Origin of the sequence: Synechococcus sp. N5, from assembly GCF_900473925.1 — a bacterium.
Taxonomy (GTDB): Bacteria; Cyanobacteriota; Cyanobacteriia; order PCC-6307; family Cyanobiaceae; genus Parasynechococcus.
On sequence record NZ_UCNI01000006.1, the window covers coordinates 388043 to 442691 of the forward strand.

The 54649-nt window shown below is 64.4% G+C and carries 53 protein-coding genes and 3 pseudogenes (1 of these 56 only partly in view); 23 read left to right on the forward strand and 33 right to left on the reverse strand.

The window, feature by feature from the left end; genetic code table 11:
• On the reverse strand, nucleotides 1-46 hold the start of the coding sequence (locus tag DXY03_RS12750) for a hypothetical protein (protein WP_256377242.1). 89 nt of this gene lie to the left of the window's left edge; 46 of the gene's 135 nt are visible here — the first part of the coding sequence; it begins with the start codon at nucleotides 44-46; its stop codon lies off the left edge, out of view.
• Between the two features lie 193 nt (nucleotides 47-239).
• On the opposite strand from DXY03_RS12750, the gene DXY03_RS12290 reads away from it, so the two are divergent.
• The gene (locus tag DXY03_RS12290) at nucleotides 240-392 is read left to right on the forward strand and encodes a hypothetical protein (RefSeq protein WP_170951434.1); all 153 of its coding nucleotides are present in this window, start codon (nucleotides 240-242) and stop codon (nucleotides 390-392) included.
• A gap of 487 nt (nucleotides 393-879) precedes the next feature.
• Here the strand turns inward: DXY03_RS12290 and DXY03_RS07400 are convergent, their stop codons facing one another.
• From DXY03_RS07400 to DXY03_RS07425, 6 genes are read right to left on the reverse strand one after another with little or no spacing between them, the layout of a single operon-like run.
• Nucleotides 880-1185: a TIGR03894 family protein gene (locus DXY03_RS07400; protein ID WP_115009834.1), complete on the reverse strand. Its 306-nt coding sequence runs from the start codon at nucleotides 1183-1185 to the stop codon at nucleotides 880-882.
• Nucleotides 1186-1243: 58 nt separating this feature from the next.
• On the reverse strand, nucleotides 1244-1480 hold the full coding sequence (locus tag DXY03_RS07405) for a high light inducible protein (RefSeq protein WP_115009835.1): 237 nt from the start codon (nucleotides 1478-1480) through the stop codon (nucleotides 1244-1246).
• A gap of 38 nt (nucleotides 1481-1518) precedes the next feature.
• Nucleotides 1519-2256, reverse strand: coding sequence for an MBL fold metallo-hydrolase (locus DXY03_RS07410; RefSeq protein ID WP_115009836.1), 738 nt, complete (start codon nucleotides 2254-2256; stop codon nucleotides 1519-1521).
• Nucleotides 2253-2663: a transcriptional repressor gene (locus DXY03_RS07415; protein ID WP_115009837.1), complete on the reverse strand. Its 411-nt coding sequence runs from the start codon at nucleotides 2661-2663 to the stop codon at nucleotides 2253-2255. Before DXY03_RS07415 ends, DXY03_RS07410 begins: the two co-directional genes overlap by 4 nt.
• A gap of 50 nt (nucleotides 2664-2713) precedes the next feature.
• Nucleotides 2714-3622: an oxidoreductase gene (locus tag DXY03_RS07420; RefSeq protein WP_115009838.1), complete on the reverse strand. Its 909-nt coding sequence runs from the start codon at nucleotides 3620-3622 to the stop codon at nucleotides 2714-2716.
• 20 nt (nucleotides 3623-3642) lie between these two features.
• Nucleotides 3643-3900, reverse strand: a complete 258-nt coding sequence (locus DXY03_RS07425) for a hypothetical protein (protein WP_006852028.1) — start codon at nucleotides 3898-3900, stop codon at nucleotides 3643-3645.
• A gap of 54 nt (nucleotides 3901-3954) precedes the next feature.
• Here DXY03_RS07425 and DXY03_RS07430 point away from each other — a divergent pair, with 54 nt between their 5' ends.
• The gene (locus tag DXY03_RS07430; protein WP_115009839.1) at nucleotides 3955-4407 is read left to right on the forward strand and encodes a protein phosphatase; all 453 of its coding nucleotides are present in this window, start codon (nucleotides 3955-3957) and stop codon (nucleotides 4405-4407) included.
• The gene (locus tag DXY03_RS07435; protein WP_114987741.1) at nucleotides 4404-5027 is read left to right on the forward strand and encodes a 2OG-Fe(II) oxygenase; all 624 of its coding nucleotides are present in this window, start codon (nucleotides 4404-4406) and stop codon (nucleotides 5025-5027) included. Before DXY03_RS07430 ends, DXY03_RS07435 begins: the two co-directional genes overlap by 4 nt.
• On the opposite strand, the pseudogene DXY03_RS07440 reads toward DXY03_RS07435, so the two are convergent.
• Nucleotides 5007-5315: pseudogene (locus DXY03_RS07440) on the reverse strand (mechanosensitive ion channel protein); the annotation flags it as partial. The gene DXY03_RS07435 and the pseudogene DXY03_RS07440 sit on opposite strands and share 21 nt — an antisense overlap.
• Nucleotides 5316-5350: 35 nt before the next feature.
• Between DXY03_RS07440 and DXY03_RS07445 the strand changes: the two are divergent.
• Genes DXY03_RS07445 through DXY03_RS07465 form a run of 5 tightly spaced genes read left to right on the forward strand, consistent with a single transcriptional unit; the run spans nucleotide 5351 to nucleotide 11317 of the window.
• Complete coding sequence (locus DXY03_RS07445; RefSeq protein WP_115009986.1) at nucleotides 5351-8095, forward strand: valine--tRNA ligase; 2745 nt, start codon at nucleotides 5351-5353, stop codon at nucleotides 8093-8095.
• A 4-nt stretch (nucleotides 8096-8099) separates the two neighbouring features.
• Nucleotides 8100-9074 carry an ATP-binding cassette domain-containing protein gene (locus DXY03_RS07450; RefSeq protein WP_115009840.1) on the forward strand — a complete coding sequence of 325 codons (975 nt, stop codon included), beginning with the start codon at nucleotides 8100-8102 and terminating at the stop codon, nucleotides 9072-9074.
• Nucleotides 9074-9871 (forward strand): ABC-2 family transporter protein, encoded by a 798-nt coding sequence (locus DXY03_RS07455; RefSeq protein ID WP_115009841.1) that lies wholly within the window; start codon nucleotides 9074-9076, stop codon nucleotides 9869-9871. Before DXY03_RS07450 ends, DXY03_RS07455 begins: the two co-directional genes overlap by 1 nt.
• Entirely contained in the window at nucleotides 9871-10659 is a 789-nt protein-coding gene (locus DXY03_RS07460) for an ABC transporter permease (RefSeq protein WP_115009842.1), read from the forward strand. The genes DXY03_RS07455 and DXY03_RS07460 overlap by 1 nt, the downstream gene beginning before the upstream one ends.
• Before the next feature lie 34 nt (nucleotides 10660-10693).
• Complete coding sequence (locus DXY03_RS07465; RefSeq protein WP_115009843.1) at nucleotides 10694-11317, forward strand: TVP38/TMEM64 family protein; 624 nt, start codon at nucleotides 10694-10696, stop codon at nucleotides 11315-11317.
• Here DXY03_RS07465 and DXY03_RS07470 read toward each other — a convergent pair.
• The 3 genes from DXY03_RS07470 to DXY03_RS07480 are packed head-to-tail and all read right to left on the reverse strand — an operon-like array spanning nucleotide 11293 to nucleotide 13929.
• Entirely contained in the window at nucleotides 11293-11478 is a 186-nt protein-coding gene (locus DXY03_RS07470) for a hypothetical protein (protein WP_115009844.1), read from the reverse strand. The genes DXY03_RS07465 and DXY03_RS07470 overlap by 25 nt on opposite strands.
• The gene (gene ligA / locus DXY03_RS07475; protein WP_115009845.1) at nucleotides 11475-13517 is read right to left on the reverse strand and encodes an NAD-dependent DNA ligase LigA; all 2043 of its coding nucleotides are present in this window, start codon (nucleotides 13515-13517) and stop codon (nucleotides 11475-11477) included. Before ligA ends, DXY03_RS07470 begins: the two co-directional genes overlap by 4 nt.
• On the reverse strand, nucleotides 13510-13929 hold the full coding sequence (locus DXY03_RS07480; protein WP_114987734.1) for a hypothetical protein: 420 nt from the start codon (nucleotides 13927-13929) through the stop codon (nucleotides 13510-13512). The genes ligA and DXY03_RS07480 overlap by 8 nt, the downstream gene beginning before the upstream one ends.
• A gap of 79 nt (nucleotides 13930-14008) precedes the next feature.
• Between DXY03_RS07480 and DXY03_RS07485 the strand changes: the two genes are divergently transcribed.
• Together DXY03_RS07485 and DXY03_RS07490 are read left to right on the forward strand one after the other, a co-directional pair.
• Nucleotides 14009-14551, forward strand: a complete 543-nt coding sequence (locus DXY03_RS07485; protein ID WP_115009846.1) for a SprT family zinc-dependent metalloprotease — start codon at nucleotides 14009-14011, stop codon at nucleotides 14549-14551.
• A 105-nt stretch (nucleotides 14552-14656) separates the two neighbouring features.
• Nucleotides 14657-15193, forward strand: coding sequence for a hypothetical protein (locus tag DXY03_RS07490; protein WP_115009847.1), 537 nt, complete (start codon nucleotides 14657-14659; stop codon nucleotides 15191-15193).
• On the opposite strand, the gene DXY03_RS07495 is transcribed toward DXY03_RS07490, so the two are convergent.
• The 7 genes from DXY03_RS07495 to DXY03_RS07525 all read right to left on the reverse strand — a co-directional run bounded on the left by DXY03_RS07495 (nucleotide 15190) and on the right by DXY03_RS07525 (nucleotide 21805).
• A complete protein-coding gene (locus DXY03_RS07495) occupies nucleotides 15190-15627 on the reverse strand; it encodes a hypothetical protein (RefSeq protein WP_115009987.1) in 438 nt (145 codons plus the stop codon). The genes DXY03_RS07490 and DXY03_RS07495 overlap by 4 nt on opposite strands.
• A gap of 90 nt (nucleotides 15628-15717) precedes the next feature.
• Nucleotides 15718-16317 carry a chorismate lyase gene (locus DXY03_RS07500; RefSeq protein ID WP_170952014.1) on the reverse strand — a complete coding sequence of 200 codons (600 nt, stop codon included), beginning with the start codon at nucleotides 16315-16317 and terminating at the stop codon, nucleotides 15718-15720.
• The gene (locus DXY03_RS07505; RefSeq protein ID WP_244272350.1) at nucleotides 16314-16955 is read right to left on the reverse strand and encodes a pilus assembly protein PilZ; all 642 of its coding nucleotides are present in this window, start codon (nucleotides 16953-16955) and stop codon (nucleotides 16314-16316) included. Before DXY03_RS07505 ends, DXY03_RS07500 begins: the two co-directional genes overlap by 4 nt.
• A gap of 24 nt (nucleotides 16956-16979) precedes the next feature.
• Nucleotides 16980-18911, reverse strand: a complete 1932-nt coding sequence (gene mnmG / locus DXY03_RS07510; protein ID WP_115009849.1) for a tRNA uridine-5-carboxymethylaminomethyl(34) synthesis enzyme MnmG — start codon at nucleotides 18909-18911, stop codon at nucleotides 16980-16982.
• A gap of 21 nt (nucleotides 18912-18932) precedes the next feature.
• Nucleotides 18933-20339: a replicative DNA helicase gene (dnaB, locus tag DXY03_RS07515; RefSeq protein ID WP_115009850.1), complete on the reverse strand. Its 1407-nt coding sequence runs from the start codon at nucleotides 20337-20339 to the stop codon at nucleotides 18933-18935.
• A 71-nt stretch (nucleotides 20340-20410) separates the two neighbouring features.
• Nucleotides 20411-20869 carry a 50S ribosomal protein L9 gene (rplI, locus tag DXY03_RS07520; protein WP_115009851.1) on the reverse strand — a complete coding sequence of 153 codons (459 nt, stop codon included), beginning with the start codon at nucleotides 20867-20869 and terminating at the stop codon, nucleotides 20411-20413.
• Nucleotides 20870-20947: 78 nt separating this feature from the next.
• Nucleotides 20948-21805, reverse strand: coding sequence for an acyl-CoA desaturase (locus DXY03_RS07525; RefSeq protein WP_369792014.1), 858 nt, complete (start codon nucleotides 21803-21805; stop codon nucleotides 20948-20950).
• Nucleotides 21806-22006: 201 nt separating this feature from the next.
• On the opposite strand from DXY03_RS07525, the gene DXY03_RS07530 reads away from it, so the two are divergent.
• From DXY03_RS07530 to DXY03_RS07545, 4 genes are all read left to right on the forward strand, one after another.
• A complete protein-coding gene (locus tag DXY03_RS07530) occupies nucleotides 22007-23299 on the forward strand; it encodes a methionine gamma-lyase family protein (protein WP_115009852.1) in 1293 nt (430 codons plus the stop codon).
• Nucleotides 23300-23309: 10 nt separating this feature from the next.
• Nucleotides 23310-23699: a glycine cleavage system protein GcvH gene (gene gcvH / locus DXY03_RS07535; RefSeq protein WP_115009853.1), complete on the forward strand. Its 390-nt coding sequence runs from the start codon at nucleotides 23310-23312 to the stop codon at nucleotides 23697-23699.
• Nucleotides 23700-23769: 70 nt separating this feature from the next.
• Complete coding sequence (gene gcvP / locus DXY03_RS07540; protein WP_115009854.1) at nucleotides 23770-26640, forward strand: aminomethyl-transferring glycine dehydrogenase; 2871 nt, start codon at nucleotides 23770-23772, stop codon at nucleotides 26638-26640.
• A 129-nt stretch (nucleotides 26641-26769) separates the two neighbouring features.
• Complete coding sequence (locus DXY03_RS07545) at nucleotides 26770-27024, forward strand: hypothetical protein (RefSeq protein ID WP_115009855.1); 255 nt, start codon at nucleotides 26770-26772, stop codon at nucleotides 27022-27024.
• A gap of 2 nt (nucleotides 27025-27026) precedes the next feature.
• On the opposite strand, the gene DXY03_RS07550 is transcribed toward DXY03_RS07545, so the two are convergent.
• The 6 genes and pseudogenes from DXY03_RS07550 to DXY03_RS07575 form a co-directional block, all read right to left on the reverse strand.
• Nucleotides 27027-27233: a hypothetical protein gene (locus tag DXY03_RS07550; RefSeq protein ID WP_011365459.1), complete on the reverse strand. Its 207-nt coding sequence runs from the start codon at nucleotides 27231-27233 to the stop codon at nucleotides 27027-27029.
• Nucleotides 27234-27322: 89 nt separating this feature from the next.
• On the reverse strand, nucleotides 27323-28078 hold the full coding sequence (locus tag DXY03_RS07555) for a pirin-like bicupin family protein (RefSeq protein WP_115009856.1): 756 nt from the start codon (nucleotides 28076-28078) through the stop codon (nucleotides 27323-27325).
• Between the two features lie 8 nt (nucleotides 28079-28086).
• Nucleotides 28087-28602, reverse strand: coding sequence for an NADPH-dependent FMN reductase (locus tag DXY03_RS07560; protein WP_115009857.1), 516 nt, complete (start codon nucleotides 28600-28602; stop codon nucleotides 28087-28089).
• Nucleotides 28603-28638: 36 nt separating this feature from the next.
• Nucleotides 28639-29351 (reverse strand): annotated as a pseudogene (locus DXY03_RS12790) (rubrerythrin family protein).
• Between the two features lie 94 nt (nucleotides 29352-29445).
• Nucleotides 29446-31248: a diflavin flavoprotein gene (locus DXY03_RS07570; protein WP_115009858.1), complete on the reverse strand. Its 1803-nt coding sequence runs from the start codon at nucleotides 31246-31248 to the stop codon at nucleotides 29446-29448.
• Entirely contained in the window at nucleotides 31248-32996 is a 1749-nt protein-coding gene (locus DXY03_RS07575; protein ID WP_115009859.1) for a diflavin flavoprotein, read from the reverse strand. The genes DXY03_RS07570 and DXY03_RS07575 overlap by 1 nt, the downstream gene beginning before the upstream one ends.
• Before the next feature lie 82 nt (nucleotides 32997-33078).
• Here DXY03_RS07575 and DXY03_RS07580 point away from each other — a divergent pair, with 82 nt between their 5' ends.
• Entirely contained in the window at nucleotides 33079-34374 is a 1296-nt protein-coding gene (locus tag DXY03_RS07580) for an NRAMP family divalent metal transporter (RefSeq protein WP_115009860.1), read from the forward strand.
• 127 nt (nucleotides 34375-34501) lie between these two features.
• Here the strand turns inward: DXY03_RS07580 and DXY03_RS07585 are convergent, their stop codons facing one another.
• The 5 genes and pseudogenes from DXY03_RS07585 to DXY03_RS07605 form a co-directional block, all read right to left on the reverse strand.
• Nucleotides 34502-34894 (reverse strand): Hsp20/alpha crystallin family protein, encoded by a 393-nt coding sequence (locus tag DXY03_RS07585; RefSeq protein ID WP_115009861.1) that lies wholly within the window; start codon nucleotides 34892-34894, stop codon nucleotides 34502-34504.
• A gap of 166 nt (nucleotides 34895-35060) precedes the next feature.
• Nucleotides 35061-35540, reverse strand: coding sequence for an MEKHLA domain-containing protein (locus DXY03_RS07590; protein WP_115009862.1), 480 nt, complete (start codon nucleotides 35538-35540; stop codon nucleotides 35061-35063).
• Between the two features lie 14 nt (nucleotides 35541-35554).
• Nucleotides 35555-36441, reverse strand: a pseudogene (locus DXY03_RS07595) (SWIM zinc finger family protein).
• A 2-nt stretch (nucleotides 36442-36443) separates the two neighbouring features.
• Complete coding sequence (locus DXY03_RS07600) at nucleotides 36444-39641, reverse strand: DEAD/DEAH box helicase (protein ID WP_115009863.1); 3198 nt, start codon at nucleotides 39639-39641, stop codon at nucleotides 36444-36446.
• Nucleotides 39638-40054 carry a hypothetical protein gene (locus DXY03_RS07605; protein WP_115009989.1) on the reverse strand — a complete coding sequence of 139 codons (417 nt, stop codon included), beginning with the start codon at nucleotides 40052-40054 and terminating at the stop codon, nucleotides 39638-39640. Before DXY03_RS07605 ends, DXY03_RS07600 begins: the two co-directional genes overlap by 4 nt.
• A gap of 25 nt (nucleotides 40055-40079) precedes the next feature.
• Here DXY03_RS07605 and alaS point away from each other — a divergent pair, with 25 nt between their 5' ends.
• Entirely contained in the window at nucleotides 40080-42749 is a 2670-nt protein-coding gene (gene alaS / locus DXY03_RS07610) for an alanine--tRNA ligase (RefSeq protein ID WP_115009864.1), read from the forward strand.
• On the opposite strand, the gene speA is transcribed toward alaS, so the two are convergent.
• Nucleotides 42740-44668 (reverse strand): biosynthetic arginine decarboxylase, encoded by a 1929-nt coding sequence (speA, locus tag DXY03_RS07615; protein ID WP_115009865.1) that lies wholly within the window; start codon nucleotides 44666-44668, stop codon nucleotides 42740-42742. The genes alaS and speA overlap by 10 nt on opposite strands.
• Nucleotides 44669-44790: 122 nt before the next feature.
• Between speA and ndk the strand changes: the two genes are divergently transcribed.
• Nucleotides 44791-45246, forward strand: a complete 456-nt coding sequence (gene ndk, locus DXY03_RS07620) for a nucleoside-diphosphate kinase (RefSeq protein WP_025362563.1) — start codon at nucleotides 44791-44793, stop codon at nucleotides 45244-45246.
• Nucleotides 45247-45250: 4 nt separating this feature from the next.
• Here the strand turns inward: ndk and thiO are convergent, their stop codons facing one another.
• Nucleotides 45251-46363, reverse strand: coding sequence for a glycine oxidase ThiO (gene thiO, locus DXY03_RS07625; protein WP_115009866.1), 1113 nt, complete (start codon nucleotides 46361-46363; stop codon nucleotides 45251-45253).
• A 91-nt stretch (nucleotides 46364-46454) separates the two neighbouring features.
• On the opposite strand from thiO, the gene gatB reads away from it, so the two are divergent.
• A complete protein-coding gene (gatB, locus tag DXY03_RS07630) occupies nucleotides 46455-47936 on the forward strand; it encodes an Asp-tRNA(Asn)/Glu-tRNA(Gln) amidotransferase subunit GatB (RefSeq protein ID WP_115009867.1) in 1482 nt (493 codons plus the stop codon).
• On the forward strand, nucleotides 47936-48757 hold the full coding sequence (locus tag DXY03_RS07635) for a 2OG-Fe(II) oxygenase (RefSeq protein WP_115009868.1): 822 nt from the start codon (nucleotides 47936-47938) through the stop codon (nucleotides 48755-48757). Before gatB ends, DXY03_RS07635 begins: the two co-directional genes overlap by 1 nt.
• Here DXY03_RS07635 and coaE read toward each other — a convergent pair.
• Nucleotides 48754-49380 carry a dephospho-CoA kinase gene (gene coaE / locus DXY03_RS07640; RefSeq protein ID WP_115009869.1) on the reverse strand — a complete coding sequence of 209 codons (627 nt, stop codon included), beginning with the start codon at nucleotides 49378-49380 and terminating at the stop codon, nucleotides 48754-48756. The two genes, DXY03_RS07635 and coaE, sit on opposite strands and share 4 nt — an antisense overlap.
• Before the next feature lie 50 nt (nucleotides 49381-49430).
• Here coaE and argJ point away from each other — a divergent pair, with 50 nt between their 5' ends.
• Genes argJ through DXY03_RS07660 form a run of 4 tightly spaced genes read left to right on the forward strand, consistent with a single transcriptional unit; the run spans nucleotide 49431 to nucleotide 53323 of the window.
• Complete coding sequence (gene argJ, locus DXY03_RS07645; RefSeq protein ID WP_244272352.1) at nucleotides 49431-50633, forward strand: bifunctional glutamate N-acetyltransferase/amino-acid acetyltransferase ArgJ; 1203 nt, start codon at nucleotides 49431-49433, stop codon at nucleotides 50631-50633.
• 51 nt (nucleotides 50634-50684) lie between these two features.
• Entirely contained in the window at nucleotides 50685-51314 is a 630-nt protein-coding gene (locus DXY03_RS07650; protein WP_115009871.1) for a hypothetical protein, read from the forward strand.
• A 45-nt stretch (nucleotides 51315-51359) separates the two neighbouring features.
• Nucleotides 51360-51671, forward strand: a complete 312-nt coding sequence (locus tag DXY03_RS07655) for a hypothetical protein (protein WP_115009872.1) — start codon at nucleotides 51360-51362, stop codon at nucleotides 51669-51671.
• Nucleotides 51671-53323, forward strand: a complete 1653-nt coding sequence (locus tag DXY03_RS07660) for an AarF/ABC1/UbiB kinase family protein (RefSeq protein WP_115009873.1) — start codon at nucleotides 51671-51673, stop codon at nucleotides 53321-53323. The genes DXY03_RS07655 and DXY03_RS07660 overlap by 1 nt, the downstream gene beginning before the upstream one ends.
• A 21-nt stretch (nucleotides 53324-53344) precedes the next feature.
• Here DXY03_RS07660 and eno read toward each other — a convergent pair whose 3' ends face one another.
• The gene (gene eno, locus DXY03_RS07665; protein ID WP_115009874.1) at nucleotides 53345-54637 is read right to left on the reverse strand and encodes a phosphopyruvate hydratase; all 1293 of its coding nucleotides are present in this window, start codon (nucleotides 54635-54637) and stop codon (nucleotides 53345-53347) included.
• Between the last annotated feature and the right edge of the window lie 12 nt (nucleotides 54638-54649).

Here is a 54649-nt window from a genome sequence, read left to right on the forward strand (position 1 = left end):
TTTTCAGGCAGGTCTCCTTGTCAGCAGCGGCGTAGGCAGCGTCCATGCATTGCACGTACTGCTCTTCAGGAGTCACAAGCCGTTTGCCATTGGGCGGAGTATCGGTCCGATTCGAATGGCTCGCCGTAGCTGCAATTACTCATCCGCTGGGTGCGTCGGACGGTTGGGTGTGCAAAGGTGGGGCGACGCCAAAGAGCCTGATTGAAGGCCCACTGCGCGAGAACCGATAACTCGATTCCATGAACAGAAGATCCAGCACTCCCCCGAGGGAGTGGCGAAAGGCTGGCAGCAATGCCAGCAGAATTGACCTCAGCGGCTATGCCTCATCTCAGCATCGCCGTTTCCTGAAGGCGGAAGCCGAGCAGGCCCCAGGGGAGCCCAGGCATCGCTGACGAGGTTCGTCACATCAGCGGAATGAAGACGCTTCAGCTGTTGCTGCCGTCATCCATGCCACGTCTGATCAGGCTTTGCGTGAGCCAAAGCAGACCAATGAAACCGGCCGTGACGATCAACAGAGTCAAGATTCAGGCTGTGGTGCGGACGTAGAGACGTAGCTCGCTTCGCCACCACATCATCATTGGAAGGTAGGCCTCAAAGGCACTTTGTGATGCAGTTGGTCTTTGCGCTTGTGGTTCCCGTGGTTCTGCTCGTGGGGTTCACTGCGCTGTTGGCAACTGGCAGGTTGTCGATCTCTCGCAACGCTGCGTGGTTATTGGAACGCCAAGGCAGCATCTGGATGGCTGGAATCGTTGCCCTTGCTGCTGCTGTGGCTGTGGTTGCTCTGCAGCGTTAAGCCATCTCGCCGAAGCGCTTCCAAAAGCTTGACCCATCCCCAGGCAGGGAGCGGGATGGGTGGCTTGTTGTCTTTGGAAGTCTTGATCAGCGGCTGCTGGAGCGCTTGCGCACAACCCTTGGGGTCTCCCGCTCGGTCTTGGCATCGGTTTCAGACACCGTCTTGTCTTCGCCGGCGGCTTCTCCCTGCCCGGGCTCATCGTCGGGTTCCTGCGCCTCAATCACTCCAAGCACCATGGCGGCTTCCAGCTGATCACTCATGTCACCGATGGTGAGCAGGGCTTTTAAGACCAGCTGGGCGCGAGGCGCTTTGGGCAGGCCGGGACGAAGCTTTTTGGTGGTGTTCCACAGCTCCAGGGCCACTTCCTTCAGCAGTTCCTTGTCAGCAGCCATTCGTTTCGAACGTGAATCGCACCATTCTCGTCATCGGGGGGGTGGTCCCCCTTCCGAATCAGAAGCAGAAGGGCAGGAATTGGGTGCGGCAGGCGGCATAGCCATCCACCAGGGGGCCCAGCCCGATCTGGTGAACGATGCCGGCACCGGTGAGCCCCTCGGTGATGATTCCGATCACGATGCCGACCATGGCGGCACGGCCGTTGAAGCGTTCGGCCTTTTTGAGCTGCTCCATGTGGATGTCGCGGGCAGCGACGCCTTGGAACCAGGAATCGCTGGCTTGTGTGGATTTCATCGAACTCAAGCTGTTGTTACAAAGCTTAATCTGAAAAATCAGTTTTTCAGCAGCAGTCGTTCCCCCGGTGTTGGATCGGTCCAGGAGCTGCTGGCCGGCAGCTGGGCTCCAGTGTTGGCTACGGATCCTTTCATTTGCAGGGCCCGACTCAAGGCGCCGCCAAAGCGCACGTCGCCGCCGGAGGTGCTGGCGAGCACCGTGGTGGGTTGGAAGCGTTCCACCAGTTGCGGCACCACGGAGCAGCCTTTAACGAACGCTCCAAGCGCCGGCAGCCCCAGATCCACCATCGGCGTGATCACGGCATCCAGTGGCTGTGGCTCCAGGGCTGGATCGAGAAAACCGTGGGGTTCGAGATAGAGCGACCCGGCCGGATGTTCGAGCAGATAACCGTTTTCCACCATCGGCACCGGTGCACCGGCGCTGGCGCGCACCCGCAGGCCCTGGTGGTTGGTGCTCTCTCCGGGGGAGAGGGCTTTCACGCTGGTGAATCCCAGGCGTTCCACCACCCGTGCAGCCGCCGCCGATCCAATGACGGGCAGGTCCTTGGGGAGAAGCGCCAAGGTGTCCGGATGGGCGTGGTCTGCAAGCCCCTGGGTGAGCAACAGCAGGTTCAGCTTCTCGGGCACCTTGCGCTCGCAGGGCAGTTCCCCTTTGAGCAGCCACTCCCCGGGGGGGAAGCTCAGGCTGCCGCGCAACCAGGGATCCACCAGAACGCGGAGATCATCGAATTCGAGCAACCAGCCATTGGCTCCGTAGTACGTGGCGGCCAGGGTCATGACGGTCTTTGCTGCCGCTCGCGGCAGTCGCTGCAGAGACCAAAGAATTCAAGCGTGTGAAACAGGAGATCGAAGCCTTTGCGACCGTCTTCGGGCACCTCCAGGTCGTGAATCGGGCAGTGGTCGAGCGCCTGGGTCTTGCCGCAATCGACGCAGGTGAGGTGGTGGCGATCCCGTTCCAGCGGCGCATAGAGCGCCTCGCCATTGGGCAGGTGGCGGCAGCGCACCAGGCCCCGTTGCTGCAGCTGGCGCAGATTCCGGTACACCGTGGCCAGGCCCATGGCCTGTTCGGGCTCCAGGCTGCGGTGCAGCTGCTGACCGCTCATCTCATCACCACAGGCCTGCAGGTTCGCCAGCAAGACCTTCTGGCGGGCATTGATCTGGGTGGCAGGGCGGCGAGTGGCCATGGTTTCAAAGGGCGACCAACCAGCGGCCACTCAACATCACAGCGTGGGATTCAGCCACCGATCAGCTGCTCGCTCAAGCTCCAGAGCCGCTGCCGTTCGGCGGGTTGATTCGCCGCGGGCGCCACACGGCAGAGCGCCGGTGCACCCCGCAATCCACCGAACTGTTCAGGGCCGTAGTGCTCGCCACCCTGTGCCGTCGCCGCGGTGGCGGCATGCAACTGGGGTAGGGCACCCATCCCGGCGCCTTGGAACAAGGGATCGATCAGCCGGTAGGCCAGAGCCTCGAAGCGGTTGCCGACGCTGGCGATCGCGGTGGGTTGCAGTTCTGTGCGCGCGATGCCGGGATGGGCGGCCAGAGAGCGGATGGGGCTGCCCTGCTCGCGCAGGCGTGCATCCAGCTCAAGGGCGAACATCACGTTGGCGAGTTTGCTTTGGCCATAGGCGCCATAGCGGTCATAGCCCTTGCTCCAGCTGGGGTCGTCCCAGCGGATCTTGCCGAAGTACTGCGCTCCGGAGGTCACCGTCACCACGCGGGGATCGGGACGGTTCTGCAGGAGCGGCATCAGGGCCTGGGTCAGGGCCATGTGCCCCAGGTGATTCACGCCGAACTGCAATTCATGCCCCTGGGCGGTGGTGCGGCGCGGCGGTGCCATCACGCCAGCATTGTTGATCAGTAGATCAAGGCAGCCGTAGCGCTCCCCGACGGTGGCCGCTGCCTTTTGCACGCTGGTCAGGTCCGCCAGATCCAGGCCCACCAGATCCACCGCTCCCCCATCGCGCTCCTGCAGCAACTCCTGCTTGGCCCTCTCGGCTTTGCGGGGGCTGCGGCACGCCAACACCACGGTGGCCCCGCAGCGTTTCAAGGCGCGCGCGGTTTCCAGGCCCAGGCCGCTGTTGGCTCCAGTGATCAGAGCTATACGGCCCTGCTGGTTCGGGATGTCAGCCGCGGACCAACCCATCGCTTCACCTGAGCCTGGGCTCAGTCCTCAGGGAAGAGCAGCTCGGCCAGTTCGTCGGCGTCCACGTCGTAGACGCGGGCCAGGCTGGTTTCGATGGCGTTGGTTACCTCGCCCGGCAGGAAGCGCATTGAGTTGAGGGCGTCCTCGGCGATGTCGTCGGTGAGCAGCTTGTCGTCGCTGTCCAGCTTTTCGTCATTGATCACCGCCATAACCCAGCTCTGGTAGGCGTAGACCAGATCGGAGAACTCGAGTTCGGGATCGTTCAGGTCCAGGGCCATGGTGCGAATAGCCAGTCGACCCAGTCTGACCTTTCGCAGGAGAGGATGAACAGCATGGATTCCGCTGATGCCACTGGCCTGCAGGCCACGCTGTTTGATTTTTCAATCGCTGAGCTGGTGCGGCAGCACCGGGAGAGCTTCCAACCCATGTGGACGGCGGAAAGTTGGGTGAAGCTGCTGATCTGGTTGTCGCTGAATTGCGGCAGCTCCGGGGATGAAGCCGGCATGGCCCGGTTCGTCGAGGCGCTTGGGCCAAGCCTCACCACCCGGATGCGGCGGGTGTTCTTTGAGCGGGAGCTGGAGGCCCTCGATCTTCAGGTGATGGCCGATCCGGCTGAGCAGCAGGTGCTGGTGTTGCCGATGGGCCCGGGTGTTCCCCTGGATCTTGAGCGCGCTGCCACGGTGATCGAACAGGTGCAGTTGCAAGACCACGTGGTGGCTGACCGGTCGCGCTGGCAGCAGCTCGATGCTGTGGTGGCGATACCTCGCTTGGAGGCCGCGGCATGAATCTGATCGGGCGCTACAGCAATCCCGGTTACGCCTCGGTGGCCGATGCGGTGCGTGAGTTCTTCGAGCGCCGGGTGGACTTACAGCGGCCTGGCGTGGCCTTCGGGCCCGAGGGTGAGGGGGAACCGGCGAAACAGAGCACCGACATCAGCCTGGTGGCGATTGATCGCTCGGAACCCGAATCCTTTGCCCTCTCGCAACTGATCCTGCGGGGGGTGACGGCCGGCTTGGAGCGCTATCTGCAGGAGCGGCCGTTGTTCCGGCAGTGCTGCCCGCAGCAGAGCCTGTTTGTGAATCCGATCTTCAACCTCCAGCACTACGCCCCGGGGGAAGGGTTCAAGCGATGGCACTGCGATTGGACCATCAGCGATGAGGCCACCGAACCGGTGCACCGGGTGCTGGCCTGGATCCTTTATTGCAACGACGTGGATGAGGCTGGCACCGAGTTCCATTGGCAGGACCACCACGAACCGGCGGAGCGGGGCAAGTTGGTGATCTTTCCGGCTGGTCCGTCCCACATTCACCGCGGACGGGTGAATGAGAGCGCCAGCAAGTTGATCGCCACCGGTTGGATCAACGCCGGACGCCAGGAGGACTACCTACGGCGTCTCGCCAGCTGAGTCGTTGGCAGGATCGCTGTCTGCTTCGGCCTGGAGCTGATTGGTGGGGCTGCCGATCCGGTGGGTTTGTTCCTTGGAGGGGGGCCATTCCATCGGATACACCTGGCGCTGGGGGAAGGGAATGCCGATGCCGTTCTTGTCGAACGCCGTCCAGATCGCCTGGCGGAGGTCGCTGCCGACTGCAAAAGCTTCCAGGGGATTGCGCACCCAGAACAGCAGTTTGTAGTTGATCGAGGAGTCGGCGAAATCCACCGTGAACGCCTGTGGTGGTGGGTACTGCAGCACCTTTTGCGACCATGGCTGGACTGAACTCCCCGCCTCCTGTGCCCGAACTGGCCAAGACCTACGACCCGGCTGGCACGGAGGCCCGCTGGCAGCAGGCCTGGGAGGACCAGGGAGCGTTCCATCCCGACCCGAAGGCCCCCGGTGAACCGTTCTCTGTGGTGATCCCTCCGCCGAACGTCACCGGCAGCCTGCACATGGGCCACGCCTTCAACACGGCCCTGATTGACACGATCGTGCGCTATCAGCGCCTGGCGGGAAAGAACGTTCTTTGCTTGCCCGGCACCGATCACGCCTCGATCGCGGTGCAGACGATCCTTGAGAAGCAGCTCAAAGAGGAGGGCAAGACCCGCCACGACCTCGGCCGTGAGGCGTTCCTCGAGCGGGCCTGGCAGTGGAAGGCAGAGAGCGGTGGCCGGATCGTGGGTCAGCTGCGGCGCCTGGGCTATTCCGTGGATTGGAAGCGCCAGCGCTTCACCCTCGATGAGGGCCTGAGTGAGGCGGTGAAGGAGGCCTTCGTGCGGTTGCACGAGCAGGGGCTGATCTACCGCGGCGAATACCTGGTGAACTGGTGTCCCGCCTCCGGTTCGGCGGTGAGTGATCTGGAGGTGGAGATGAAGGAGGTGGACGGCCACCTCTGGCATTTCCGCTATCCGCTCAGCAGCGGCGACGGCCACCTGGAGGTGGCCACCACCCGGCCCGAAACGATGCTGGGCGATACAGCGGTGGCGGTGAATCCCACCGATGAGCGCTATGCCCACCTGGTGGGCCAGACCCTCACCCTGCCGTTCGTGGGGCGGGAGATTCCGATCGTGGCCGATGACCACGTGGAGAAGGACTTCGGCACTGGCTGCGTCAAGGTGACGCCGGCCCACGACCCCAATGATTTCGCCATCGGCCAGCACCACGGTCTGCCCCAGATCACAGTGATGCGCAAGAACGGCACGATGAACAAGGAGGCCGGCCAGTTCGAGGGGCTGGATCGCTTCGAGGCCCGCAAGGCTGTGGTGGCCGGCCTGGAGGAGCTGGGGCTGCTGGTGAAGGTGGAGGACTACCGCCACAGCGTTCCCTATTCCGACCGCGGCAAGGTGCCGGTGGAGCCGCTGCTCTCCACCCAGTGGTTTGTCAAAACCGAGCCCCTGGCGGCCCGCTGCCGTGAGGCCCTCGAGAAGCAGGATCCCCGCTTCATCCCCGAGCGCTGGGAGAAGGTTTACCGCGACTGGCTCACGGACATCCGCGACTGGTGCATCAGCCGCCAGCTCTGGTGGGGCCATCGCATCCCCGCCTGGTTCGTGATCAGCGAGACCGGTGGTAAGTACACCGACACCACGCCCTACGTGGTGGCCCGCAACGAAACCGAAGCCCTGGAGAAGGCCAAGGCGGAGTATGGCGCCGCGGCGGAGATCGAGCAGGACGAAGATGTGCTCGACACCTGGTTCTCCAGCGGCCTCTGGCCCTTCTCCACCCTGGGCTGGCCCGATGCTGACAGCGCCGACCTGCAGTGCTGGTACCCCACCAGCACCCTGGTGACGGGCTTCGACATCATCTTTTTCTGGGTGGCCCGGATGACGATGATGGCCGGCGCCTTTACTGGCGAGATGCCCTTCCATGACGTCTACATCCACGGCCTGGTGCGGGACGAGCAGAACCGCAAGATGAGCAAGAGCGCCGGCAACGGCATCGATCCGCTGCTGCTGATCGACCGTTACGGCACCGATGCCCTGCGCTTCGCCCTGGTGCGGGAAGTGGCCGGTGCCGGTCAGGACATTCGTCTGGACTACGACCGCAAGAAGGACACCTCCGCCACGGTGGAGGCGTCGCGCAACTTCGCCAACAAGCTCTGGAACGCCACCCGCTTCGCCCTGATGAACCTGGGCGGCGAAACGCCGGCCCAACTCGGTGACCCCGATCCCGCTGCCCTGCAGCTGGCGGACCGCTGGATCCTCTCCCGCCTGGCCCGGGTGAACCGGGAGACGGCCGAGCGCTACAGCAGCTATGGCCTGGGTGAAGCCGCCAAGGGGCTTTACGAGTTCGCTTGGAACGACGTCTGCGACTGGTATCTGGAGCTGAGCAAGCGCCGGCTCAACCCCGGTGAGAACCCCTCAGCCGAGGCCCTCGCCGATCAGCGGGTGGCTAAGCAGGTGCTGGCCAAGGTGATCAGTCAGATGCACTTGATGCTGCATCCGCTGATGCCCCACCTCACCGAGGAGCTCTGGCACAGCGTCACCGGCGAGCCGGAGACCACCTTCCTGGCCCTGCAGCCCTGGCCGGAGCTGGATGAAAGTGCTTTGGATGATGCGTTGGAAGCCTCGTTCGCTGAGCTGATCGGTGCCATCCGTGTGGTGCGCAACCTGCGTGCGGTGGCGGGCCTCAAGCCCTCGCAACCGGTACCGGTGCGCTTCGTCACCGGCCGCGGTGAGCTGGCGGCTGTGCTCAGCAAGGGCACGGCCGACATCATGGCTTTAACGCGAGCCGAGTCGGTGGCGGTGATGGCGCCGGCGGAGGCTGATGCGGCTCCGGTGGCCAAGGCCCTGGCGGGGGTGAGCGGTGAGCTGCAGGTGCTGCTGCCGATCGAAGGCCTTGTCGATCTCGATGCACTGAAAGGGCGCCTCGAGAAAGACATCGCCAAGGCGGAGAAGGAGATCAAGGGCCTGGCGGGCCGGTTGGGCAACCCCAACTTCGCCGACAAAGCCCCGCCGGAGGTAGTGGCGGAATGCCAAGCCAACCTCGATGAGAAGCAGGCCCAGGCCGATCTGGCGCGCAAGCGCCTGGCGGATCTGAGCTGAGTCGGTGATTCAGGTTGAGGGGCTGAGCAAGATCTACCGGGTTGCCGAGAAGCAGCCCGGCTTGGCCGGCACCCTGCGCCATTTCATTCGCCGCCGCACCCGGGACGTCACCGCGGTGCAGGACGTTTCCTTCCGGATTGAACCTGGGGAGATGGTGGGCTTTCTCGGTGCCAACGGCGCCGGCAAAACCACCACCTTGAAGATGCTCTGCGGCTTGATCCACCCCAGCGCAGGCGAGGTGCAGGTGGCGGGGCACCGGCCCCAGCGCCGTCAGGCGGAGTTTCTGTGCCGGATCACCCTGGTGATGGGGCAGAAGCAGCAGCTGCTCTGGGACCTGCCGCCGATGGATTCGCTGCGGGTGAATGCAGCGGTCTACGGCATCCCTGATGCTGTGGCCCGGCGGCGGATCAAGGAGCTGGCCGATCTGCTGGAGATGGGGGAGGAACTCACCCGGCCGGTGCGCAAGCTTTCCCTGGGCCAGCGGATGAAGGCCGAACTGTTGGCGGCGCTGCTGCACGAGCCGGAGGTGTTGTTCCTCGATGAACCGACCCTGGGGCTGGATGTGAATGCCCAGGCCCGGGTGCGGCAATTCCTGGCCGAGTACAACCGCCGCACGGGGGCAACGGTGCTGCTCACCAGCCACTACATGGCTGATATCACGGCCCTCTGCCCCCGGGTGCTGTTGATCCACCAGGGGCGCTTGTTCCACGACGGTCCCCTGGAAGCGCTGGCTGATCAATTGGCACCGGAGCGGGAGGTGCGGCTCGAGTTGGAGTCGCCCGTTTCAGCCGATGACTTGGCGGGGTTGGGGCGTTTGGAGCAGCTGGAGGGCTGTGATGTGCGGCTGCTGGTTCCCCGCGATCAGCTCACCGCCGTGGTAGCGCAACTGCTGGATCGCTTCCCCGTGCGTGATCTGGATGTGACCGATCCACCGATCGAAGAGCTGATCGGTGGGTTGTTCCGGCAGGGGCGTGTCTGATGCGGATCTTCGGGCTGAACCGGCGGATCATCCGGGTGTTGCTGGGCTCCCAGTACGCCCACATGCTCGAGTACCGCGCCGAGATCGCGCTCTGGGCCTTGTCCGGGGTGCTGCCGTTCATCATGCTCAGCGTCTGGAGCGGCAGCGACGCGCGCTCGGGGCTGGGGCTGGATGGTGTGGCCCTGGATCGCTATTTCCTCAGCGCCTTTCTGGTGCGCCAGTTCTCGGTGGTGTGGGTGGTCTATGCCTTCGAGGAAGACGCCCTGCTGGGCCGGCTGTCTCCTTACCTGCTGCAGCCGCTGCATCCGCTCTGGCGTTATGTGGCGGCCCACCTCGGCGAGCAGCTCACCCGTCTGCCCTTTGCGGCCCTGATTGCGGCGGTGTTTTTTGTGGTGCGGCCCCAGGTTTTCTGGTTGCCGTCGTTGGGGGGCTTCCTGCTGGCCTGGCTGGCCACCTGGATGGCCTTCGCCATCGCCTTTCTGTTTCAGAGCCTGATTGCGGCCCTCTGCTTCTGGAGTGAGAAGGCCAGTGCCCTGGAGCGTCTGCAGTTCATTCCCTTCTTGTTCCTGTCCGGTCTGCTGGCACCGCTCACGGCCTTTTCGCCGGCGGTGCGGGCCCTGGCCCAGTGGACGCCCTTCCCGTATTTGATCGATTTCCCAGCCCGGGTGCTGGCGGGCCAACCGGTGGATCTGGTGGCGGGCTTCGGGGCGCAACTGGTCTGGATCGCTCTGCTGTTGCCGCTGGTGCTGCTGCTCTGGCGGGCTGGCGTGCGGCGATACAGCGCCATGGGGACCTGATGGGGCGCTACTGGCGAACCCTGCGTCGCTTCTGGGGCATGGCCGTGGCCGTGCAGCTGGAGTATCAGGCCAACGTGCTGATCGAGTTGCTGGCGGTGGCGATGAGCCTCAGCGGCAGCCTGTTCCTGCTCTCGCTGTTCTATGGCCCCGATCAGACGTTGGGGGGCTGGAGCTGGGCCCAGGCCCTGATGGTGCAGGGGCTTTACACGGTGTTCGATGGCATGGCCACCACCTGGTTGCGCCCGAACCTCGGGGCGATCGTTACCCATGTGCGCGAGGGCACCCTGGATTTCGTGCTGCTCAAACCGATCGACAGCCAGTTCTGGTTGTCGCTGCGCACGCTTTCGCCGGCGGGGCTGCCGGAGATCGGCCTGGGGCTTGGGCTGCTGGCCTGGGGCAGCCATCAGGCCGGTGTGGAGCTCAGTCTGTTTGCGCTGTTCACCGTGCTGGTGATGCTGTTGGCCGGTGGCTTGATCCTCTATTCGCTGTGGTTTCTGATCGCCGCCACCAGCATCTGGTTCGTCAAAACCTGGAATGCCACTGAGGTGTTGCGGGCCCTGCTGGCCTCCGGACGTTATCCCCTCAACGCCTACCCGCCTGCCCTGCGCCTGCTGTTCACCCTGGTGCTGCCGGTGGCTTTTCTCACCACGGTTCCGGCCCAGGTGTTGTTGGGTGAGGCCGCCGCACCGATGCTGCTGGCGGGCTTGGCTCTTGCGGTGCTGTTCTTTGCGGCGGCGCGGGCCTTCTGGCTCTTTGCCCTGCGCTTCTACACCTCAGCATCGAGTTAGTGCAATGCTCCACGCCATGTGTGGGTGATTTCGCTTGATCTCCTTGGTTCAGCACTGGCTGCCGGATGTGTTGGAGCTGCTGCGCTCCCCAGCTGGGGCTCTGCTGTTCATGCCGCTCTATGCCCTCTGGGTGACGCTGCTGCTGCCGGGGGTTTGGGCGTCGATGCTGGCCGGGGTGCTCTACGGCACCTGGCTTGGCAGTGGCCTGGTGTTTGTTGGGGCCTGTCTCGGGGCGGTGGTGGTGTTTCTGCTGGGGCGGTCGGTGCTGCGCGACTGGGCCCGGCGCCGGTTGGAGCAGCTCCCCAAGTTGCAGGCGGTGGAGCGGGCCGTGAGCAAGGAGGGCCTGAAGTTGGTGTTGCTGACGCGCCTCTCGCCCGCCTTCCCCTTCTCGCTGCTCAACCTGGCTTACGGCCTCAGTGAGGTGAGCCTGCGGGATTACAGCATCGGTTTGATCGGCATCCTCCCTGGCACGGTGCTGTTCTGCGGTTTGGGGGCACTGGCCGGCGATGTGGCCCGTTTCGGTGAGGTGCTGGGGGGTGAGGCGGATGCCGGCACCTGGGCGCTGCGGCTGGTGGGGGTGCTCGCCACGCTGGCCGTGGTCTGGCTGGTGAGCCGAGCGGCCCGGCGGGCGCTTCAGGATGTGGAGACGTCGCTCTGATCGGGATTGGGCAGACGCCAGTCCCGCAGGGCAGCGATCAGGATGAACCAGGCCAGGCGTGCGCGCTTGGCTGGGCCGGTGCGCTGCTGCAGCTCAGCCAACTTGGCCCGTCCGCAGTCGGTCTTGATCCAGCGGTGCAGGGCAGGTGTGGATGGGCTCATGGCTGCAGCAGGGCGGTGAGGTCGGCTTCGCTGAGCACCGTCACCCCGAGGCTCTCGGCTTTGGTCAGTTTGCTGCCGGCGGCTTCGCCCGCCACCAGGTAGTCGGTTTTCTTGCTGACGCTGCCGCTCACCTTGCCACCGGCCACTTCGATCAGCGCTTTGGCTTCGCTGCGGCTGAGGTTGGGGAGTGTGCCCGTGAGTACCAGGGTTTTGCCCCGCAGCACGCCGTCGGCGTCAGCTCCGGCTTGGCTGGCGGCCTCCTGTTCGGAGGCACTCGCCTCCAGGGAGAGCCCAACGCTGCGCAAGTCCTGCAGCAGCTGCTGGTTGGCGGGGGTGCGCAGCCATTGGCCCAGGCTGGCGCTGATTTCCGGGCCGATGCCATGCAGTTCGGCGATCTGCTCCGGGGACTCCAGCGCTGCTGCTGCCAGGCTGTCGATGCTGAAGAAAGCGGCCGCGAGGGCTTTGGCGTTGACCTCGCCGATGTGGCGGATGCCCAGGCCATAGAGCTGGCGATGCCAGGGCTGCTGTTTGGAGGCCTCCAGGGCCTCCACCAGGTTGGTGGCCGACTTGTCGCCCATCCGATCCAGGCTCGCGAGCAGGGCCGCATCCAAGCGGTAGAGATCGGCCAGCGAGCCCACCAGGCCGCGGTCCACCAGCTGTTCGATCAACTTGCTGCCGAGCCCATCCACATCCAGGGCACCCTTGCTCACCCAGTGCCGCAGGCCACCCCGCAGGATCGCCGGGCAGCTGCTGTTCACGCAGCGGGTGGCGGCTTCATCTCCCTCCCGCACCAGGTTGGAGCCACATTCGGGGCAGTGCTGCGGCAGTTGCACCGGGGTGGCGTCACTGGGCCTGAGCTCCGGCAGCACCCGCACCACTTCGGGAATGATCTCCCCGGCTTTGCGCACCACGATGGTGTCGCCCAGGTGCAGATCCAGTTCTGCGATTCGATCGGCGTTGTGGAGGGTGGCGCGGCTGACGCTGGTGCCGGCCAGCGCGACTGCTTCGAATTCAGCCACGGGGGTGATGGCACCGGTGCGGCCCACCTGAGCACCAACGCGGAGCAGACGGGTGGGGGCTTCTTCGGCTGGGTATTTGAGGGCGATGGCCCAGCGCGGGGCCTTCTGGGTGAAGCCGGCTTCGTCCTGCAGCTGCAGGTCGTCCAGCTTCACCACCACGCCGTCGGTGGCATAGGGGAGGTCATGACGTCCCTGCTCCCAGTGGTCGCAGAAGCGCTGGATGGCGGCCAGGTCTTCGCAGCGTTCCCGGTTCGGGTTCACGCGGAAACCGGCCGTCTTTAGCCACTCCAGAGCCGCCCATTGGCCGGGGGGTTGGGCGTCACCCGGCAGGTGCAGGGTGTAAGCGAAGAAGTCGAGCCGGCGGGCGGCCACCACCTTCGGATCCAGTTGGCGCAGGGTTCCGGCGCAGGCGTTGCGGGGATTGGCGAACAGCGCTTCACCCCGTTGCTCCCGTTCGGCATTGATCGCCGCGAAGGTGGCATCAGGGATGAAGGCCTCCCCTCGCACTTCCACCCATTCCGGTGGGTTCTCGATCTGCAGCCGCAGCGGAATGGAACTGATCGTGCGCACGTTGGCGGTGATCTCTTCACCGCGGCTGCCATCGCCCCGGGTGGCGGCCCGCTCCAGCACCCCATTGCGGTAGCTCAGGGCCAGGGCGTTGCCGTCAATTTTCAGTTCCCCCACCAGGGGCAGGCGGGTGTCGCTGGGACGGTCCAGCACCTTGAGCAGCCGCTCGTGCCAGGCCTGCAAGTCGTCGCGGTTGAAGGCGTTGTCGAGGCTGAGCATGCCCACGCGGTGCTCAACGCTGGTGAACCCCTCCGCGGGAGCTCCGCCCACCCGCTGGGTGGGGCTGTCGGACCGCTGCAGGCCCGGATCGTTCTGTTCTAGTTCGAGCAGCTCGCGGTAGAGGCGGTCGTAGACCGCGTCCTCCATCACTGGCGCATCGAGAACGTAATAGGCGTGGCCGGCACGGTTGAGCAGCTGCCGCAGTTCCGCGGCCCGCTCGTGCGGATCAGCCATTGACCTGGTTGATGCGGGCAATGCGCCAGTTGTCGTCCACCTTGGTGAAGGTGAAGTCGAGGGGGAGCTCTTCGTCGCCTTCGGACTTCAGCTTCACGGTGAGGATCAAGTTGCCTTCCTGCACGCGGGGGCGGCCGGACTTGAGATTGCGGAACTTGTTCAGCTTCAGGCCCGCCAGGAAGCGGATGAACTGCTGGCGGCTCACGTGCTGGCGGTAGGCCTTGGTGGTGAGCAGGTAGGCGGCATCAATGCGGCCGGCAGCCACCTGGGTGAAGAACTGCTTGATCAGGGGATTGATGCCGCGGGCGTCGAGCACCAGCTTCACGGCGTTGTAGATCCAGTACCCCAGCAGGGTGAGACCCCCGGCCAGCAGAGCTTTGCTGCCGATCTCCCGCACCAGTCCCAGTTCCATCACCAGCTGTCAAAGCAGGGCCGAGTCTGACTGACCACGGCAGGATGGCGCTGATTCGGATCTCCTCCCCCCCCGTTCTGTGCCTTTGCAGCCCCTGCTGCCGCTGTTTCACCGCCTCAACCGGGAGCATTTCGGCGGTGCTTTGGTGGATGGGGGTCAGCCGCTGACGGCGGTGCGCTGGAGCGATGGCCGGATGAGCCGCACGGCGGGGTTCTACCGCCGTGGCCCCGGTGTGGGCGAGGGCCGCGGCAGCGAGATCGTGCTGTCGCGGCCGGTGCTTGAGCCCTTACCGCAGATCGCCACGGAAAGCACGCTCTGCCACGAGATGATCCACGCCTGGGTTGATCTGGTGCAGCGTCGCCGCGAAAGCCACGGGCCGCTGTTCCGGGCCCGGATGGCCGCCATCAATGCGGCCCAGAGCCGGTTTCAGGTGAGCATTCGCCACAGCTATCCCGTGCCGCCCCGGCCGCCCCGTTGGCTGGCGGTCTGTCCCCGTTGCGGCCGTCGCACCCCATGCCGAAGGCGCACACGCAATGCCGCGTGCCGGGCCTGTTGCGTCGAGCATTTCCATGGACGCTGGGATGCCAGCTGCGTGCTCAGTTATGTGGAGGCGGAGGGCTAGATGGAGGTGTTCTGGCTCACCCTGGAGTGCGGTGGTGTGGTGATTGTGTTGCTGGGATTGCGGCGGGAACAGTGGTTGCGCCGCCGCCGTCGGTAACGTCAGGAGATGGAGGAGCGTTTCGATCGGTTGGACCGGTTCCGTGATCAGCGGGATCGCCGTCTTGACCAGTTCTTGGAAACCGGCCGTCAGCTCGTCGATGGGGTGTCCGGTCGGCGACCAGGACAACGGCCTGGAGGGCGGCGCTCCGGTTTGGATCTCGATTCGGTGGGCCGCTGGGTCGGCGAAAAGGTCGAGTGGCTGTTGGAGGAGGACGACGACTGGCAGGAGCCCTGGCAAGAGGCTGGCCGTGGTCGGCCAGAGCCTGCACGTTCGATGCGTTCCGCCCGTCGCCCCCTTGATGCGATCTCCCGCCGCAGCCGCCGTGGAGCAGCAGCGCAGACTCCAGCGCCACTATCAACGCCACCTGTGGCTAAGGAGTTCAACGCAGCAGAACAGGGCGAGTGGCCGGAGGACGACAGCTTCCGGGTGCAGCGCTGGTCGCGCTCTGCCCAGCCGGCAGCTCGTCCGGAACCCGAAGCCGCGCCCAATCCCACCGGCTCCCGCCGGGCCTTGCCACGCTCCAGCCGCCGCCGGATCGACTAATGCCTCGCGTGCAATGAGCGTGGGCTGACCCGGTAGTGGCAACCCCGTGCAGCGAGCTGGTGGTTCACATCCTCGAGCAGCTCTCCGGGCATCTCTTCGGCCATCTGGTCCGCTGTGGCGGTGATCGATGGGGATCCCACCTGCAGCGCTTCCAGCAGTTGGGTCCACTGCTCCACTTGCAGGCTGCGGCTCATTGGCTCATAGCCCTTCTTTTCCAGCAGCTGACTGCAGACCGTGCGGTTCCAGAGCACGGTGCGTCCCTGGCCATGGGGGCCGGTCTGCATGGCGGCGTTGGCGTCGAGGGCGCTTTGGGTGGGGCGGCCCCGCCTGTCACGCCAGCCTTGATGTTCGAGGGTCTTGCCGCAGTGAATCGCCGAAATGCCGTAGATCCGACCGAGGTCGGTGAGGCTGAGCCAGGAGGTGGTGGCAGCCATGACACGGTCAACCGAATTGGCCACATCTTCCTGCGAGTACAACTAACGGCAAGTTGTCAAGAGCAAATCCCAACAAACCCGCAGGTTTGTTCATGAATTTTGTTCAAACTCCTGGCGCAGCGTGGGCCCGAGCCAGGTTTCGAGTTGCGGGCTGAACACTTCGCGAATCACGGTGAGGGCCTTGCCCTGGCGGAAGAAGCGGTAATGGCGGCTCCAGTAGGGGCCTCGATGGCCAAAGGTCTGGTCGAGCCAGTCAGCCTCCACCAGCGCCAAGCCATCCACCTCACGGAACAGCTCGGAACGCCCTTCGGTGAGGCTTTTCCAGATCGGCTGGTTGCGGTCCCGCAGGTGCCAATCCGCTTCGGCCTGATTCCACCAGCTCTCGGCCCAGGCCAGCGGGATGCCGCCGCAGGTGAGCCACACCTGGCGGCGCAGCAGTGGTGCCATCAATTCCCTCACCTCGTCCGGTGCCCCGGGGTGGTCGGTCTGGTCGGCCTCCATGGCGATCAGATCCACGGCAACGGGCGAACCGGTGAGCAGGCGCAGGTGGCGGGTGGGGCTGCCATCGCCCAGCAGCATCAGCCGCCAGGGGCCAGGCAGTTGACGCGGCCCCTCCGCTGAGAGCACCGCATTGGTGGGGGCTTGCCAGAGCTGGTGCGGGGATGGGTGAAGACGGGGGGCGGGGTTCAGAACAGTCCTCCCACCGAAAGGGTTTGGCGTTGACCGTTGCGACTGATCACGGCACCGCTGTCGGTGACCTCGCTGAGCACCCAGCCGCAGCTGCCGATCGCTTCATTGATGCCGGCGGACACCGACCCCTGCCCCAGTTGAAATATGGCGGAACTGCTGCCACCGGGGCCTTTCACCACACAGGTGAGTTGGGGGGTGGGTTCAACCGTCAACGGTTGTTGGATCGGCACGGTCAGCGGTTCGAGGCTTTGGATCGCGAGGGCGGCTTCCTCGGGTGTTGCCGTCTCTTCGGCGCGGCTTTCTTGGGCCGCCACTTGCTCGCGCAGCTGCTCGATCAGGGCGGTGTTTTGCTTCCGTTCCAGCTCCAGGCGGGAGCGTTGCAGGCTGCTCACCAGCCAGGCGCTGCAGATCACCCCGGCAACGGCGATGCCACTGATTAGCGGCAGCAGCCAGGTGGAGGGGGAGCGGCGTTCGCTGGCTTCGGTTGGTTTGGTGGTTGGTTCGTGCACAGCCACATCCACCGGCACCAGGTGCGGCTGGTTTGGAGCGGTGACCGTCTCGCGGTCGAACACGTTGTCCATCACCTGCTCAGCACGCAAGTTCCAGTAGGCACGTGAGGTGGGAACCCGGGCTGACACTGCAGAGGTTTCAGGAGCCCAACGCTATCGAGCTTCTGCGGTGGGGGCGAGGGGTTGGCGTTCCCTGTGCTGCAGTTCCAGCCACATCAACAGGGCGGTGATGTCGGCTTTGCTGACGCCAGGGATGCGGCTGGCCTGCCCCAGGGTGCTGGGTTGAATGGCCGTGAGCTTTTCGCGGGCTTCGTTGGAAAGAGTGCCGATGCCGGCGTAGTTGAGGTCGGCCGGCAGCTTGCGCTGGCTCTGGCGTTTCACCTGATCGATCTGCTGCTGTTGCCGTTGCAGGTAACCGCTGTATTTGATGTCGATCTCAGCGCCCTCGCGCACGGGCATGGGTAGATCGCCATCGGCCAGGCCATGGCGCACCAGATCGGCGGCGTGCATGCCGGGCCGGCGCAGCAGGTCGGCCAGGGTGATCGAGCCTTTGATCGTTGCACCGGTTTCTTCTTCCACCGCCGGGGCCACCGGATCGCTCACCTTGAGCCGCACGGTTTCCAGCCGCTGCTTTTCGCTCTCCATTGCTTGGAGTTTGTCTTCGAACAGCTGCCAGCGCCGGTCGTCGATCAGGCCCAGCTCACGGCCCAACGGTGTGAGGCGGCGGTCGGCGTTGTCACCCCGCAGAATCAACCGGTATTCGCTCCGGCTGGTGAGCACCCGGTAGGGCTCGCGCAGGTCTTTGCTCACCAGATCGTCGATCATCGTGCCGATGTAGCTGCCCTCCCGGGGGAAGTGCACCGGCTCCTGGCCACCGATCAGTCGGGCGGCATTGACGCCAGCCACCAGGCCCTGGGCGGCGGCTTCCTCATAGCCCGTGGTGCCATTGAGCTGGCCGGCGCTGAACAGGCCGCGCACCCGCTTGGTTTCCAGGGAAGGCTTGAGCTGGGTGGCGGGCAGATAGTCGTAATCCACCGAGTAAGCCGGTCGCAGCATCACCGCTTGCTCCAGGCCCGGCAGGCTGCGCAGCAGTTGCAGCTGGATCGGTTCCGGCAGGCCGGTGGAGAAGCCCTGCACATAGATCTCCGGGGTGTCGCGCCCCTCCGGCTCGAGGAAGATCTGGTGGCTGTCCTTGTCCGCAAAGCGAACGATCTTGTCTTCGATTGAGGGGCAATAGCGTGGGCCCTTGCTGTCGATAACACCGCCGTAGATGGCGGTGAGGTGCAGGTTGTCGCGGATCAGCTGATGGGTTTCGGCGGTGGTGCGGGTGATGTGGCAGCTCATCTGCTCACCGCTTACCCAGGCGGCGGGGTCGAAGGAGAAGAAGCGATCGGCCGCATCGCTGGGCTGCTCCTCCAGTTGATCGAGGGCGATACTGCGCCGGTCCACCCGGGCGGGGGTGCCGGTTTTGAGCCTGTCGGTCTGGAAGCCGAGTTGCTGCAGCGCTTCGGTGAGGCCTTCGGCGGCTTGTTCGCCAGCGCGGCCGGCGGCCATCGATTGATGTCCCACCCAGATGCGGCCGCCGAGGAAGGTGCCGGCGGTGAGAATCACCGCTTCGGCGCCGTAGACGCTGCCGAAATAGGTGCGGATGCCGCTGATGCGTTGCTGGTCGCCTTCACCGCTGGTCTCCAGGCCGGTCACCATCGCTTCGCGCAGGGCGAGGTTGGGGGTGTGCTGCAGCAGCTGCAGCATCTGGCGGGAATAGAGGCGCTTGTCGGTCTGGGCGCGCAGGGCCCACACCGCCGGGCCGCGGCTGGCGTTGAGGATGCGCTTCTGGATCGCGGTGGCATCGGCCAGGCGCCCGATCACCCCACCAAGGGCATCTACTTCATGGACGAGCTGGCTTTTGGCGGGGCCGCCAACGGCCGGGTTGCAGGGCTGCCAAGCGATGCGATCGAGATTGAGGCTGAACAGGGCGGTGTTCAGGCCCAGCCGGGCGGCGGTGATCGCCGCTTCACAACCGGCATGGCCGCCGCCAACCACGATCACGTCGAAGGATTCGGTGGGGGCGGCGCTGAAGCTCATGCCTCCATTATCTGAGTTGGCTCAGGCCGCCAGGTTGCGGAAGCGGGTGAACTGCGGCTCGAACAGCAGCTTCACCGTGCCCACCGGTCCATTGCGGTGCTTGGTCACGATCACTTCGGTGATGCCGCGGTCGGGGGTTTCCGGGTTGTAGTACTCATCGCGGTAGATCATCAGCACCAGGTCAGCGTCCTGCTCGATTGAGCCCGATTCCCGCAGGTCGCTCAGCATCGGTCGCTTGTTGGTGCGTGCCTCCACACCCCGGCTCAGCTGGGAGAGGGCAATCACCGGCACGTTCAGTTCCCGGGCCATCTGCTTAAGGCCCCGGGTAATGCGCGACAGCTCCTGCACCCGGTTGTCCGAGCCTGAGCCTTCCATCAGCTGCAGGTAGTCGATCATCACCAGCCCCAGTTCCTTGCCCTGTTCGGCCATCAGCCGCCGGCAGAGCGAGCGCATCTCCAGCACGCCGGAGTTGGGTTTGTCATCGATGAAGATCGGCAGTTGCCCCAGGCTGTTTATGCCCTGGCCCAGCAGAGGCCATTCCTCCTGCTGCAGGCGGCCGGTGCGCAGTCGCCCCGCCTCGATGCCCACCTCCATCGAGAGCAGGCGGTAGGTGAGCTGCTCCTTGCTCATCTCCAGGGAGAACAGGCACACCGGCAGGTCGTGCAGCTGGGCCACGTTTTTGGCCAGGTTCAGCACGATCGAGGTTTTGCCCATGGCCGGCCGGCCCGCCACGATGATCAGGTCGCTGCGCTGCAGGCCCTGGGTCATCGCATCCAGGTCGTAGAAGTTCACCGGGATGCCGGCCACTGATGTGCCCAGCGAGCGGCTTTCAATCTCCTCAAAGGTCTGGGTGAGGATTTCGGCCGTGGGGGTGAGCCCCTTGGAGGGTTTCTCCTGGCTGATGGCAAAGATCTTCTGCTCTGCCTGATCCAGCACCTGCTCCATCGGCAGGCTCTGATCGAAGCCCAGCTGGATCACTTCGTTGCCGGAGCGGATCAGCTGGCGGCGCAGGAACTTGTCCATCACCAGCCGGGCCACCTGCTCGATCGAGGCGGTGGACGGCACCCGCTCCACCAGCTCCACCAGTCGGTTGTTGCCCCCCACCTTCTCCAGGGCGCCGGTGTCGGCCAGCCAGGCGCTCATGGCGGTGAGATCCGTCGGCTTGCCCTGGCCGTGCAGCATCAGGGCGGTGCGGAAGATTTCCCGGTGGGCGTTCAGATAAAACGCTTCGGGCTGCAGCACATCGGCCACGCGCCCGATTGCATCGGGATCGAGCAGGATGCCGCCCAGCACCGCTTCCTCCGCCTCCAGGTTCTGGGGCGGAAGCGAATCGGGCAGAGCCTCGAAATTGGGCTCTTCGTCGCGGCGGCCTTGGCCAAAACCACGGCGTCCCCCATCGTTGTTCTCTGGCAGGGGGACGCTCACCATGGCGGCAGGGCGTGAAGCGAAGGAATCACACTCTGGCTCGAATGAGCCGTTTGAGTGTCAATTGACAGCGATCAGTAGCCGACCACTTCCAGGTTGATTTCAGCGGTGACTTCGCTGTGCAGCTTCACCGTCACGGTGTACTTGCCGGTGCGGTGGATTTCAGGCACCACGATGTCGCGGCGGTCGATCTCCTTCTTGGTGGCGGTTTCGATGGCTTCTGCCACGTCACCGTTGGTGACGGTGCCGAACAGCACGTTGTCTTCACCGGTCTGCTTCTTCACGGTGAAGCGACCAATGGTGGAGAGGGCGGTCTTGAGGTCGATGGCTTCTTGCTTCAGAGCGGCCTGACGCTCAGCTTCCTTGGCCCGGCGGTGCTCCACCTGCTTCATCACCGCAGGGGTGAGGGGCACAGCTTTGCCGAAGGGCAGCAGGAAGTTGCGGGCATAACCCGGAGCCACTTCCACCAGGTCTCCGTCCTTGCCGAGGCTGAGGACGTCCTCATTCAGAACGACTTGTACACGCTTAGGCATGGGACCGGTATGAAGGATGGAGACGGGTGCGATCGACCACGTTACGACGTGGCCGGTTGTTGAAGGTTGCTTTGAGCCTCAGGAGGCTCCGGGGACGTAGCGGGCCGTGCGGATCCTGCTGGCCAGTCCGAGGCGCTTGAGCAGGCGCACGTGCTGCCAGGTGAGATCGAACTCAAACCAGCGCAAACCGTGGCGTGCACTCGCCGGATGGGCGTGGTGGTTGTTGTGCCAACCCTCACCGAAGGAGAGCAGTGCCACCCACCAGCAGTTGCGGGAGAGGTCAGGGCAATCGAAATTGCGGTACCCGAAGGCGTGGGTGGCGGAGTTCACCAGCCAAGTCACGTGGTACACGACCACGAGGCGCAGAGGAATGGCCCACAGAACCAGGCCAAGGCCACCGCCGTGAACCTGGGCGGCTTCACCGAACCAGTAGAGCCCAAGGCCCAGGGGGATCTGCAGCAGCAGGAACCAGCGGTCGAGCCAGCGGTAGAAGGGGTCGCACTGCAGGTCGCCGGCGTAGCGGTCGAGTTCCTTCAGGGCCGGGATGTCGTGCAGCATCCATTCGCTGTGGGCCCACCACAGGCCACGGCCAGCGTCGTGGTGATCCGTGGGCTGATCCGAAAAACGGTGGTGATGGCGGTGCAGACCCACCCATTCGATCGGGCCGCTCTGGCAGGCCAGGGTGCCCATCAGCACCAGGATGCGCTCAACCCACACCGGCACCACCAGGCTGCGGTGCGCCACCAGACGGTGCAGGCCCAGGGTGACGCCCAGCACCGTCATCCAATAGAGAACGCCAAAGGCCACAACGCCCTGCCAGCTCCAGAAGCGCGGCAGCAGCGCCACGGTGGCGAGCACGTGCATCACCAGCATGAAGCTGGTGGTTCCCATCTTGAATTTGCGCTGACGCGCGGGCAGTCGGTCACGCGGTGCCATCACCGCGGCCCGCTGCCGAAGCTCGCGGGTGTCAGCTGTTTGCGAGGAAACCAAGCGGATTCTCCTTGGATTGACAAAGCCGCTCAGACAGGAAAACCAGGGAGCGGATGGTGCCGTTAGTGACAGAAATCTAAAGGAGTTGCCGCATCGCAGCGGCTCCTCGCGTTGTGAATTCTGGCGTTGGCCAGGGTTTATGAAGGCATGACATCCGTCAGGCAAGTGGTGATCAGTGCGTTTGCAGAGGACCTGATCAACGCGGTGGCGCGGGAGCAGGCCGACCTGGCTGCAGCGAGGACGGCGGCGGTGGAGCAACGCCTGCAGCGCGTGTTGGAGGCCCTGGCGGCGGAGCGCGTTGGCACCCAGCACTTTGCGTCGCTCACCGGTTACGGCCACGGGGATCAGGGGCGCGAGGTGGTGGATCGGGTTTTTGCCCGGGTGCTGGGGGCCGAAGCCGCCGCGGTGCGCTTGCAATTCGTCAGCGGTACCCACGCCATCGCCGCTGCACTGTTCGGCGTGCTGCGGCCCGGGGATCGTCTGCTTTCGATCACGGGTCGTCCTTACGACACCCTTGAGGAGGTGATCGGTCTGCGCGGCAAGGGCCAGGGTTCCCTGGCGGAATTCGGGGTTGCCTACGACGAAATCGATCTGCAGCCGGATGGGGCGGTGGATCAGGCGGCCTTAAACCAGGCCCTGGAGCAGCCCTGCCGAATGGTGCTGATCCAGCGCAGCTGCGGCTACAGCTGGCGTCCGTCGGTCACGGTTGAGCAGATCGCCGGGCTGTGTGAGCGCATTCACGCCCGCCAGCCCGACTGCGTTGTCTTTGTCGACAACTGTTACGGCGAGTTGGTGCAGGAGCAGGAACCGACGGCGGTTGGGGCGGATCTGATCGCTGGATCCTTGATCAAGAACCTCGGCGGCACCATCGCCCCCACCGGCGGCTACATCGCTGGACGGGCCGATCTGGTGGGGCAGGCCTGCTGCCGGCTCACGGCGCCGGGCATCGGTAGTGAGGGGGGCACGGGATTTGACCTGCAGCGCCTGGTGTTGCAGGGTCTGTTCCTGGCACCGCAGATGGTGTCGGAGGCCTTGATTGGTGCCGATCTGGTAGCGGGGGTGTTTGAGCGGCTGGGCTTCCCCGTCAATCCAGCGCCCGGGGCCGTGCGCAGCGATTTGATTCAGGCGGTGCGGCTGGGCAGTCCTGATGCCCTCAAGGTGGTGTGCCGTGCCTTCCAGGCGATGTCGCCGATCGGGGCCTACCTCGATCCAGTGCCGGCCTCGATGCCTGGCTATGCCTCCGATCTGGTGATGGCTGGTGGAACCTTCATCGACGGCTCCACCAGTGAATTTTCGGCCGATGCGCCGCTGCGGGAACCGTTCAACCTTTATGTGCAGGGCGGCACCCATCGCGCCCACATCCGCCTGGCCCTCTCCCGTGCGTTGTGTGATCTCAATGCGGCAGGACTGATCAATCTCCCGCAGACTGGGACCACCTGAAACTGCCTCGATGGCGTTCGCGTTCCCCAACTCTTTTCGCTTCGCCGACAGCCACGAGTACGCCAATGCCGATGGTGAGCTGGTGCGGGTGGGCATCAGTGCCTTCGCCGTTGATCAGCTGGGCGACATCGTGTTTGTGGATCTGCCGGATGTGGGCGCCAGCCTGGCGAAGGGCACCAGCTTTGGCTCTGTGGAGTCGGTGAAGGCCGTGGAAGACATGTACGCACCGATTGCCGGTGAGGTCGTGCAACGCAATGAAGCGGTGCTGGCCAGTCCGGAGGAACTGCAGAATGACCCCCACGGTGAGGGCTGGCTGCTGGTGCTGCGTCCGTCGGATCCCTCCGAGCTCGACAGCCTGATGACCGCCGAGGCCTACGGCGCCAAGGTCAACGCCGGCTGACATCGACGCCGGCTCTCATCAGCGCCGGGGCTTCGCTCTTACGATCGTCCGGCGGGCTGTGCATTCGACGTTGACTTCTCCTTTTGCGCAGCGGCACATCGGCCCGAGTGAGGCGGAACAACTCCGCATGCTCAATGCCCTGGGCTACAGCGATCTGCAGGAGTTCATCGCTGATGTCGTGCCCGCCGACATCCTTGATCCCAAGCCGCCGGTTGAGGCCTTGCCTGAGGGTTGCGGGGAGGCGGAGGCCCTCCAGCAACTGAAGCAGTTGAGTGAAACCAACACGCTGCGTCGCTCCCTGATCGGGCTGGGTTACTACGGCACGGCGACCCCGGCCCTGATCCAGCGCCACGTTTTTGAGAATCCGGCCTGGTACACCGCCTACACCCCCTACCAGGCGGAAATCGCCCAGGGTCGTCTGGAGGCCCTACTAAACTTTCAAACCCTGATCAGTGAGCTCACGGGCTTGCCGATCGCCAACGCGTCGCTGCTCGATGAAGCCACCGCCGCCGCCGAGGCGATGAGCCTCAGCTTCGGGGTGTGCCGTCGCCCTGAAGCGACACGGTTCCTGGTGGACACCAATGTGCTGCCTCAGACCTGGGCAGTGCTGCAGACCCGCGCCGAACCCCTCGGCATCAGCCTTGAGCGGATCGAACCGGCCACAGCGGCGATCGATGCCTCGGTGTTTGGTGTTCTGCTGCAGTTGCCCGGCGCCGATGGATGCCTCTGGGATCCAACCGCCGTGATCGAAGCGGCCCATGCCGCCGGTGCCTTGGTCACCGTGGCGATCGATCCCCTGGCGCAGACCCTGATGGCGCCCGTGGGATCCCTCGGGGCCGACATTGCCGTAGGCAGCGCCCAACGCCTGGGAGTGCCGATGGGATTTGGTGGTCCTCACGCCGCCTTCTTCGCCACCGTTGAGGCCTACAAGCGCCAGATTCCGGGCCGTCTTGTGGGGCAGTCCAAGGATGCGGAAGGCCGTTCGGCCCTGCGCTTGGCGCTGCAAACCCGTGAGCAGCACATCCGTCGCGACAAGGCCACCAGCAACATCTGCACGGCCCAGGTGCTGCTGGCCGTGATGGCCTCGTTTTATGCGGTGCACCATGGCCCCGATGGTCTGCAGGCCATCGCCCAGCGCATTGCAGGCCTGCGCAGCCAGTTGGAGCAGGGTCTGCGGGCCCTTGGTTATCCGCTGGAGCTGGCCGATCGCTTCGACACAGTCACTGTGAACTGTGCGTCGGCACCGGCTGTGCATCGCGCTGCCGCCGTTGCTGGTTTCAATCTGCGGGTGCTGCCCGATGGTGCGGCGCCGGCGGACGCCACCGGATTCGGCATCAGCCTCGATGAGCTCTCGGATCAACAGGAGCTGCAAGCCCTGCTCGCCTTGCTGGCCGAGGCCTGCGGTCAGGCCACCCCGGCACTCGAGGCTGAGCAGCCCCCGTCTCTTTCCCTGCCGCAGCGCAGCCGGCCCTGGCTGAGCCAGTCGGTTTTCCATCAGTACCGCAGCGAATCAGAGCTGTTGCGTTACATCCAGCGGTTGGTGAGCCGTGATCTCTCGCTGGTGCACGGGATGATCCCGTTGGGCAGTTGCACCATGAAGCTCAACGCCGCCGCTGAGCTGCAGCCGGTGAGCTGGCCTGCGTTTGCGGCCTTGCATCCCTTTGCCCCAGCCGATCAGGCCCAGGGCTATCGCCGTCTGGCCGACGATCTCGAGCAATGGCTGGCTGCCCTGACGGGCTTTGCCGCCGTGTCGTTGCAGCCCAATGCCGGTTCCCAGGGGGAATACGCCGGGCTGCTGGTGATTCGCGCCTGGCACCGCTCCCGCAGTGAAGCCCATCGCGACATCTGTCTGATTCCCACCAGCGCCCACGGCACCAACCCCGCCAGTGCCGTGATGGCCGGCCTCAAGGTGGTGGCCGTCGCCTGTGATGACGAGGGCAACATTGATCAGCAGGATCTGGCGGCGAAGGCGGCCGAGCACGCCGACCGGCTGGCGGTGCTGATGGTCACCTACCCCTCCACCCACGGGGTGTTTGAAACCGGCATCCGTGAGATCTGCTCGGTCGTGCATCGGCACGGGGGCCAGGTGTACCTCGATGGGGCCAACCTCAATGCCCAGGTGGGGCTGTGCCGTCCTGGTGCTTTCGGTGCCGATGTCTGCCACCTCAACCTGCACAAGACCTTCTGCATCCCCCATGGGGGCGGTGGCCCAGGCGTGGGGCCCATTGGTGTTGCGGCGCATCTGGCGCCCTTCCTGCCGGGGCACCCTTTGCAGGCCAGCGCCGCATCGGCCATCGGTCCGGTGTCCGCAGCTGCGCTCGGTAGCGCCAGCATCCTGCCGATCAGCTGGATGTACCTGCGGATGATGGGGGCGGAGGCCCTGCGGCAGGCCAGTGCCGTGGCGCTGTTGTCGGCCAATTACCTCGCCCATCGGCTTGATGCCTCGTACCCCGTGCTGTTTCGCGGCAGCACCGGCCGGGTGGCCCATGAATGCATCCTCGACCTCCGCCCGCTCAAGCGGGATGCGGGGATCGATGTGGATGACATCGCCAAGCGTTTGATGGACTACGGCTTCCATGCGCCCACCGTCAGCTGGCCGGTGGCCGGCACGGTGATGGTGGAACCCACCGAAAGCGAAAGCCTGGCGGAGTTGGATCGTTTCGCCGATGCCCTGGTGGCGATCCGCGAGGAGATTCGCGCCATTGAAACCGGCACCAGCGACCCTCAGAACAACCCGCTCAAGCGTGCTCCTCACACCCTGGCGGCCGTCACAGCGGATGACTGGGATCGTCCCTACAGCCGTCAGCAGGCCGCCTTCCCGATGGAGGGCCAGCAGGAGAGCAAGGTTTGGCCCGCGGTGGCACGAATTGATAACGCCTTTGGTGATCGCAACCTGGTGTGCACCTGTCCTTCGGTGGAAGCGGTGGCTGTGGCGGCTTGAAGCCCTGGTTGAAGGGGGTCAGAGCGTGTAAATTTTCACTGAAAGTGGAAAAATTGGTTTGATTCCGTTCATCGCCCTTGCGAGTTCGGTCAAACTGTTCGACAACTGATTCGTCTGTCGGGGGACACCATGGATCGGGACAACAACAAGAAAACTGCGCTCAGCAGCGTTGAAGGGCCTGCCCTTCCTCAACTTCCTGAGGGTCTGGAATCGGCCTTTAGTCGCGGCCATACCTTGTCAATTGAAGGAACCAATGTGATTCGGGTTCCCTTTGGCACTCGCCGCTCCCGTCGCAGCCGCCCCGAGCGGCCCGATCACTGGGCCACCTTGGTGATTCCTTTTCAACCGGTGGGCGATCCCACTCCACCGCCGGCAGCGGCCTGAGTTCAGGCCACGCCGATCTCTGATTCTTCCTGGGCCAGACGCCAGTCCAGCAGGGCTTTGACGTCGGCCAATGAGCAGGTTGGTGTGCGGAAGGGCAGCAATCGCATCGGGCTGCGTTCCGGCCTCACCAGCCAGCTCCGGTTGGTTTGAGGCATCAAAAGAAAGCCGCGGTACCGAACCGAGGCCTCCTGGCCGTTCATGAATCCCATCGCTCTAGGGATTGTTTGATAATGACTCTGTCATTTCAGGGCACAAGATCTGGTGTCTCCCACTTGCACCAGATCTTTTCCGGATTGCTTCACGCCAGGGCAAACAGCAGCACGTCGGCGCGCTCACTGAGGCCGATCAGCGTGCTTTGAGTTGCTGCGTCCTCGATCAGGCCCACCCCATCCCCCCGCCGCAGCGTCTGCTTGGGGAAGCCTTCACGGTTGAGCGTCAGCTCCCCATCAATCATCTGAAGCCAGAGCCATCGCTCCTTGGCGGCGGGCAAGGGCAACTGCTGTTGGCGTAGCGGTTGGGCACGCCAGAGGCGCACGGGACGTTTGATGGCCATCGCATCGCCGGTGGCGTCGGGCTCAATCAGGGGCGTCCAGCCCTCGCCGATGGCGAAGGGTTTCTGCTCGTAGGCGGGCTGGATGCCCAGCTGTGCTGGCTCAATCCAGATCTGCAGCAGCCTGCAGGGCGCGCCGGTTTGATTGATTTCGCTGTGAACGATGCCGCTGCCGGCACTCATCCGTTGCACTTCGCCGGCGTGCAGCACCGCGCTGTTGCCCATCGAGTCGGCATGGGTCAGGGCCCCCTCCACCATCACCGTGATGATTTCCATGTCCCGGTGGGGGTGCATGCCGAACCCCTGGCCTGCAGCAATGGTGTCGTCGTTGATCACCCGCAGGGGGCCGAAGCCCATCCAGTTCGGATCCTGATGGCTGCCGAAGCTGAAGCTGTGCCAGGAATCGAGCCAGTCCAGCTGGCTGTGGAAGCGCTCGTCTGCAGGTCGCAGGATCACGGTTGACGTGGTGGCGTGTTGACCTGTTGGCGGGGCCATCGGGGACATCGAGGTGTTCAGAGTTGGAGGGGTTGCATCTGCAGAAGCCGCTGCACCAGGTCGTTGATGCTGTCGTCCTGGGCTGGTTTGGTGTGGTTGCTCAGCAGCTGACGCCCCACCACCTGGGCCCCGAGGTGGGTGAGCTGGATGCGCAGCGACACCAGCAGTTCCATGCCGCCACCGCCGGAGAAGGTGGCCATGGCGATTGGCCGCCCGTTGAACAGGGATCGGAAGTCGTCGTCGGTCACCGAGAGCCAGGCAATGGCATTGGTGAGCGACGGAGGAATCGAGCCGTTGTATTCCGGGGCGCAGATCACCCAGCGTGGGGTTGCGTGCAGCTGGTCGTGCAGGGTGACAAGGTCAGGGCCCGCCCCTGCTGCTTGGACCCGTGGCGTGAACAGGGGTAGGTCGAGCTGAGTGAGATCGATCAGTTCGGCGCTGGCATTCTGAGCTGCGGCGGCCTGCACGAAGCGTTCCGCCAGCTTGTGGTTTTCGCCATTGCTCGCTGTCAGAACGATGAGGTCGGAGGACATGGAGACGAAGGCTCTTGATGGAATCGTGCAAGGGCGTCAGGCCGTTTTCAATTCGGCTTCGCGGTAAGGAACAAAGCTGGCTTTGCGGGAGCTGCAGATCGGGCAGTGCCAATCGTCGGGAATCGCCTCGAACGGGGTGCCTGGGGCGATGCCGGAATCAGGATCCCCTTCGGCGGGGTCGTAGATCATCGAGCACACCTTGCAGATCCACTTGCCCGGGATCGGTTGATCGGCCTGGCCTGCGGTGCCCTTGCCTTGCAGGGCCTCGAGGGCAACGCCATAGGTTTCGGCGTGATGCTGCTCGATCGGGGTCAGCAGGCCGAAGTTCTTGGCGGCGGTGCGGAACAGGCCTGCATGCTCCTTGGATTCGCTGCTTTGCTCGGCGAATTCCGCTGCGGCTCCGCTGTCCCGGTCCTGCCGGGCCTGGGCGGCGAACTCCGGATACATCGTTGTGTACTCGTAGGTTTCGCCTTCAATCGCCAGCTCCAGGCAGCGGCTCAGGATGGCCTGCTTCTCCTCGTCGCTGAGCTGCTCGGGTCGTTCACCACCAATTCAGGGTGCAGCAGGCGGAAGTGGGCGAAGGCGTGTTCCGTTTCCTGCGCTGCGGTGTCGCGAAACAACTTGGCCAGGTCCTTGTGGCCCAGCTGTTTGGCCACCTCTGAAAAGAACAGGTATTTGCGGTTGGCCATGCTCCCGCCACCGAAAGCGGCCTCGAGATTGGCGTGGGTGGAAGGCTTGGAAAGGTTCATCGATGGCGCCGGGGATCGTTCCATCAGCCTAGCCCTAACTCATAGTGAGTATGAGTTAGCAGGGGGGTTCGGTTTGCCGGTTCAGGTTGTTCGCTCAGTAGTTGGCGCCGCTGCGGCGTTGGTGCACCGCGGTGCTGCCCTCCGCATCCAGCACCCCGCCGCGATCCACTTCGGCATAGATCAGCCAGTGGTCGCCGCATTCCATCCGCTGGCTCACCTTGCCGTCCAGCCAGGCCAGAGCATCCGGCAGCAATGGCTGTTCGGCGGGGCTGGTGTCCAGCTCAAGGCCTGCAAAGCGATCGGCACCGGGTTCGAAGGGTTGCAGGAACTGCTTCATCAGGGCGGTTTCGCGTCCTTCGGCCAGCACGTTCAAGGCGAAGCGATCGCCCTTGTGCAGCAGCGCTTCCACGGCACGGTCCTTGGCCACGGCCACGGTGATGCCGGGGGGACTGAAGCTGGCCTGGCTCACCCAGCTGGCCACCATGGCGCCGCTCAGCTCCGCTTTGCGGGTGGTGAGCACGCAAAGGGAGCCGATTACACGGCCCAGGGCCAGCACCGCCGGATCGCTGCGGCTTTCGCTCAAGCCCCCTGCACTGCGCCGTTGCGCCCGTTTCTGGCTCTGCAGCAGCTGGCGGGCGAAACGGGTGCCGGTTTCCTCCAGCTCCTTCACCCGGGCGGCATCCGGACTGAACTTCACCCGGATCGGCTCGAAGCCAAAGCTGAAGCCGCCATCCCGCAGCTTCGTTTCCAGTAGGTCCACCGCCTCGCCGCTCCAGCCGAAGCTGCCGAACACCCCCACGGGCTTGCTGCGATCCCCCTCCGCCAACAGGGTTCCCAGGGCCGAGACGATCGGTGTGGGGGCATGGCCCCCCAGGGTGGGTGAGCCGATCAACACGGCGTCGGCCTGCTGGATCGTGCTCACCAGTTCATCGGCGGGAGTGAATTCGCAGTTCAAGCTGTTCACCCGGATGCCGGTGCGGCTGACCCCGCGGGCCAGGGCATCGGCAATGGCTGCGGTGTTGCCGTAGGCGCTGGCAAACAGCAACGCCACCGTCAGGCTGGCGTTCTGCTGGCCTTCGCCCCAGCGGCGGTAGTCATTCAGCAGGCTGCGCCAACTGGCTTCGATGGCCGGGCCATGGCCCGGCGCAATGGTGCGGATGTCGAGTTCTTCGAGCCGTTCCACCAGGGCATCCACCTGACGGGCCATGGGGGCCATCAGGCAGTCGTAGAAGTGCCGGCGTTCTTCTTCGGTGCTGCTGCGGTTGCTTTCGGCCCAGCTGTCCGTGCAGAGGTGGGCACTGAAGAACTTGTCGCTCATCAGCAGGCCCAGGCTTTCCTCGAAGGCCAGCAATCCGCCGGGCCAGCGGGGGGTTGGGGCCGGCAGCAGCATCAAGCTGCGCTGATGGCTGAGCGGAAGCGTCTGCTCCTGGCGGATCACCCGCAGGGGCGGCAGATCGGGCAGTGGCGGTTGCTCGCTTGTCTCACCGGGAGGAGTGGGCTTGCGCTGGCTCCACAGCTCTTCGATCAGCTTGGCGCCGGGGTTGGAGACGATCAGTTCCAGGCCGGCATAGGCCTCCGCCAGATCCCGCAGCAGGGCAACGCGGTTGGGGTTGACGTGGCCCACCACCACCAGCAGCGGTGCGTCGCTGCTGGGCAGGGCTTCGGCAAGCACCGGTAAAAAGGCCGCGCTGTAGGCCACCCCCGGGGGATGGACCAGCACAGCAGGGGCACCATCACCGGCCTCGAACAAAACACTGTTGGCGGTGCTGCCCCGCTCCAGGGCGTATTCCAGTTCGAAACGGTGCCGTTGAGGGCTTAGACCGCGCAGACCAACGACCCCATCGTCGATCGGCAGCTGGATCGTGCGACGCGTGGTTGCGGTGCTGGTCACGCTCATCAGTAGTGGTTCCCCACTTTGCGGTGGTGCACCGCCGTGCTGGCCTCGGCATCGGCCACATTGCCCTGCTCCACCACGGCATAGATGATCCAGTGATCGGGGCCCTCCATCCGTTGCTCCACTCGGCAGCCCAGAAATGCCAGGGCATCGGCGAGCACCGGGCCGCCATCGGCGGTTCCCTCCAGCACGTTCACCCCAGCGAAGCGATTGGCGCCGGGGGGGAAGCGCTTGAGGAAATGGCGCATCAGTTGTTGATGATTGTCCTGCCGCAGAACGTTCAGCACGAAGCGATCGCCCACCTGCATCAGGGCTTCGATCGCACGGTCTTTGGCGACGGCAATGGTGAGGCCTGGTGGGGTGAAGCTGGCCTGGCTCACCCAGCTGGCCACCATGGCGCTGCGGCGTTGCGATTCGCCCTCCCCCTGGCTGGCCGTCACCACATAAAGGCCACCGCTGATGCGACCCAGGGCCTTGTCGAGGTCGCCATCGAGGCTTTTCATCGCCGCGATCGTCTTCTCTTTGGTCAGCAGCTGGCCGAGGTCGGTGCCCGACTCCTCACAGCGTTGGTAGTCGCTGCCCTGGGGCAGCTGTTTGATCCGCAATGGGCTGAAGGCTGGCTTCTGCCCCTGGCTGCGCAATTGATCGGCGACGGCGTCGATCGGTTCGTCGTTGCCGCCGAAGGCGTCGTACACCCCCACCAGTTGTTTGGGATGCAGGGCCGCCAGCAGGGTCCCGATCGAGGCCTGGAGATCCGGTTCCGGTTCCGCTGGCCAGGTCGGCACCACAACAGCCTTGGCATCGCCTACCAGGGCGGTGAGTTCCTGGGGATCGGTGGCCCGCAGGTCCACCAGCTGCACCTGGGCATCCGCCTTGCCAATGCCGTGGGCAATGGCCTGGCTGATCCGATCGGAGAAGCCGTACTGGCTCAGATAACAAACGGCGGCATAGCTCTCGCCTTTGCTGCGCTGGCCGCTCCACTCGCGGTAGTCGCTGATCCAGTGGCTGAGGTGATGCCGCAACAGCGGCCCGTGGCCCACCGCGATGGTGTTGATCTCCGGCAGGCCATCCATGCGCTTGAGGGCCTGCAGCACGCTGCGGGCATTGGGGCCCATCAGGCAGTCGTAGTAGAAGCGGAAATCAGGGGCGATGGCACCGGGGTCGGCGTCGAAGACTTCGTCAGAGCAGTAATGCAGACCAAAGGCATCACAGGTGTAGAGGATGCCGGTGCCGTGATCGAAGGAAAAGATCGTGTCCGGCCAGTGCAGGTTCGGAGCACTGAGGAATTCGAAGCGGTGCTGGATGCCGCTCTCGGGGTTGGTGCCGAGATCCAATTCCTCGCCCGACTTCACCGCACGGGATTTGAACGGCCTGTGCACCTGGTCCTTGAGGAACTGCAGGGCCACCTTCGATCCCACGATTTCGATCTCAGGATTGAGATCGATCAGGTCACCGATCAATCCGGAGTGGTCGGGTTCGGTGTGGCTCACGATCAACACATCGATCGCAGTTGGATCGATCTGCTGCTTGAGCAGGGGGATCCAGGTGTCGCGGAACTTGGCGTGGCTGGTGTCGATCAGGGCGGTGCGTTCCCCCCGCACCAGGAAGGCGTTGTAGGTGGTGCCGTTGCGCAGGCCGAATTCAATGTCGAAGCGGCTGCGGTCCCAGTCGAGGGAGCGGATCGTGGTGGTGTCGGCGGCGATGGCCTCGCACTGCAGCGACAGCTTCGGAGCAGCGGGAGCAACGACCATGAAACCGACCGTGACGGAAGTCGACTCTACGGAGATTCAGCGGGGCAAAGCGGCGGAGACTGGTATTAACTGCAACCTTGTGATGGCGTCATCGACGCTGCGACGCAGCATTGGACCCGGGATCCTCTTGGCCGGTGCCTGCATTGGTGGATCCCACTTGATGTCGTCCACCACGGCGGGAGCCCGATTCGGCTTTGCGCTGGTGGGCCTGATCCTGCTCACCAATCTGATCAAGTACCCGTTCCTGCGCGTGGGCACCCGCTTCACAGCGGCCACCGGACTGTCGCTGCTGGAGGGCTTCCAGAAACGCAATCCCCTCTACCTGCCGCTGTACCTGGTGGTGAGCCTGGTCACCGGCACCTTCACTATCGCGGCGGTGAGTTTTGTGGCGGGGCTGCTGCTCACCAACATCCCTCTCCTGGCGGGGCTCGACCCCTACGGACTGTCCATCGCCGTGCTGGCGGTGAGTGGCATGGTGCTGCTGCTGGGGCACTACCGGGCGCTCGACCGTCTCTCCAAGCTGTTGGTGGTGCTGCTCACCCTGCTCACGGGGGTGGCGGCTGCATCACTGCTGATCCGCGGCCCCGTCGGCGATGTGGCGGCCAGTTGGGTCAGCACGGATCCCAGCCCCTGGACCCTGGCCAACATGGCCTTCCTGATTCCCCTGATGGGCTGGATGCCCGGACCGGTGGAGATGTGTGTGTGGCCCTCATTGTGGATGTTTTCCCGTGCGCGCGACACCGAGCACACCGCAACGCCGAAGGAGGCCGAGTTCGATTTCAACCTTGGCTATGGCGTCACCGTGGTGACGGCCATGTTCTTCGTGATCCTGGGCGCCTACACGATGTACGGCAGCGGTGACGGAATGCTGGCCGGCAGCGGCGTGTCCTTCGCCCAGAAGCTGATCAAGCTCTACACCGCCGCCATGGGCGGTTGGGCGGCCTGGGTGATCATCCCCGCGGCCTTTTCCGCCATGTTCAGCACCACCCTCACCTGCCTGGATGCCTACCCCCGAAGCATTGCGGCGATTCAGGGGCTGCTGCGTCATCACGACAGTGGGGATTCAGCGCCGGGGCCCATGCAGCGTCGCTTCGACATCTGGGTGATCGTGCATTTCCTGGCCGCTGTGCTGGCGCTGGTGGTGGCCAAGAGCGGCGGAATCGGCGTGAAGGATTTCGTCTTCGGGGCGATGACCGGCAGCTTCCTCACCGCTCCTCTGTTCGCCTGGATGGCCATGGACACGATCAACAGCCCCTTGGTTCCAGTGGAGCACCGTTATGGGCGGCTCACCCAGGGCTTCTGCTGGTTTGGCCTAGTGTTTTTCGGCGGCTTCAGCCTGCTGTTCATCGGCCGCTTCTTCCTCGGCCTCGGCGGCTGATTCCACCCTCGCTTCAACAAAAAACCCCTGCCGTGGGCAGGGGTTGGGCTTCCGTTCTTCTTGTCTTGGTGTGTTGGGCTTGTCCAGCCCAAGGCTTTCAGTGATCAGGTTCTGATTCAGGACCTGATCAGCTCTCCACCTTCACCGAAACGCTGGTGTGTTCCACAGCTTTGCCGGCGTTGATTTCAAGAATGCCGTCCCGATAGCTGGCCTTGAGCTGGTCGCGATCGAGGCTCTGGGGGAAACGGAAGCTGCGGCTCCAGGTGCCCCTGCGGAATTCGCTCAGCAGCGGTGCGTTGCTGTCATCGCTGCCTGTGGCTGGGCGTTCGGCGCTGATCACCAGGTTGTGATCGGTGGCCTTCACGTCGATGGAGTCGCGATCCACCCCGGGCAGTTCCAGCTGCACGGTGTAGCTGGTCTCGGTTTCGCGGATTTCGGCGTTGGGTACGCGCTCAGCTGTGGCCAGTTGCTGCTCGAGACGCTCGAACAGATCAAAGGGGGATTGGCGCAGGGTCAGCATGATGGTGGCTCCGAAGAATGAACATCTGCGGACTGGGTTGATCGCCCGCCATCACAATCTGCGCCGCTTGGATGAGAACCAGAAGCGTGAGAACCGTCCGTTTTGATTCGGTCTGTGCCACCAGGTTCGGCTGGCACCACAGGGATGGTGTTGAAACCGAATCTCCTTAAAGCCACCACCAGTCGCTGAAGCAGGCCGCCTGGCCGCAGATCTGCTCTTCTGCATCCCAGAGGGTCCAGATTCGGGCCTTGTTGATCATGAATCGCCGCCCTTTGCGGCTGATGCGAATGCCGTGATAGTTCTGCACGGCATCGAGGCGTTTGGCCTGGCCCAGGGCGCTGCTGCGTTCCGCCCGTTCGCTGTCCGGGGCGGTGAGCCGTGAGGGCATGCCAATCAGCCCATCCCAGTGGCTGTCCCACAGCTGCAGGGCCGCAGCGTTGGCGTAACTGAGCGCGGGATCCTGCTCAGTGCCGTGAGCCAGCACCGGAAAGCCGCAGGCAAACAGGTTCTGGCAAAGCATCCGCTTCGGCTGGCCTGGTTGAGCGGAAGCGATCAGCGGCCTGCTGAAGGCCCGTTGATGCGATTGCAGCAGCACTGCGGCGAGCCCTTGTTTGTCGGCGGTGAGCCAGGCGGCTTCACGGGCCATGGCTTTGCTCCGCGTCAGCTCCCGGCTGCCATGGCCTGCAGCATCGCCTTCTGGGCACTGGCCTGACCATGGGCTTTGAGGTTGTTCAGGAAGGTGCTGCGCGCATCGGCGAAGCGTGGGTCTTCCGCCAGCGGCAGCTCTCCGGCGGCATCGAGGCCCGTGTCGCCCTCCATGGCTGGGGTGATCACTACCAGGTCGCCATCGAGGCTGCGGTTGTAGCGCCACCACAGAGCCGGGTCTTGAACGGCTGCATGGGGGGTAGAGGAGTGGCTTTACTGGCGGAGTTGCTGTTTGTTTTTTCCTTTGCTTGTTGGGCTAAGTCCGCGAGGGCTTTGCGTCGGTACTCCGCCAGGTCTTCCAGCAGCCGGGCCCGGTTGCGGCCCCGCAGTTGGAACAGCACGAAGGGATCTTCACTGAAGCGATCCCCCATCAGGAAATACACCGCGCTGATGTGTTTGCAGGGGTTGGCTTTGTCTGGACAGGTGCATTCGCTGCGCACCTCCTGCAGCTTGAACGGGAACAGGCGCTTGCCGCTGGCGGCGAAGGCCCGCTCGATGTCGGAGGGCATGATCCCCGCCAGCAATTGGGCCGACCAGCGAGCTTTCTGGGCTAGGGCTTCCAGCACATAGCCCCAGTCCTCATCGTTGAGCACGTCCAGCCAGAGCTTCACCTTGTAGGGCGCTTCATCGGTGCCTTGGACGCGGGCATGCACACGGCGGCCTTCGAAGCGGATCGAGGTCACATGGCCCTCGCGGGCGTAGCCCCAGGCCCGCTCCAGCCGTTTCTTGAAGCGGTAGCCGTTGATTAGCTCCATCCATTGCTCAACCCACCAGGGCTGTTGGCCCAGGCCGTCGTCGCCGATGGCGGTGCTGCCGTTGGAGCTGACGTTGGTAAGGGTCATGGTCAGGTGTCCTCCAAAGAAACGAGATCGCGCAATTGATCGCCACCGAGGCTTCCCAGCCAATCTTCGCCGGAGCCGATCACATCTTCGGCCAGGCGTGATTTCTCGCGGATCATGCGATCGATTTTTTCCTCCACCGAACCGCTGGTGATGAATTTGTGCACCATCACCCGGTTGGTCTGGCCGATCCGGTAGGCCCGGTCGGTGGCCTGGTTCTCCACGGCCGGGTTCCACCAGCGATCGATGTGGAACACATGGCTTGCCCGCGTGAGGTTGAGGCCCACACCACCGGCCTTGAGCGAGAGCAGGAACAGTTGCGGACCGCGGGGGTCCTCCTGGAAGCGATCCACCATCGCCTGGCGTTCGCTTTTGCGGGTGCCGCCGTGCAGGAAGGGCACTTCTGAGTTCCAGCGCTGCTGCATCCAGGCCTGCAGCAAATGCCCCCATTCGGCGAACTGGGTGAACAGAAGGGCCCGATCGCCCGCTTCGATCACCTCATCGAGGATTTCCTCAAGCCGCTGCAGCTTGGCCGAACGGCCCAGGAAGCCATCGTCCACGGCCCCTTCGCTCAGGGCCAGGGCGGGATGGTTGCAGATCTGTTTCAACCGGGTTAGCAGGGCCAGCACCTGCCCGTGGCGCTGCCCGCGCGGCGCCCGTGCAATGGCATCGAGGGTGTCTTCCACGGTCTTGCTGTACAGAGATTTCTGCTCCTTGCTCAGTCCCACCCATTCGCTCAGCTCCACCTTCTCCGGCAGGTCGGAAATGATCGTCTTGTCGGTCTTCAGCCGGCGCAGGATGAACGGACCCACGCGGCCTTTCAGGTCCCGCAGGGATGACATGTCGCCATACCGCTCGATCGGCATCCGGTAGCGCTGGCGGAAGAAGTCCTCTTCCCCCAGCACCTTGGGGTTGAGGAAGTCCATCAAGGCCCACAGTTCGCTCACCCGGTTCTCCACGGGGGTGCCGGTGAGGGCGATGCGGAAGCGGTTGCTCTTGCTGCGGCCGGTGCGGGCCAGATCCCGGGCGGCCTGGCTCTGCTTGGCGCCAGGGTTCTTGATCGCCTGGGCTTCGTCAATCACCACCCCCTGCCAGTCCTGGGTTTCCAGCAGTTCGCTGTCCCGCTGCAGCAGCCCGTAGCTGGTGAGCACCAGATCCACCTCCTTCAACGCTTTCTTGAGTTCGGCGGGTGTGGAGGGCCGGCGTGGGCCGTAGTGCTCGATTACGGCTAACTCGGGTGTGAAGGCTTCCGCCTCCCGTCGCCAGTTGGTGAGCACCGATGTGGGGGCCACCAGCAGCACCGGGCGTTTCAGTTCCTGTTCCGCTTTGAGGTGCTGCAGAAACGCCAGCAACTGAATGGTTTTGCCCAGGCCCATGTCGTCAGCCAGGCAGGCCCCCTGGTCGAAGCGGTGCAGGAAGGCGAGCCAGCCGAGGCCCCGCTCCTGATAGGGGCGCAGTTGGCCGCTGAATCCTTCCGGGGCCGGCAAGGGGTCGGGGGCCTTCTGCTGGTGGTATTGCTCCAGCACCGATTGCAGCCGTGGGCCGGCGTCGAAGCGGTGCACCGGCATCCGCATCAGCAGTTCCCCTTCCGTCCCCGTCAGCCGCAGCGCGTCGTCGAGGCTCAGTTCCGGTTTCGCGCCACAGAAGCGTTCGGCGTTCTTGAGGTCGTTGGGCCGCAGTTCGATCCAGGCCCCCTTGTGGCGCACCAGGGGGCTGCGCTTGCCGCTCAGACGCTCCAGTTCCCGCAGGGTGAGCGTCACCCCGCCGATCATCAGATCCCACTCCCAGTCCAGACACTCACCCAACGTGAAACCGCTCGAGCGTTCGGGCAGCTCCGCCTTGATCGAGAGCCCCAGTCGGCTGGCTAGGCCACCGGAGAGGCTGGGCGGCAGCTCCACCCCCACGCCGGCATCTCGCAGCTGCCGGGCGGCCGTGCGCACCAGCACGAAGGCTTCGGCAGGGGTGAGCTGCATCGTTTCAGGTGTGGCGCTCTCCAGGCCCCGCTCAATGGCCGGAAACACGCTCAGGGCGCGGCCCATGCCTTCCAGCAGCACTTCACCCGGTTGGTCCACACGGATCTCTCCAAGCTGTAGTGGTTCCGCACCAGCCGCCCAGGCTGCGGCGGCCGGGAGCTTCAGGCTGGGGTCGGCTTCCGCCTGCAGCCCGAAGCGCAGCTCCCAGAGATCCTCCCCATCCGGTGGGGTGTGCAGTTCAAGGCAGGTGCGGGCCGCAGCAAAACCGCCGGCGATCCCTTCCCTCCAGTGATGGCTGGCGGTGGCCAGGCGTTCAGCCTCTTCATCACCGATCTCGATCACCCCGGTCTCCGACCCCAGGGCCTCCTGCCAGAGGGTCAGCAGGGGATCGAGTCCATCGGTGGATGGTTCAAAGTCCTTGCGTAGCTGCGCGTCCACCAGGTCTTCCAGCAGCGTCGCCACCCGCAGGCGTCCGCTGCGGGGCCGGCAGCTGGCCACAGGGTTGGCGGCCCGCATGGCCTCCGGTCGCAACCGGGTGGTGCGGTTGCTGCGGCGCCCCAGGGGTTCACGCCAGGGCAAGGCGCAGGTGGCCACCAGGGGCAGGCTGGCCGCCAGATCCTCCAGTCGGCGTCGGTCTTCTTCCCGGTTGAGCAGCGGCACCCAGCGGGCCCGATGCGGATAGCCCTCGCCTTTGCTGAGCTCCATCTGGGGAATCCAGCGGCCCCTGGCCACCAGGCTCAGGGCCCAGCGCTGCAGATGGCTCCACCAGCGCAGTTCGTCAGCCAGGTCTGGATTGGTGCCGGAGAGGGGCAATCGGGACAGCCACTCCGTGGCCGCTGATGGTTCCACCGCGAGCCCTTGCACCTGCCAGGGCCACCATTCGGTTTGCTTGGGGATCGGTTCGCCGGCCTGCATTGGTAGCCCGGTCCAGCCCGGTGGTTCCGGCGTTGGCTCCTCTTTTTTGCTGCGGCTTTTGCGCGGCTTCACCGTGCGGCTCGGCAGGGTGAGACAGGCCGTGGCATCAATGCAGCCGCCCGGCAAAAGGTCGCGTTCGCTCAGCCAGGCTCTGAGGTCGTCATGGCTGAGGGTGAAGGGGTGTAGCGCGGGGGTGAGGCCGGGGCCTTCCGGTGTGGCCACCCGCCAGGTGTCAGCCCAAACGAGCAGTGCCGGTTGACCGGAACTGCTGGAGGTGCGGATGGCGGGAAGCCAGGTGGCGTGCAGCAGGCTCATGGCCGCGACGCGGGCAGGAAGCGGAGGGTGCCGTGGAGCAGGAGAGCACTGCCGATCAACGGCAGCCAGGCCTGAAGTAGCTCCAGTATCAATAATGCCAGGCCATCGACCTGCCAGTTGTCAAGGGGTAGGGGCATGCCGAGGCTGCGCAACCCGCAGACCGCCCCCACCAGACCCGCCTGCAAATGCCCGTCATCTGGGTCCACCCGTTGCAGGTGGAAGGCCAGCAGGCCGTAAAAGAGGCCACAACCGCCCGAACGCACCGCAGCTTCCAGACCCCAGGGCAAGCTCAGCAGCCCTGCGCTGATGCCGGCAGTCAGCGCCCAACCGATCGACTGCAGCCGCAGTCGCTGGCGAATCTCGGGATCACTGGGTGGAACGGCCACGGGCGCCGGCGGTTCAAAGGCGATCATGACGGCAGGATCCCCCTTTCCTGTCATGGTTGCCGCCGCATCGTCGTCTTCTGCAGCGTCTGCACCGCGCAGTGGGGAGGAGATCCGTGAGGCTTTCCTCAACTTCTACGCCGAGCGCGGCCACAAGCGGATGGCCAGCGCCTCGTTGATTCCCGAAGACCCAACGGTGCTGCTCACCATTGCGGGAATGCTGCCGTTCAAGCCGGTTTTTCTGGGCCAGCAGGAGCGACCCGGGCCCCGGGCTACCAGTTCGCAGAAGTGCATCCGCACCAACGACATCGAGAACGTGGGGCGCACGGCCAGGCATCACACCTTTTTCGAGATGCTCGGCAACTTCTCGTTTGGGGATTACTTCAAGCAGCAGGCGATTGAGTGGGCCTGGGAGCTCAGCACCTGCGTTTACGGCATCGACCCCAAGAACCTGGTGGTGAGCGTCTTCCGGGAAGACGACGAAGCCGAGCAGATCTGGCGCAATGTGGTGGGGGTGAACCCCAAGCGGATCATCCGCATGGATGAGGCCGACAACTTCTGGGCCTCCGGCCCCACCGGCCCCTGTGGCCCCTGCTCGGAGATCTATTACGACTTCAAACCCGAGCTCGGTGATGAGGGCATCGATCTCGAGGACGACGACCGTTTCATCGAGTTCTACAACTTGGTGTTCATGCAGTACAACCGCGACGCGGAGGGCACCCTCACGCCGCTGGCCAACCGCAACATCGACACCGGCATGGGCCTCGAGCGGATGGCCCAGATTCTGCAGAAGGTTCCCAACAACTACGAAACCGATCTGATCTTTCCGCTGATCCAAGCGGCTGCGGATCTGGCGGGGGTCGACTACCACCAGCTCAACGACAAGGGCAAGACGTCGTTGAAGGTGATCGGCGACCACAGCCGTGCGGTGACGCAGCTGATCTGCGATGGCGTCACCGCCAGCAACCTGGGCCGCGGCTACATCCTGCGGCGTCTGCTGCGCCGGGTGGTGCGCCATGGCCGCCTGTTGGGCATCGACAAACCTTTCCTCGTCACGATGGGCGAGGCGGCGATTGCCCTTTTGAAGGGTGCACACCCCAGCGTGATCGAGCGCCAGGAGGTGATCCTTTCCGAACTCCAGCGGGAGGAAGCCCGCTTCCTCGAGACCCTCGAGCGCGGTGAGAAGTTGCTGGCGGAGGTGCTGGCCTCCAAGCCCACCCAGATCAGCGGTGCCCAAGCCTTTGAGCTGTACGACACCTATGGCTTTCCGCTGGAGCTCACCCAGGAGATCGCCGAGGAGCAGGGCCTGGCCGTTGACCTCGATGGCTTCGAGGCGGCGATGGAGGAACAGCGCCAGCGGGCCAAGGCGGCCGCGGTGAGCATCGACCTCACCCTGCAGGATGCGATCGACCAGGTGGTGGCGGATCAGGCGGCCACCTGTTTCGAGGGCTATGAAGCCCTCGATCACGCTTCCTGTGTGCAGGCGTTGGTGGTGAACGGTGAACCAGCCAGCACCGCCAAGGCGGGTGATGCGGTTCAGGTGGTGCTCGACACCACGCCGTTCTATGGAGAAGGCGGCGGTCAGGTGGGCGATCGCGGCGTGCTTGCGGGCAGCGATCTGATTGTTCGGATCGAATCGGTGAGCCGCAGCCGCGATGTTTTTGTCCATGCCGGGCGGGTGGAACGCGGCGAGCTCGCCTTGGGCGACACCGTGAAGGCCCAGGTGGACCGTGCCTGCCGGCGTCGGGCCCAGGCGAATCACACTGCCACCCACCTGCTGCAAGCAGCGCTCAAGCAGGTGGTGGATCCAGGCATCGGCCAGGCCGGATCACTGGTGGATTTCGATCGCCTGCGCTTCGACTTCCACTGCCCTACGGCGGTGACGGCGGATCAGTTGCAGCAGGTTGAAACCCTGATCAACGGTTGGATCAATGAGGCCCATGCGCTCCAGGTGCAGGAGATGGCGATCGATCTGGCTAAGGCGGCCGGTGCCGTGGCGATGTTCGGTGAGAAGTACGCCGATGTGGTGCGGGTGGTCGACGTGCCCGGTGTGTCGATGGAGCTCTGCGGCGGCACCCACGTGGCCAACACCGCTGAGATCGGCCTGTTCAAGATCGTGGCGGAAAGTGGCGTTGCGGCCGGTATCCGCCGGATTGAAGCCGTCGCTGGTCCCGCTGTGCTCGCGTATCTGAACGAGCGCGATGCAGTGGTGAAGCAGCTGGGGGATCGCTTCAAGGCCCAGCCGGCCGAGATCGTGGATCGTGTGGCGGCCCTTCAGGAGGAGCTCAAGGCCACCGGCAAGGCGCTGGCTGTGGCTCAGGCGGAACTGGCGGTGGCGAAAGCCGGCGCTCTGGCCGCTAAGGCCGAGGCCGTGGGCGACTTCCAACTGCTGGTGGAACGCCTCGACGGCGTGGATGGTGCTGGCTTGCAGGGTGCAGCCCAGAGCCTGGCGGATCAGCTGGGGGATGGTGCGGCCGTGGTGATCGGCGGTCTGCCGGATCCTGGCGACATGGGCAAGGTGATCCTGGTGGCGGCCTTCGGCAAGCAGGTGATCGCTGCCAAGCTCCAGGCCGGCAAGTTCATCGGCGGTATTGCCAAACAGTGCGGCGGTGGTGGCGGTGGACGCCCGAACCTGGCCCAGGCCGGGGGACGCGATGGTGCTGCCCTCCCTGCTGCGCTTGAGTCCGCTCGCTCCGAGCTGGCGGCAGCGTTGGCTCAGTCCTGAAGGTAGGTGGTCTGTCGCAGGCTGCTTTCGAGGTGATCCAGCAGCCTGCGTGACTCGTCGATGCGCAGCTGGCCGTTGTTGATGGCCGCTTCCGCCGCCACCCGCAGCCGCTCCAGCAAGGCACGGGGGTCGTGCTCCATGGCCTCCAGCACATCGGCATTGGTGTCACCCCGCACGACGTGGTCAATGCGATAGCTACCGCCGGGGCTGAGGCGAATGTGCACGGCGTTGGTGGTGCCGAACAGGTTGTGCAGATTGCCCATCACCTCCTGATATGCACCGCTTAGGAACAGGCCGATTAAATAGGAGTTGTTGCCGTCGAGTTCGTGCAGCTCTAGCAGCTGTTTGGGTTGTCCGTCTCCGATGAAGCGATCCAGACGACCATCGGAATCACAGGTGAGGTCGGCTAGGTTGGCCAGTCTGGTCGGTCGTTGATCCAGCTGCTGGATGGGCACCACTGGAAACAGCTGGTCGATGGCCCAGGTGTCGGGTGCTGAGCGGAAGATCGACAGGTTGGCGTAATACGTTCCCGCCAATGCCTTGTTGAGGGCTGCGAGCTCTTCCGGGATGGCTTGATCCTTGGGCAGTCGCTGCGCAATCGCATCAGCACAGGCCCACGTCAGTTGTTCAGCGGTGGCGCGGTCGGGCAGCCCCATGTACCCGAGCCGGAATGCGGCGAGCGCATCCTGCTTGAACTTCAAGGCGTCGTTCCAGGCTTCCTGCAGACGCACCAATTGCGCATCCGCTGCCACCGATAACTCCTCAATGGTGGCGAGGGTGTCCCGCAGGTTGCGAACGGTGAGTGGTTCATCTCCGCTGGCCTTGGGAACCGATGCCGGTAACGCGCTACTTCCCAGCACGTCGAACACCAGCAGGGAGAAATGACTGGCAATGGCGCGGCCGCTTTCGCTCACTAGCGTGGGCACGGCCACACCATTGGGTTCGCAGCATTCCCGCACTGTTGCCACAACGTCGTTGGCGTAGTTCTGCAGCGAGTAGTTGGTGGATGCCGCTGATGCGGTGCGGCTGCCGTCGTAGTCGATGCCGAGTCCACCACCCACATCCAGGAACCCCATCGGAGCCCCCAGTCGGGTGAGCTCCACATAGATCTGCCCCGCCTCCTGGAGGGCGTCCTTGAGCACGGCGATGTCGTTGATCTGGCTGCCGATGTGGAAGTGCAGCAGTCGCAGATCGGGGAGCAGGTTGTTCTCCCGCAGCCGCTCCACTGTGGCCAGCAACTCGGGAATCGAAAGGCCGAATTTGGCCTTGTCGCCGACGGAGCTGCCCCAACGCCCCGTGCTGCGGCTGGAGAGCTTGGCCCGCACACCGATGTAGGGCGCTGCTCCCAGGCTTTTGCTCGCTTCAATAATCCGGTCGACTTCATCCGGCTGTTCAATCACCACCACCGGTTGCCGTCCAAGACGTCGCGCCAGGATCGCTGTCTCGATGTAGAGCCGATCCTTGTAGCCGTTGCAGATCAACAACGCCTCGGGGTCGTCCAGCAGCGAGAGGGCGATCAGCAGTTCCGCTTTGCTTCCTGCTTCCAGACCGAAGTTCCAGCGCTTGCCGCAGCTCACCAACTCCTCCACCACGTGGCGTTGCTGGTTGCACTTCACCGGGAAGACGCCTTGATACCGGCCGGGGTAGCTGTACTGCGCGATGGCGCGTTCAAAGGCGGCGTGGAGCCGCTCCAAACGGTCTTCGAGGATGTCGTCGAAGCGAATCAGCAACGGCAGCGCCAGGTTGCGGCTTTTCAGCTCCGACACCAGATCCACCAGGTCCATGCTGCCGCCGCGATCCCCTTGGGGTTGAACGCTGATGTGGCCGCGCCCATTGATGGAGAAATACGGATCGCCCCAGCGGTCGAGGCCGTACAGCGCAGCACTGTCCTGAATCGACCAGTGTTCGCTGTCTGACACCTGCGTCTGCTTGAAGTGAATGGCCGGAATCTAGGGACATTCCCTGCGCTGCCCAAGGCCTGTGCTTGCCAAGCGGGGTGGCCAGCACTGACGATGGCGGCGCTTTTTATTCACACCAATCCATGGCCGAACGCACGTTCATCGCCATCAAGCCCGACGGCGTCCAGCGCGGCCTGGTGGGCGAGATCCTCGGCCGCTTTGAGCGCAAGGGCTTCAAGCTGGTGGGTCTGAAGCAGATCACCCCCAGCCGCGCTCTGGCTGAGCAGCACTACGGCGTCCACAAGGAGCGTCCCTTCTTTGCTGGTCTGGTCGACTTCATCACCTCCGGCCCCGTGGTGGCCATGGTCTGGGAAGGCGATGGTGTGATCGCCAGTGCCCGCAAGCTGATCGGTGCCACCAAGCCCCTCGAGGCTGAGCCCGGCACCATTCGTGGCGATCTGGCCGTCAACATCGGCCGCAACGTCATCCACGGTTCCGATGCTGCGGAAACCGCTGCCTTCGAGATCGGCCTCTGGTTTGAAGCCTCTGAGCTGAACGACTGGTCTCCTTCCGATCAGGAGTGGCGCGTCGAAGGCTGATCGCTCAGTTTTCGAACCGGTTCCAGCGGAAAGCCCCCAACAACGCCTCTTCGGCGGCGTTGGGGGCTTTTTTCATGACGCCGCCGGCCGTGAGCTCAGCCGTGATGGCGGCAAGCAGGACGCCATTGCGGTGATGCCCACAGGCCAGCCATAAACCAGGTAGCGGACCAGGGCCGAGCAAGGGGCCTTCATCGGGCGTGCAGGGCCGGAACCCCCACCAACGCTCCATCGGGGGCCATGTGGCCGCTGTTGGCAGCAGGCTGGCGATGCCCGCCTGTAGTTGTTTCTGGCCATCAGGGGTGAGGCCTTCGGCAAATCCGGCCTCCCGTTCGCTGGTGGCCCCCACCACGATCAATCCGTCTTCGCGTGGAACCAGATAGGTGCCGGGGCCGAAGATCACCCGCTTCAGTGCCTCCCGCGGACCCTGCAGCGACAGCATCTGCCCTTTCACTGGGAACACGGGCAGTTGCGGCACCAGTTGTTGGCTCCAGGCGCCACTGCAGAGCACCGCTTGCTGGCAGCGCAGTTGCTGCTGTTCTCCTTCGGCGCTGCGCAAATGGATGCCGCAGAGCTGTCCGGCGGACTCCCGCTCCAGATCAAGCACTTCGGCTCCTTCCATGAACTGCACGCCCAGGGACACGCAGGCCCGCTCTAGGGCCCGCATCAACTGCCTGCGGTTGTCGATCTGGCCGTCCTGCTCGAACAGCAGCCCGGTGCTCCACTCCGGCCCCAAACCTGGGACTTCCCGCTCAAGGCCGGTGCGGTCCAGGGTTTGCCCAAGGCTGGCGGTGGGGTAAGCGTCCCGCTCGGTCGCTGTTCGGAACGGCACCACGATGCCGCTGGTGCGCAGGCCGCAGCTCAGGCCGCTGTCCGCCTCGATCTGCGCCACCCAGCGGGGGATCAGCGCGAGGCTGGCTTGACCCAGCTCCAACAGGTTGCCGCTCAAGCCTTCGGCATGGGGCGCCAGCATCCCTGCAGCCACAAAGCCTGCCGCTTCGCTGCGGCGGCGGCTGATCACGGTCACGCGCTGATCCCGACGGGCCAGCTGATGGGCAACGGCTAAGCCCATCAGTCCCCCGCCCAAAACACAGACGGCTGAGGCAGAGGCGGCAGTCATGCGCAAGAAAGGCCCTTGCTGGTCATGCTGTCAGGAGAGGGCTTCATCCTGATTCCATAGGATCCCGGAATCTGCTTCACATCACGGGCGCATGGCCGACGCAGCAACCCAAACGGCCTGGGAGGCCGTGATCGGTCTCGAGACCCACGTGCAGCTGGGAACGGACAGCAAAATTTTCACGGCAGCGTCCACCACCTTTGGTGATGACCCCAACACCCACATCGACCCGGTGGTGTGCGGTCTGCCCGGCACATTGCCGGTGCTGAACCAGAAGGTGCTCGAGTATGCGGTGAAGGCCGCGATGGCGCTGAACCTCAACATCGCCGAACACAGCAAGTTCGACCGCAAGCAGTACTTTTATCCCGATCTGCCGAAGAACTACCAGATCTCTCAGTACGACCAGCCGATCGCCGAGGAGGGCTGGATCGAGGTGGAAGTGGCGGAGAAGGGAAAGGACACCTATCTCAAGAAAATCGGCATCGAACGACTGCACATGGAGGAGGACGCCGGCAAGTTGGTGCATGCCGGTAGTGACCGCCTGGCGGGTTCCACCCATTCGCTCGTGGACTACAACCGGGCCGGTGTGGCCTTGGCGGAAATCGTCAGCAAGCCGGACCTGCGCACCGGCCGTGAAGCGGCGGAGTACGCCTCGGAGATCCGCCGGATCATGCGGTATTTGGGGGTGAGTGACGGCAACATGCAGGAGGGATCCCTGCGTTGCGACGTCAACATCTCCGTGCGACGGGGGCCGGATGCGCCCTTCGGCACGAAGGTGGAGATCAAGAACATGAACTCGTTCTCGGCCATCCAAAAGGCCTGCGAGTACGAGATCAAGCGTCAGATCAAGGCCTACGAAACCGGTGAGCCGATCGTTCAGGAGACCCGCCTCTGGGATGAGGGCAAGCAGCTCACCAAGAGCATGCGCAGCAAGGAAGGCGCCAGCGATTACCGCTACTTCCCGGATCCCGACCTCGGCCCGATTGAGGTGAGCGCGGATCAGCGGGAGTCCTGGCGCGCTGAATTGCCTGAGCTTCCGTCGGCCAAGCGGCATCGCTACGCCGATGAGCTGGGTCTCTCCCAGTACGACGCGCGGGTGCTCACTGATGAGCGACCGATGGCCGACTATTTCGAGGCCGTGGTGGGTGCCGGCGCTGACGCCAAGCTTGCGGCGAACTGGATTACCGGCGACATCGCCGCCCATGTGAATAGCAATCGACTCAGCTATGCCGCACTGCCCTTCCGGCCGGAGCAGTTGGCTGAGATGGTCCAACTGATCGATGGCGGCAAGATCAGCGGCAAGATCGCCAAGGAGATCCTTCCGGAGCTGCTTGAGAAAGGCGGCTCACCCAAGGCGATCGTCGACGAGCGCGGTCTCGGCATGATCAGCGATCCGGCGGCGATCGAAGCCATCGTTGATGAGCTGCTGGGGACCCATCCTGATGAGGTGGAGGCCTTCCGCGGCGGTAAGACCAAGCTGCAGGGCTTCTTCGTTGGACAGTTGATGAAGAAGACCGGCGGTAAGGCGGATCCCAAGCTCGCCAACCAGATTCTGAGCAAGAAGCTCAAGGGTTGATGAGCGGAGCGGCAGCCATTCCCGATGCCTGGAAGGAATGGCTGCTGCAGAACCGGGATCGCGGCTGTGATCCTGAAGGCTTGAAGCAGCGGGCCCTCGACCAGGGGTTTGCGCAAGAGGCGATTGCGGCAGTTCTCGATTCGTCGTCCCGTGGGCTCACAGTCACGGACTCACCATCGCCCGATTGGCTCGCCTGGTTCGAGGCCCCCATCACCCGGCCGGAGCACCGGCCTCGCGCCTGGCGGTTGGTTACCTCATTGGCCCAGGTCTATGAGCTGCCAGGACTGCTCAGCCGCGAGGAATGCGAGCAGGTGATCGACGCCATCAACGGGTCATTGCAGCCGTCAACGGTCACCCATGGCAGCAGCGATTACCGCACCAGTCGCACCTGTCATTTGCGTCAGAACCATCCCCAGCTGGCGGCGAGCCTCGATCAGCGCTTTGCGGCCTTGTTCGGCGTGGATCCGCGCCTCTCGGAACCGATTCAGGGGCAGCGCTATGACCCCGGCGAATACTTCAAGGAACATACGGATTGGTTTGCGCCGGGGACGGAGGAATACGCCACCCACACCGACAGTGGTGGGCAACGCACCTGGACGGTGATGGTTTATCTCAACCCTGTGGAACGGGGTGGAGAGACGTTGTTCCGCCGCCTGGGCCGCTCCTTTTCGCCGGTGCCCGGCCTGGCGTTGGCCTGGAACAACCTCCAGGCCGATGGCACTCCCAACCCCTTCACGCTGCATGAGGCCTTGCCGGTGGAGGCGGGTCACAAATGGGTGATCACCAAGTGGTTCCGTGCCGACAGCGGGCGAAACGGCTAACCAGGATCTGCTGGCGCCGTTGCGTTCAGCAGACCCAAGGCCTGGGCCTGCCACGCGCTGGGTTGGCCTCGATTGGCAATCACGTGATCTGCCAAGCCCCGTTTGCGGCTCAGGGGCCATTGGGCGGCGATGCGGGCTTGAGCAGCGTCAGGATTCAGCCCGTCCCGCGCGATCAAGCGTTCGAGTTGCTGCGATGCATCACAGTCGACCAGCCAGATTTCGCTGCAGAGCGACTCCAGCCCCGCTTCGAACAACAGCGGAATCATCAGTACAACGGCTGGGGTCTTGGCATGGAGGCTGAGTGCTTGGTCGAAGCGCTCCCGCACGATCGGGTGAATCAGTTGCTCGAGCCACCGTCGTTCCGCGGGGTCCTGGAACACGATCTGACCTAGGGCAGCTCGGTCGACGGCTGCGCCCCCTTCAGCCTGGACTCCAGCGCCGTACCGCTGCATCACGCTGTTCGTGGCGGGGCAACCGGGTGCAAGGGCCTCTCGGGCGAATTGATCCGCATCCAACACCGGCAGCCCTTGCTGCGCCAGCCAATGGCCCACGCTGCTTTTGCCGCTTGCAATCCCGCCCGTGAGTCCGATGCGTCGTTGCGAGAACGGCTCGCCAGGCGCCATGGTGTCGGAGCAGGATGCACCCAGTGTCTCGCGGCGGATCAGCGGTGGCGATGGCTTCTTCTTGGCAACCGATCCAGGGTGGTGTGACGGCACCGCATGGGTTCCAGGCGGCCGGCATCGTTGCCGGCCTGAAGCCCTCGGGTAAGCCTGATCTGGCCCTGGTTCTGGCCCCGGAGGCGGCGGTTTGTGCCGGTACCTTCACCACCTCCGTGGTGCGGGCGGCCTGTGTTGATCTCTGCCGTGATCGTCTTGTGAGCCAAGGCGGTCAGGCCCGTGCCGTGTTGATCAATTCCGGTCAGGCCAATGCCTGCACCGGAGATCGCGGTCTGGTCGACAGCCAGCGCGCCACCCAGGGGCTAGCGGATCAGCTCGGCGTTGATGCGGAGTCGGTGTTGATCTGCTCCACCGGTGTGATCGGTGTGCCGATTCCGATGCCCACCCTTTTGGCTGGGTTGGCTCCTTTGGTGGAGGCCTTGGATGACGCGGGTGGCGATGCGGCGGCCAACGCCATTCTCACCACCGATCTGGTGGACAAGCAGGTGGCGCTCGAACTGGAACTGGAGGGGCGCCGGGTGCGCATCGGAGGGATGGCCAAAGGCTCGGGAATGATTCACCCCGACATGGCCACGATGCTCGGCTTTTTCAGTTGTGATGCCGGCGTCGATGCGGGCGTTTGGCAGGGGATGGTGCAGCGTGCGGTGCAGCGTTCCTTCAACGCCATCACGGTTGATGGAGACACCAGCACCAATGACACCGTTCTGGCCTTCGCGGCAGGCCCAGCGCTGGCCCAACAACACCATGCCGTTCTCGAACAGGGCCTCACCCAGGCCATGCAGCAGCTGGCTCAGGCCATTGCCCGGGATGGCGAAGGGGCGACCTGTCTGATCGAAGTGAAGGTGGAGGGTGCGGTTGACGAGGCTGCGGCATTGCAGGTGGCGCGTACGGTCTGTGGTTCGTCTCTGGTGAAGACAGCGGTCCATGGCCGGGATCCGAACTGGGGGCGGATCGTGGCGGCAGCAGGCCGCTCTGGCGTGTCTTTCGATCCGGATGCGGTTGCTCTTTGGATTGGTCCACATCAACTGATGGCGGCCGGTCAACCCGTGGCCTTTGATCGCGCTGCAGCCAGCAACGTTCTGAGGCAGGACCATGTTCCGATTCGCCTCGGCCTGGGGCATGGTTCCGGTTGTGGTCAGGCCTGGGGATGTGACCTTTCGGATCAGTACGTGCGCATCAACGCCGACTACACCACCTGAAGCTTCTGTCCTGGATCCCTGTCACAATCCGAGTCTCCGTCAGACCCATCCGTGGACAATTCCAGCTCCCCTGACGCTCCCGTTGAGACCAAGGCACGTTTCTGGGTGGGCCCACTGGTGGCTGGTTGTTGTTTCGCCCTTGGTTACGGCATCGCCGAGCGGGTGCTGACACTGCAGACCAATGCTCAGGACCCTGTCCCTGAGGCCTTTACACCACTTGCGTTTCCAGGGGATTCCCTGCAGGAGATTCGGGCCCGGTTCAGTGACGAGGATCCATCCCTGCAAGTGGATGTCTCAGCCTTGGAGGCTGCGAGCCGACCGGCCCAGCCAGCGGCCAAACCAGTGGTCAAGGAGACACCCAAACCCGATGTGGCGCTGCAGACGCCCGAACCCCAGGTCTGGACGGCCCCAGCCTGGTCGGACCCCCAAACCATTGCCCCCGAGATGGAGGGCGACAACGGACCCGCCCCTTCATCCGCCCAGGAGCCTGGACCTGAGCTTGATGACAGCAACGCTGATGCCCTGGTGCTTCCTGAGGAGTCCATTGAGGTGATGCCTGCTGTTGTTGTTCCAGGCGGTGATTCACCGGTGTTGGTGGCTGAGCCGGACCCTTTGGTGCTGCCGCCTGGCGCGGAAGCCTTTTTCGAAGCCATTGAGCCCATGACCCCGCCTCAGCCCTGATCTCCGGTTGGATCTGCCACAGTTGAAGCTGTCTGCAATCGGTCCATGGGCTCGTCCGAGGCCTTGATACGCGCCACGGTGAACCGCATCAGTGCGCGCCTTGGTCACGGCTTTGCGGACGCGGCCGCCGAGTTGGCGGTGTTGGCGCAAGATGCCCCGCAACGGCTGCGCCAGGAATGGGATCTGTTTCAAGACGAGGTGCGTGCTGAGGCGGAACGGATCGAACGGGGTGATTCGGCTCCGATGAGCACGGATGGGGCGTCCTCGTCGGAACCGCCGGAGAGTCCTCAGGCGGTGATCGATCGTCTTCGGGCCAAGGTGGCTGATCTGAGCCAAGCGATCGAGGCGCGTCCCTGATGCTGGGACTGCTGCGAGCGCTCCGTATCTGGCGCGCTGTCCTGATGCTGCTGCTGTTGCTTTGGTGGGATGGCCAGTCCTGGACCTACCGCGGTGGTGTCACCGCTGAGCGTCGTGCCCGCCGTCAGCAACAGCGAGCCCGTTGGTTGACGGCTGAGTTGCTGTCTCTGGGCTCCGCCTTCATCAAGCTGGGGCAACTGCTCTCCGCCCGCCCAGACATCCTCCCCGCGGGCTGGGTGGCCGAGCTGGCAGCGCTGCAAGACAGCGTTCCGGCCTTCAGTTTTGATCAGGTGCAGACCGTGCTCGAGCGAGAGCTGGGGCTGCGCTGTGCCGAGGTGATCGATCTGGATCCCGAGCCCCTGGGTGCAGCCTCGCTGGCCCAGGTGCATCGCGCCAGCCTGCGCAGTGGCCGGCAGGTGGTGCTCAAGGTGCAGCGCCCTGGGCTCGATCGCCTGTTTCGCCTTGATCTGGAGGTGATGCAGCAGGTGGCAGCTGTGCTGCAACGCAATCCCAGTTGGGGGCGTGGTCGGGATTGGCCGGCTATGGCACGGGAATGTCGACGTGTGCTGCTGCGTGAGCTCGATTTCCGCGTTGAGGCGCAGTACGCCGCTCGTTTTCGTCAGCAATTTCTGGATGACGAACGCATCAGGATCCCCGGTGTGGTCTGGGAGTTGAGCACGCGCCGTGTGCTGTGCCTCGACTACCTGCCCGGCATCAAGGTCAACGACCGTGAGGCGTTGCTCGAAGCCGGCGTTGATCCGGCCGCGGTGGCTGAGGTGGGTGCAGCCAGTTATCTCAAGCAGTTGGTGAGGTTTGGTTTCTTCCATGCCGACCCCCATCCCGGCAACCTCGCCGTGGCGAGTGATGGAGCGCTCATCTACTACGACTTCGGGATGATGGGGCTGTTGTCAGACGGCTTGCGTCGACGTCTGGGAGCCATGGTCCGGGCTGCTGCTGCGAGGGATTCAGCGGCATTGGTGGAGGAGATGCAGGCGGCTGGTGTGATCTCCGGTGGCATTGATGTTGGTCCGGTGCGCCGTCTCGTGCGGCTGATGCTGCAGGAGGCTCTCACCCCACCCTTCACGGCCAACGTGATCGACAAACTCTCCGGCGATCTCTACGACCTGGTCTATGGCCAGCCCTTTCGTCTGCCGGTTGAGCTGATCTTTGTGATGCGGGCGTTGTCCACCTTCGAGGGTGTTGGCCGCAGCCTTGATCCCGCTTTTAGCTTGGTGGCGATCGCCAAGCCTTATCTCCTTCCACTCATGACCTCCAGCGGCTCCGGCAGCAACGATCTGTTCAACGAACTCGGCCGTCAGGTCGGGGCCCTCAGCAGCCGCGCTGCGGCCTTCCCGAGGCGCTTGGATGAAAGCCTGGAACGCTTGGAGCAGGGGGATCTTCAGCTCCAGGTGCGGCTGGGCGAATCGGATCGTCAGTTCCGCCGGATGGCCCTGGCCCAGCAATCGATCGGCCAATCGGTGTTGCTTGGATGCCTGGCTTTGGCCACCGCGATTGTGGGTGCCAGTGCCCGCCCGCTCTGGTCGCTTCTTCCAGCTGCTGCTGCTTTGCCTGTGGGCTTGGGCTGGTTCCGAATGCAGGTCAAGATTCGTCGTGATCAACGGTTGGAACAGTTGCCCGGTTCCAACCGTTGAACGTTCGTCGGGGGCCTGGGATCAGGCCTTGCCGCGGGGGCCCTGGCCAACAGCACCGGCGTAGACGGCCTGGCTGCCCAGCTCGTCTTCGATGCGAAGCAGCTGGTTGTACTTGGCGACCCGCTCGCTGCGGCTGAGGGAGCCGGTCTTGATCTGTCCGGCGCGGGTGGCGACGGAGAGGTCGGCGATGGTGGTGTCTTCGGTTTCGCCACTGCGGTGGCTGATCACGCTGGTGTAACCGGAGCGGCCTGCCAGGTCGATGGCCTGGAGGGTTTCGGTGAGCGAACCGATCTGGTTCACCTTGATCAGGATTGAGTTGGCCGTGGTGTTGTCGATGCCCTGTTGAAGCCGCTTGGTGTTGGTCACGAACAGGTCGTCACCCACCAGCTGCACCTTGCCGCCGAGGCGCTCGGTCAGCAGCTTCCAGCCATCCCAGTCGTCTTCGGCCAGGCCGTCTTCGATCGAAACGATCGGGAATTTCTCCACCAGTTGCTCGAGTTGGCCCACCATCTCGGCGCTGGTGTAGCTGCCGCCATCGAAGGCATAACGGCCGTTCTCGAAGAATTCGGTGCTGGCCACGTCCAGGGCCAGGGAGATCTGTTCGCCGGGCTTGTAGCCCGCTTTGCTGATCGCTTCCACCAGGATTTCGCCGGCTTCCACATTGCCCAGATCCGGTGCGAAGCCGCCTTCGTCGCCCACGGCGGTGCTCATGCCCTTGTCGCTGAGCAGTTTCTTGAGCGTGTGGAACACCTCGGTGCCCATCCGCAGGGCTTCGCGGAAGCTTGGAGCGCCGTGGGGCACCAGCATGAATTCCTGGAAGTCCAGGCTGTTGGCGGCATGGGCGCCACCGTTGATCACGTTCATCAACGGCACCGGCAGCAGGTTGGCCATCGGGCCGCCTAGGTAGCGGTAGAGGGGAATCCCCAGCCCGTTGGCAGCAGCGCGGGCGGTGGCCATGCTCACCGCAAGGATCGCGTTGGCTCCCAGGTTGGATTTGTTGTCGCTTCCGTCCAGCTCCAGCATCGCGGCATCTACAGCCGCCTGATCCAGAGCGGAAAGGCCGCAGAGGGCCGGTGCGATCCGCTCTTCGATGTGGTTCACGGCCTGGCCCACACCCTTGCCCATGTAGCGGTCACCGCCGTCACGCAGTTCGTGGGCTTCGTGGGCACCGGTGCTGGCACCACTGGGAACGATGGCCCGTCCCATGGCACCTCCTTCGAGCAGAACCTCGGCTTCAACCGTGGGGTTGCCGCGGGAATCGAGCACCTCTCGGGCCACGATGGTGTCGATGACGAGGTCGAGGGAATCGATCACGTTGGGACGGAC

What these genes read in the sequence shown, in the direction of transcription:
- DXY03_RS12290 (WP_170951434.1), top strand. Translation starts at nt 240, where the DNA reads ATGAACAGAAGATCCAGCACTCCCCCGAGGGAGTGGCGAAAGGCTGGC.
- DXY03_RS07400 (WP_115009834.1), bottom strand. Translation starts at nt 1,185, where the DNA reads ATGGCTGCTGACAAGGAACTGCTGAAGGAAGTGGCCCTGGAGCTGTGG.
- DXY03_RS07405 (WP_115009835.1), bottom strand. Translation starts at nt 1,480, where the DNA reads ATGAAATCCACACAAGCCAGCGATTCCTGGTTCCAAGGCGTCGCTGCC.
- DXY03_RS07410 (WP_115009836.1), bottom strand. Translation starts at nt 2,256, where the DNA reads ATGACCCTGGCCGCCACGTACTACGGAGCCAATGGCTGGTTGCTCGAA.
- DXY03_RS07415 (WP_115009837.1), bottom strand. Translation starts at nt 2,663, where the DNA reads ATGGCCACTCGCCGCCCTGCCACCCAGATCAATGCCCGCCAGAAGGTC.
- DXY03_RS07420 (WP_115009838.1), bottom strand. Translation starts at nt 3,622, where the DNA reads ATGGGTTGGTCCGCGGCTGACATCCCGAACCAGCAGGGCCGTATAGCT.
- DXY03_RS07425 (WP_006852028.1), bottom strand. Translation starts at nt 3,900, where the DNA reads ATGGCCCTGGACCTGAACGATCCCGAACTCGAGTTCTCCGATCTGGTC.
- DXY03_RS07430 (WP_115009839.1), top strand. Translation starts at nt 3,955, where the DNA reads ATGGATTCCGCTGATGCCACTGGCCTGCAGGCCACGCTGTTTGATTTT.
- DXY03_RS07435 (WP_114987741.1), top strand. Translation starts at nt 4,404, where the DNA reads ATGAATCTGATCGGGCGCTACAGCAATCCCGGTTACGCCTCGGTGGCC.
- DXY03_RS07455 (WP_115009841.1), top strand. Translation starts at nt 9,074, where the DNA reads ATGCGGATCTTCGGGCTGAACCGGCGGATCATCCGGGTGTTGCTGGGC.
- DXY03_RS07460 (WP_115009842.1), top strand. Translation starts at nt 9,871, where the DNA reads ATGGGGCGCTACTGGCGAACCCTGCGTCGCTTCTGGGGCATGGCCGTG.
- DXY03_RS07470 (WP_115009844.1), bottom strand. Translation starts at nt 11,478, where the DNA reads ATGAGCCCATCCACACCTGCCCTGCACCGCTGGATCAAGACCGACTGC.
- ligA (WP_115009845.1), bottom strand. Translation starts at nt 13,517, where the DNA reads ATGGCTGATCCGCACGAGCGGGCCGCGGAACTGCGGCAGCTGCTCAAC.
- DXY03_RS07480 (WP_114987734.1), bottom strand. Translation starts at nt 13,929, where the DNA reads ATGGAACTGGGACTGGTGCGGGAGATCGGCAGCAAAGCTCTGCTGGCC.
- DXY03_RS07490 (WP_115009847.1), top strand. Translation starts at nt 14,657, where the DNA reads ATGGAGGAGCGTTTCGATCGGTTGGACCGGTTCCGTGATCAGCGGGAT.
- DXY03_RS07495 (WP_115009987.1), bottom strand. Translation starts at nt 15,627, where the DNA reads ATGGCTGCCACCACCTCCTGGCTCAGCCTCACCGACCTCGGTCGGATC.
- mnmG (WP_115009849.1), bottom strand. Translation starts at nt 18,911, where the DNA reads ATGAGCTTCAGCGCCGCCCCCACCGAATCCTTCGACGTGATCGTGGTT.
- dnaB (WP_115009850.1), bottom strand. Translation starts at nt 20,339, where the DNA reads ATGGTGAGCGTCCCCCTGCCAGAGAACAACGATGGGGGACGCCGTGGT.
- rplI (WP_115009851.1), bottom strand. Translation starts at nt 20,869, where the DNA reads ATGCCTAAGCGTGTACAAGTCGTTCTGAATGAGGACGTCCTCAGCCTC.
- DXY03_RS07525 (WP_369792014.1), bottom strand. Translation starts at nt 21,805, where the DNA reads ATGGCACCGCGTGACCGACTGCCCGCGCGTCAGCGCAAATTCAAGATG.
- DXY03_RS07530 (WP_115009852.1), top strand. Translation starts at nt 22,007, where the DNA reads ATGACATCCGTCAGGCAAGTGGTGATCAGTGCGTTTGCAGAGGACCTG.
- gcvH (WP_115009853.1), top strand. Translation starts at nt 23,310, where the DNA reads ATGGCGTTCGCGTTCCCCAACTCTTTTCGCTTCGCCGACAGCCACGAG.
- DXY03_RS07545 (WP_115009855.1), top strand. Translation starts at nt 26,770, where the DNA reads ATGGATCGGGACAACAACAAGAAAACTGCGCTCAGCAGCGTTGAAGGG.
- DXY03_RS07550 (WP_011365459.1), bottom strand. Translation starts at nt 27,233, where the DNA reads ATGGGATTCATGAACGGCCAGGAGGCCTCGGTTCGGTACCGCGGCTTT.
- DXY03_RS07555 (WP_115009856.1), bottom strand. Translation starts at nt 28,078, where the DNA reads ATGTCCCCGATGGCCCCGCCAACAGGTCAACACGCCACCACGTCAACC.
- DXY03_RS07560 (WP_115009857.1), bottom strand. Translation starts at nt 28,602, where the DNA reads ATGTCCTCCGACCTCATCGTTCTGACAGCGAGCAATGGCGAAAACCAC.
- DXY03_RS07570 (WP_115009858.1), bottom strand. Translation starts at nt 31,248, where the DNA reads ATGAGCGTGACCAGCACCGCAACCACGCGTCGCACGATCCAGCTGCCG.
- DXY03_RS07575 (WP_115009859.1), bottom strand. Translation starts at nt 32,996, where the DNA reads ATGGTCGTTGCTCCCGCTGCTCCGAAGCTGTCGCTGCAGTGCGAGGCC.
- DXY03_RS07580 (WP_115009860.1), top strand. Translation starts at nt 33,079, where the DNA reads ATGGCGTCATCGACGCTGCGACGCAGCATTGGACCCGGGATCCTCTTG.
- DXY03_RS07585 (WP_115009861.1), bottom strand. Translation starts at nt 34,894, where the DNA reads ATGCTGACCCTGCGCCAATCCCCCTTTGATCTGTTCGAGCGTCTCGAG.
- DXY03_RS07590 (WP_115009862.1), bottom strand. Translation starts at nt 35,540, where the DNA reads ATGGCCCGTGAAGCCGCCTGGCTCACCGCCGACAAACAAGGGCTCGCC.
- DXY03_RS07600 (WP_115009863.1), bottom strand. Translation starts at nt 39,641, where the DNA reads ATGAGCCTGCTGCACGCCACCTGGCTTCCCGCCATCCGCACCTCCAGC.
- DXY03_RS07605 (WP_115009989.1), bottom strand. Translation starts at nt 40,054, where the DNA reads ATGATCGCCTTTGAACCGCCGGCGCCCGTGGCCGTTCCACCCAGTGAT.
- alaS (WP_115009864.1), top strand. Translation starts at nt 40,080, where the DNA reads ATGGTTGCCGCCGCATCGTCGTCTTCTGCAGCGTCTGCACCGCGCAGT.
- ndk (WP_025362563.1), top strand. Translation starts at nt 44,791, where the DNA reads ATGGCCGAACGCACGTTCATCGCCATCAAGCCCGACGGCGTCCAGCGC.
- thiO (WP_115009866.1), bottom strand. Translation starts at nt 46,363, where the DNA reads ATGACTGCCGCCTCTGCCTCAGCCGTCTGTGTTTTGGGCGGGGGACTG.
- gatB (WP_115009867.1), top strand. Translation starts at nt 46,455, where the DNA reads ATGGCCGACGCAGCAACCCAAACGGCCTGGGAGGCCGTGATCGGTCTC.
- DXY03_RS07635 (WP_115009868.1), top strand. Translation starts at nt 47,936, where the DNA reads ATGAGCGGAGCGGCAGCCATTCCCGATGCCTGGAAGGAATGGCTGCTG.
- coaE (WP_115009869.1), bottom strand. Translation starts at nt 49,380, where the DNA reads ATGGCGCCTGGCGAGCCGTTCTCGCAACGACGCATCGGACTCACGGGC.
- argJ (WP_244272352.1), top strand. Translation starts at nt 49,431, where the DNA reads ATGGCTTCTTCTTGGCAACCGATCCAGGGTGGTGTGACGGCACCGCAT.
- DXY03_RS07655 (WP_115009872.1), top strand. Translation starts at nt 51,360, where the DNA reads ATGGGCTCGTCCGAGGCCTTGATACGCGCCACGGTGAACCGCATCAGT.
- DXY03_RS07660 (WP_115009873.1), top strand. Translation starts at nt 51,671, where the DNA reads ATGCTGGGACTGCTGCGAGCGCTCCGTATCTGGCGCGCTGTCCTGATG.